This window comes from Sphingopyxis sp. P1IMeth2 (genome assembly GCF_900185685.1).
Lineage (GTDB): Bacteria > Pseudomonadota > Alphaproteobacteria > Sphingomonadales > Sphingomonadaceae > Sphingopyxis > Sphingopyxis terrae_A.
In genome coordinates, this window is record NZ_FYAT01000001.1 from 788,422 (window position 1) to 843,109 (window position 54,688).

Sequence of the window (54,688 nt, forward strand, 5' to 3'; positions counted from 1 at the left end):
CCAGCTTCGCACCGCACGTCGCGCCCGACACGCGCCTGCTGATTCTCGGCAGCCTGCCCGGCGCGCGTTCCCTCGCCGAGCGGCGCTATTATGCGCATCCAACGAACCAGTTCTGGCGGCTGGTAGGCGCCGCGATCGACCGGCCGCTCGCCGTCCTGACCTATGACGAGCGGCTGGGCGCGCTCGCGGATGCGAAGATCGGGCTATGGGACGTGATCCGTTCGGCCGAGCGGCTTACGAGCAGCGATTCGCTGATCCGCGAGGCCGAGGCGCACGACCTTGGCGCCCTGATCGCGGCACTGCCCGATCTGCGCATGATCGCCTTCAACGGCAACAAGGCCGCAGCGATCGGGCGAAGGCAAGTGCCCGTGCTTGAGGGCGTCGCGCTCGTCGATCTGCCATCAAGCAGCGCGGCGAATACGGTGGGCTATGCGGCGAAGCTGGAGCGGTGGCTGCGGTTGCGCGCGGCGTTGGCATAATAGAGCGCGTCATTGCGAACGAAGCGGCTCAATCCGGAGCTGGTCGATGCAGCACTGGATTGCCGCGTCGCTTCGCTCCTCGCGATGATGCTGCGGGTCAATCAACCACTGCCCCCCGCGCCATCACGAAGTCGACCTTTTTCAGCACCGTCACATCGGCAACCGGGTCACTCGCCACCGCGATGATGTCCGCGCTCTTGCCCGGCGCGATCGTGCCGATTTCGTCCGACAGGCCCAGCAGATCCGCGGCGTTGACCGTCGCAGCCTTCAGCGCTTCAACGGGCGTCATGCCGTGCTGGACCATCAGTTCGAATTCGTCGGCGTTGCGGCCATGCTTGGACACGCCCGCGTCGGTGCCGAAGGCGATACGCACGCCGCGCGGGACGAGTTGCTCGAGGCTTTTGCCGGTGATCGAGATGCGCCAGCGAATCTTGGCGAGCACATCGGGTTCATAGGCATTGGCGTTCGCCGCCAGCCGCTCCTTGTAGCCGTTCACGGTCGACAGGGTCGGAACATAATAAGCCTTCGACTTCGTCCAGGCGGCGATCGTCGCTTCGTCGAGGATCGTGCCGTGCTCGATCGAATCGGCGCCGGCGTCGAGCGCCAGGCGGATGCCGTCGGCACCGTGCGCATGGACCGCGACCTTTTTGCCGAACATATGCGCGGTAGCGACGATCGCCTTGGCTTCGTCGTCGAACATCTGCTTGCCCAGCCCTGCACCGATGCGGCTGTTGACGCCGCCCGTCGAGGCGAATTTGATCACGTCGGCGCCGCGCCCGACCTGAAGCCGGACGGCACGGCGGCAATCGTCGGCACCGTTGCAAGTGTTCCCCGCTCCCTGGAAATAGGGGCGCAGTTCGTCCCGATAGCCGAGCGATCCGTCCATATGTCCGGCGCTACCCGAAATCGCGTTGCCCGCATCGACGATGCGCGGCCCCTGCACCTTCCCCGCCAGGATCGCGTCGCGCAGCGCCAGCGTGGCCCCGTCACCATCGCCCAGATTGCGCACCGTGGTGAAGCCCGCACGCAGGGTCTTCAGGCCGTTTACCTCGGCATTGAAGGCCTGAGCCGCAGGGCTGAGCGTCACTTCCTCGAGCTGGCCCGCCAGACCGCCAGCATCGCTGGTCAGGTGGACGTGGCTGTCGATCAGGCCGGGCAGGACATATTTGTCCTTGAGATCGATCAGCACCGCGCCGGCATCGGCCGGCTGGTAGCCGTCGAGAATCGCAACGACCTTGCCATTTTCGACGATGATCGTCGTCGCGCCGCGCACCGGCTTGCCGGGCTCCGCCATCAATTTGCCGGCGTGGATCACCGTGCGCGTCGGCGCCTGCGCCGCAACCGGCGCCGAAAGCAGCGCGCCTGCCAGCGCGAGCGGAAGAAGCATCGTCGATTTCATAAGTCTGTCCCCTGCTGCCCAGTGGCAGCCTGCTTAGCGGGGTAACATGGGAACTGCAAAGTGTGCCACGGCTACCTTGCCGTCGCGGGCGGCGCGTCCTATGGCGCGCGGCGTCATGACGGTACCGATCGATCATATCGACTGCTGGATCTTCGATCTCGACAACACGCTCTACCATCCGTCGGCGCGGCTGTTCGACCTGATCGACGCGCGCATGGGCGCTTTCATCATGCGTCTGATGGACGTCGATGCCGTCGAAGCTCGGCGTGTACAAAAGCAGTATTTCCACGATCACGGCACGACGATGGCGGGGCTGATGCGCCACCACGGCGTCGATCCCGAAGATTTCCTAGTCGACGTCCACGATATTCCTCTCGACCGGCTGGCGCCCGATGCGCGGCTGCGCGCCGGACTCGAGCGCCTGCCCGGCCGCCGTCTGATCTTCACCAACGCCGATGCCGATTATGCGGCGCGCGTGCTCGACGCGCGGGGCATCGCCGATCTGTTCGACGGCATCTGCGATATTCGCTCGACGCGCTATACGCCGAAGCCCGACGCCGAAGCTTATCGCATGATGATCGGCCATCTCGGAATCGATCCGGCGAAGAGCCTGTTCGTCGAGGATATGGCGCGCAATCTGACCCCCGCCAAGGCGCTGGGAATGACGACCGTATGGCTGGACAATGGCAGCGAAAGCGGCCATCGCGACCACCTGCCGGACCATGTCGATTTTCATGTGAACGACATCGCCGACTGGCTTGATGCGCTTCCGGAACATTTTGGGCCGTAACCTTGGGGAATTTCATGAGCACCGACCTGCAATCGACGATCGAAGCCGCCTGGGATGCACGCGAGACGCTCGGTCTGACGACGACCGGCGCGGTGCGCGACGCGGTCGAGGCGGCACTCGCGGGCCTCGATGACGGCAGCTTCCGCGTTGCCGAGCGCGATGCCGGCGGAACGTGGCAGGTCAATCAGTGGCTCAAGAAGGCGGTGCTGCTCTCCTTCCGCCTCAACGACATGGAGATTATCGAGGGCGGCGCCGGCGGCGCGACTTGGTGGGACAAGGTTCCGTCGAAATTCGCCGGCTGGGGCGAGAACCGCTTCCGCGATGCGGGCTTCCGCGCCGTTCCCGGATCGATCGTCCGCCGCGGCGCCTTCATCAGCAAGGGCGCCGTGCTGATGCCGAGCTTCGTCAACATCGGCGCCTATGTCGGCGAGGGATCGATGGTCGATGCCTGGGCCACCGTCGGCAGCTGCGCGCAGATCGGCGCGAACGTCCACCTGTCGGGCGGCGCGGGGATCGGCGGCGTGCTCGAACCGCTGCAGGCCGGACCCGTGGTGATCGAGGACGGCGCCTTCATCGGCGCGCGCGCCGAAGTGGCCGAGGGCGTGATCGTGCGCGAGGGTGCGGTACTGTCGATGGGCGTCTATCTCGGCGCATCGACCAAGATTATCGACCGCGCGACCGGTGAGGTCTTCATCGGCGAGGTTCCGGCTTATTCGGTCGTTGTCCCGGGTTCGCTTCCGGGCAAGCCGCTTCCCGACGGAACGCCGGGGCCGTCGCTCTACTGCGCCGTCATCGTCAAGCGCGTCGATTCGCAGACGCGCGCGAAGACGGGCATCAACGAACTGCTGCGCGACTGATCGCTTCCCGGATAATCGTCATTGCGAGCAAAGCGAAGCAATGACGGGGTGGCTCACCGCTCGCTGAGATAATAGCGCTCGCGCGCCGTCAGATCGTCGTCCAGATCATAGACGATCGGCTGGCCAGTGGGGATTTCGAGGCCGGTGATGTCAGCGTCGGAAATGCCCGACAAATGCTTCACCAGCGCACGTAGGCTGTTGCCGTGCGCCGAGATCAGCACCGTCTTGCCGTCCCGCAGCTGCGGCGCAATCGCGCTGTCATAATAGGGAAGAACGCGCGCGATGGTGTCTTTCAGGCTTTCGGTCGCCGGGATCGCGATGCCCGCATAGCGCGGATCGCCCGACAGATCGTAAGGCGAGCCGGCCTCAAGCGGCGGCGGCGGGGTGTCGAAGCTGCGGCGCCAGATCTTCACCTGATCCTCGCCATGCCTGGCCGCGGTCTCCGCCTTGTCGAGGCCGGTGAGCCCGCCATAATGGCGTTCGTTGAGGTGCCAATCCTTCGTCACCGGCAGCCAGAGCCGCCCCATCGCCTCGAGCGCGAGGTTGAGCGTCTTGATCGCGCGCGTCTGGACCGAGGTGAAGCAGGTGTCGGGTGCTATACCCTTTTCCTTCATCAGTTCGCCCGCCGCCCACGCCTCTGCCGCGCCTTTTTCGGTGACATCGACGTCCCACCAGCCGGTGAAGCGGTTCTCCAGATTCCACTGCGACTGGCCGTGACGGATGAGGATGAGCTGCGGCATGATCTGTCCTTTCGACAAAGGGCGCGCCCGCGCGGGCGATTCGGGGGCGCCATAGCGCGGCTTTCGGGCAAGGGCCACCGCCCCTCTTGAAAAGGGTCGGCGCCATCCCAGATTCGGAACATCCGGTCGCCAAAACGGGGCCGGATGGAAGCCGCGGCAGGCCATGCCGCGGCCCGATGACTTCGCTTTGCAAGGAAGGAATGACCCATGCGTAACAGCTTTGACTGGACCCCCTATCGCCGCTCGACCGTCGGTTTCGATCGTCTGTTCGACTTTCTGGAAAACAGCGGTTCTGCCGAAAATTATCCGCCCTTCGATATCGAGAAGGTCGCCGACGACCATTTCCGCATCACTGTCGCGGTGGCGGGTTTCAAGAGCGACGAGATCGACATCACCGCGCAGCAGAATATGCTGACCGTCAGCGGCCGCAAGGCGCCCGCGAAGGAAGGCGAAACGCGCCAGCTTCTGTATAGCGGCATTGCGACGCGCGCCTTCGAGCGCCGCTTCCAGCTTGCCGATTTCGTGCGCGTCGATCGCGCTGACCTCGCCGACGGGCTGCTGATCATCGACCTGGTGCGCGAAGTGCCCGAAGCGATGAAGCCGCACAAGATTGCCATCGGCGGCACGCAGCCCACGGCGATCGAAGCCAAGAAAGCCGCGTAAGCCAGCGGCTAACGCCGGTCCGAATGGGCCGTACGAACGGGGTCCGGCTGTCCCTTCCGGGCCCCGTTTCTGCTCGGCGTTGCTAGATTGCGCGCGTCATGAAGCGACTGAATGGATCGGGCCTGTAATCCGCGAATGGCCCACAATCGGTGAAGCCATGTCGCCGGTAGAGCGCGAGCGCCGGTTTGAAGGCAGCGCCTGACCCGGTTTCGAGGCTGAGCCGCTCAAGCCCGGCCGCGCGGGCCACTTCGATAATGTGGCTCAGCATCCGGGCGGCGACACCGCGGCGCAGAAAGGCGTCGGCGGTGCGCATCGACTTGATCTCGCCGTGCCGGCCATCGAGCCGCTTCAGCGCGCCGCAACCCGCCAGATCGGGGCCGCAATGAATCGACCAGAAGGTAACACCGGGGGCCTTCAGTCCCTCGAAATCGAGAAAATGGCAGCTTTCCTCGGGCGAGTTTGCGAGCATGCCGGCAAAATGCCGTCCGAGCAGCGCGCGGATCGGGGCGCCTGACAGATCGTCCTCGACGATATGCCAGCCGTCCCGACCTGCAGCATCGGTCAAAGCATCTGATCCAGCGTCGCGAGGCACGCGTGCGCGAGCAGCTTCGAGCGTTCGGGCGACCAGCCGGCGACGGGATCGGGCAGATCGCGATTGTCCTTGAACGGCATTTCGATCGTCATCGACACCGCACCAAAGCGCTCGGCGAGCTGCGTGGTCGACATCGACAGATTGGCCTTGCCCGGCGCTGAGCTTTCATAGCCGAGCGCGGTCTGGAAATCGGGCGTGTTGGCGGCAAGGGCGGACTGGAAGGCCAGATAGCGCGCCTGTTGCTCGTCCTTCAACGACGGGATGCCCTCGAAACCCGCGAGGAACACCGCCGGAATCGCCTCGTCGCCATGAACGTCCATCGCCCAATCGACGCCGCTTTCGTCCATCGCATTGCGCACCGCGAGCACTTCGGGGCTGCGATCGGCAGTGGGATTGTCCCATTCGCGGTTGAGATTCACCCCGGCATAGTTGGTGCGCAGATGACCGCGGCGCGACCCATCGGGGTTCATGTTCGGTACAAGGTGGAAACGGCATTTCTGCCGTAGCGACCGGGCATGGGGATCGGCCGGATCGGTGAGCTTCTCAAGCGCGCCTTCCATCCACCATTCGGCCATGCTCTCGCCCGGATGCTGGCGCGCATACAGCCACACCTGGACCGGCCCGGTGCCCATTTCGAGGCAGTCGATCGGCTGCCCCTCAAGACTGGTGCCGAGACAGCGATAGGAAACGCCGTCGCATTCAGCGACAGAGGCGACCAGGTCGTGATGCCGTTCCATCGAATAGGGCGCGAAATAGGCGATCCACAGAAGCTGCCCTTCGGCGCTGTGGTTGATGGTGAGCGTCCCGGCTTCGTAGCCGGTGTCGAGCCGGAACCAGTTTTCGCGGTCATAGCTGGCGCAGGCGGCATAGCCGGGCCAGCCATCGGGATAGGCCGAATCGCCGAGCCCGGCGATCGCCAGTTCAAGTTCATCGCCCACCGCGCAGCCCACGCGGAAATGGAACCACTGGAAGAAATCGGATTCGCGATCCTTGCGGATCGAAAGGCGGGCACGCGTGCCATCGATCGAATCCACGACGATATTGCCGCTGTCGAAGGCGGCGTTGATGCTGATTGTCATGGAACGCTGATAGTGCGTCCCGATTCGCCGGGGAAGTCCTTGAATAGGGCTTCGGCCAATTTCGCGGCAGCAATCGACGGTTGTGCCGCAGGCGCCTTCACCGGCACCGCGCTGAGCGCCCGGCCTTCCCACACGGCCTGGCCCGTGGCCGCGTCATCGATACGCACCGACAGCTGCAGATCCTGCATCTGTTTCGGCCCGCCACCAAGATTGATGCCGATACCGAGGCCCACCCCCGAGCCATAGCTGCCGGTCGATCCGCCAACGCCGACCGAAACCGGCGAACGCTTCGCAAGCGGCATGCGATCGCTGCGGTCGAAGGCTATGCGAACCTTGAGCGGCGCGGCCGCTCCTTCGGGCGCAGCGACGAAGCCCAGCAACTGCAGCTGACGCTCCACCGCGATGCGATAACTGTTCCATTCGAGTGACGGCTGCGCCGCGCCGCCCGTCGCCGAGGCATCGCCGTGCGGCAGCACTTCGACGGCATAGCGCGTGCCTGGGGCCAGGCCGGCGGTTGCATTGTTATGGAAGCGGGTAACCTCGACGGGGGGAACCGCCGTGGCACAGCCGCCGAGCGCAAGCGCCACTGCCGCGAGCAGGGCGACGGAAAATTGACGCGTCATGCCCGCATCATGCGCCAGCAAAAATGGCTTGGCAATGAACGAGGTGGGGGGCGTGGCCCCCGCACCCTCGAATTCAGCGATAGAAGATATGATTGTCGATCTGCGCGATGCGCGTCTTGCGCCAGCCGGGCGAGACGTAGCGCGCATGGAAGAACAGCGCGCCTGGCGCCTTGTTCTGCCAGCTGCCGTCGCGCGCGATCTGCGCGATTGCGATCGCATTCGACCATTGGCCGGCATTGCGCACGGCGGGCATCTTGCCGCGGCGCACGAAGCTGAACTGGCTCGGCTGATGGACGACGCCGCACAGGCTCGTCGGGAAGCGGCCCGACTTCGCGCGGTTGATCACGACATGTGCGACCGCGAGCTGCCCCGCGAGCGATTCGCCGCGCGATTCGAAATAGACCGCCTGCGCGAGGCAGCGCAGTTCGGGATCGATCGTCTCGGGCTTCGGGGTCGCCGCGACCAACTGGGCCAATGTATCGGCAACAGCGCTGTCGTCGGTGGCGGTATCGACCGGCGTTTCGGCTTCGGTCGACGGAGCTGCCGCATCGCTGTCGGCCGGAACATCGGCGGCGGGCAGCGTGATCGCGGGAATGTTGGCGTCGGCGGCCAGATCACTGGCGAAGCCGGGTTCGGCCAACGACAGCGCGGCAAAGGCAGTGATGCCCACGGCAGCCACGCTGGCAGCGTTCAGAATACGACTCATCTAATCCGTCAAAAGGGCGGCTGACGAACCTAAATCTAACAGGCTGGGGGATCGTTGATCCTGAACCACCTGCGGTCGTCATCCGACTGCGTGTCCATATCGGTAAATCGGGCCTGTCCGAAAAGACGGATGCAACCCGCGATACGACCTACGCGTTATCAAGTGGCCGGGCACCTATTGTGCGCCGCAACAGAGTCAAGTTAACGCGCCCCACTCCGCGACGAGACGTGGCGCATCTGCGATATCCAGTTCGACGATCCACAAGTCGGAATCGGCTTTTCGCCGCCGGTCCTGATAGTTTGCGCGTTCTTCACCATCGCTCGCGGGATCGGGTCCGACCGCTTCCCATATATAATTGCCAGTCATCGCAAAGCGGCGTTCGAGCAGCGGCCCCGCCACCCCTCGGTCGCTGCACTGGACGAGGATCGAGCCGGAATGATCGTCGCCCGCGGCAAGAACCGCAGCGAATCCGCCCGCGGCCTCGGTTTCGCGGATAAGAAGATCGACGAGGAACCGGCTGGTGAAGCGCGTCATCGGAGCATCCGCCCCGGAAGGTCAGGCCGCGTCGCGCGCTTCGGCATCGACGAGCATGGCATAGAGCGCTTCGTCATTCTTCGCACCGCGCAATCGTTCGGCAATGCTCTCATTGCGCAGCATACGCGATACGCCGGCGAGGGCCTTCAGATGGTCGGCGCCCGCGTCGAGCGGCGACAGCAGTATGAAGAGAAGATCGACCGGCAAACCATCGACCGCCTGAAAATCGATCGGCCGCGCGAGCTGCAGGAACATGCCACGCACGCCGTTGAGATCGGCCATCTTGGCATGCGGCAAGGCAATGCCGCGACCAAAGCCGGTCGAACCGAGCCGCTCGCGCTCGAGCAGCGCCTCGCTCACTTCGCCCGCGTCGAGTCCCAGCGACCGCGCCGCCAGTTCGCCGACATAGGGGAACAGCGCCTTTTTGGAATCGAGCTGCACATTGGCGCGCACGGTGGCGGGATAAAGGAGGGAGGATAGGTTCATTGGTCTGGTCAAATCTGCATGGCCGCAAGGCGACGCCACGCGGGTCATCCTGTTGGCGTTGGTTCGCTTGAGCGTACTAGGCTGGCCCCCGCCGTCCGGCTTTCGGGCTTTGTTGGGCGCGGCCCTTAGGCCGAACGGCAGAGAAAATCCAGCCCTATTGTCTGCTAGCGCGGCTCGACCCAGCCAATGGTGCCGTCGCGGCGGCGATAGACCATGTTGTGCGACCCCGTCTTGCTGTTGACGAAAAGCAGCGCATTGGTGTCACGCAAATCAAGCATCATGACCGCATCGGACACGCTGCTCGTCGGGATATCGACGCGGGTTTCGGCGATGATCGCCGGCGCATCGCCTGCATCTTCATCATCGGTGCCGCCGTCGAAAACGACATAGCTGGCATTGTCCTCGATCGTCTCGATCGTCACCAACTGCGCACCATTGCCATTGTTGCGATCCTTCAGCCGGCGCATATAGCGGCGCAGCTGCTTTTCGATACGGTCGGCCGCGCCCTCGAACGCAACATGCGCGTCCTGCGCCTGGCCATGGCCTTTCAGGACCAGACCCTGCATGACATGCGCGACAATGTCGCACTGGAAACTGTCGTGCGGTCCCTTTCCGAAGGTCGCGTGCGCCCCGATCGCGCGCGAGAAATATTTGTCGGCAATCGCGTTCATCCGGTCCGACACATGCGCCTGCAGCGCTTCGCCGGTTTCGATCTGGTGGCCAGAGACGCGGATTTCCATTTTTCTTCTCCTTCAGTCATGTCCACGGGATCGCGGGGGAGCCGCGATCAGGGACTATCGTGCCACAGAGGTTGATTGAGTGTGGCGACGAATTCTGCATGACGCGCCAGTTCGGCCGGGGTTGCACCGTGCGGGCGCGGTTCGCGAAACGGGCGGGTGGGGGCGACGGATCGGACGGGTGCCGGTGCGGCACCCCGCGCCGCGGCGGCGGGTTCGGCGGCGAGCCCCAGCCCGATCTGCCGCCCGCCGGTCATTTCGATATAAAGGTGCGCCAGCAGTTCGGCGTCGAGCAGCGCGCCGTGCTTGACGCGGTGGCTGCGGTCGATGCCGTAGCGCGTGCAAAGCGCATCGAGGCTGTGCTTGGCGCCCGGATGAAGCTTGCGCGCCATCTGCACGGTGCAGCACATGCGCGCCATATCGAGCGGCGGCCGGCCGACGCGCGCCAGCTCGGCGTTGACGAAGCCGAAGTCGAAAGCGGCGTTGTGCGCCACCATCGGCGCATCGCCAAGAAAGTCGAGCAATTCGTCGACGCGCGCGGCAAAGAGCGGCTTGTCGGACAGAAACTGGATCGAAAGGCCGTGCACCGCCTCGGCCTCGGCGGGCATATCGCGTTCGGGATGAAAATAGGCGTGAAAGGTCCGCCCCGATTCGCGGCGGTCGATCAATTCGATGCACCCGATTTCGACCAGCCTGTGCCCCGTTCTGGGGTCGAGGCCCGTGGTTTCCGTATCGAAGATTATCTCACGCATCTTTCAAACAATCTGGACCCTATTGCGCATGGAAACAAGAGGCGATCCGCCGAATCTGACGATGGGTCTCGCTTTTCGGGCGGCCGGTTTCGATCAGGAAATCGGCGCGCGCGCGCTTGACGCGATCGGGAACCTGCAGGCCCCGGATCGCCTTGAACTTTGCATTGGTCATGCCGGGCCGGCGCAGCACGCGTTTGCGCTGGATCCACATCGGTGCGGTGACGACGGCGACTGCGCCGACGCGGTGCCAGCCCCCTTTTTCGAACAGGAGCGGAATGTCGAGCACGACGACATCGCGCGCGCGGTGACGGGCAAGGAATTTCTTCTGCGCGCGGCCGACTGCGGGATGGACGATCGCTTCGAGTGCGACAAGCTCGTGGCGGTTGCCGAGCACGCGGCGGCCGAGTTCCTGGCGATCGACGCCGCGCGGACCGGTGGTGCCGGGAAAGCGCGCCTCGATCGCGGCGACCAAGGCACCGCCGGGACCTTGCAGGCGGTGAACTTCGGCATCGGCGTCGAACACCGGCACCCCTTCGCGTTCGAACATCGTTGCCGCGGTCGACTTCCCCATGCCGATCGAACCCGTCAGGCCGAGAATGAACGGTCGGCGAAGCCGCGATCCGGGGCGCTTGTAATGCGTCATGCGGTGAGAATCGCGCGCAATTCCTCGTCGCGACCTTCGGGCGGCGGCGCGCCGAAAAACAGCTCGAACGCTAAGGCCGCCTGACCGATCAGCATGTCGAGCCCATCGACGATGTCCAGCCCGCGCGCGTCCGCAGCGCGGAGCAGCCCTGTCATCAGCGGCGCGTAAACAAGATCGTATACGATCGCATCGTCGGGCAACGGTGACAGATCGAGATCGAGCGGCGGCTGCCCCGTCATGCCAAGACTGCTCGAATTCACGAGCAACGCGGCCGGCGGAAGCGGGGCATCGAGCGCGACGACATCGCCCTTGAGGCCAAATGTGGCAAGCAGGCCCATCGCCTTCAGCGGCGAACGGTTGAGGATGGTGACATGCCCCACGTTCGCGCGCGCGAGCGCAAAAAGCACCGCTCGCGCCGCGCCCCCGGCGCCGATTAGCGCGACCGGCGCGCCTTCGAGATCGAGTTCGGCGAGCGGGGAATAAAAGCCCGCGGCGTCGGTGTTGGTCCCGATAAGCGATCCGTCGCGTTGCCGCACGATCGTGTTCATCGCACCGATCGTGCCGCGAATGTCGCCCGGATCATCGACCAGATCCATCACCGCGATCTTGTGCGGGATGGTTACATTGCATCCGCGCCAGGCGGGATCGGTCCGGCGCTGGGCGATATAGGCGGCCAGATCGTCAGGTTTCACATGCGCGGGCCGATAGTCGCCCTTCATTCCCAGCGCATCGAGCCAGAAGCGATGAATCAGCGGCGATTTCGACTGGGCAATCGGATCGCCGATCACCTCGGCATAAGGCGCGGGCTCGGCAGCGGTCATTGCGGCGCCAGTCCGGTGGCGCGCAGCCATGCCATCAACGGCAGCATCGGCATGCCGATGATCGTCCAGGGATCGCCTTCGACCCGATCGAACAATTGCACGCCCGCCCCCTCGATTTCGTAACAGCCGACGGTCCAGCGGATGCTGTCCCAATGCTGCGCCACATAGTCGGCGATGAAGGCGTCCGACAAGGGCCGCATCCACAGCCGCGCCTCGCCGATCGCGCGCCAGACCGGCGCGCCGTCGCGCGCTGCAACGACCGCGCTGAACAATTTGTGCCGCGTCCCCGCCATGCGGCGCAGATGGTCTGCCGCCTCATCGGGGCTCGCGGGCTTGGCGAGCATTGTTCCATCGGCAAGCGCGAGCGTCGAATCGGCACCGATTACGGTAACGCCAGGCAGCCGAGAAGAAATCTTGATCGCCTTGGCCTCCGCCAGCGCATCGGCAATGTTGCGCGCCGTCTGGCCGGCGGCAACGAGACCGGCCGTCAGCGCTTCTTCATCGACATGCGCCGCGGTCGCTTCGAACGCGATGCCGGCAGCGCGCAGCATCGCTGCGCGGCCGCTGCTCTGCGATGCAAGGACGATCTGCATCACGCCGTCCGGCCCCCGCGATCCTCGACCAGCTTGATCACCGCAGCCGCCGTTTCCTCGATCGAACGGCGCGTCACGTCGATCACCGGCCAGTCATTGTCGGCGAACATGCGGCGGGCATAAGCGATTTCGGCTTTCACGCGTTCATCGTCCACATAGGCGGTTTCGGGCGCCTGATTGAGCGAGAGCAGACGGTTGCGGCGCACCTGGACGAGGCGGTCGAGGCTGGTCGTCAGCCCGACGACGAGCGGACGCTTCAGATGATAGAGGGCGTCGGGCGGCGGCGATTCAGGAACGATCGGAATATTGGCCGTCTTGTACCCCCGGTTCGCCAGATAGATGCTCGTCGGCGTTTTGGAGGTTCGCGAGACGCCAGCGAGCAGAATGTCGGCCTGTTCCCAATTTTCCCAGCCGATCCCATCGTCATGCGCGACGGTGAACTGGATCGCCTCGACGCGCGCGAAATAGGCGGCATCGAGCGCATGCTGACGGCCCGGCCGCGCCTTGGCTTCCTGCCCGAGCATGCGCGACAAGGCATCGGTTACGGCGTCGAGCGCGGGAACAAGCGGCAGGCCCTGGGCCTCGGCGCGGCGCTCGAGACTGGCGCGTAACTCACCGTTGACGAGGGTGAAGAGGATCATGCCGGGGCTCGCCTGGACCTCCGCCATGATCCGGTCGAGATGCGATTCCGAGCGCACCATCGGCCAGAAATGGCGTACGACTTCGACGTCGTCGAACTGTGCGATCGCCGCCTTGGCGATATTTTCGAGCGTTTCGCCGGTGGAATCGGATATCAGGTGAAGGTGGAGGCGGTCCATCACCTCTCTTGCCGCCTTGCGATCCGAAAAGGCAAGCCGTGAAGCGAAATTCCGAGGCTGTGGATAAGTTCGCGGACAAGCCCCGGGATGAAATCGGCAGGGCGATTCCATCCCCGGCCGCGTCGATTCCGTCCCACCGCTTATCCACAAGGGACAAGTCTTATCCACAGGCTGTGAATAGCGGGGATGAGAGCCAACGACTCCGTGGCGTTTGGCGGACCAGCCGGAGTCAAGCTGTTGGCAAAAAGGGCGGCTGCGCCTAAAGCGCGCTTATCCGCCCGCCAACAATCCACCACAATCATTTATATATATTATGAAGAGAGAAAGAGGGGCCGCGTGAAGGCGTCATCGAAGAGCTTGCTGGCAACGCTGCGTGGGGTGCGGCAGGAACGGCCCGCCCTGTGGCTGATGCGCCAGGCCGGTCGCTATCTTCCCGAATATCGTGCGTTGCGGGCGACGAAGGGCGGCTTTCTGGAACTATGCTATGATCCAGAAGCTGCGGCCGAAGTAACATTGCAGCCGATCCGCCGCTTCGGATTCGACGGTGCCATTCTCTTTTCGGACATTCTGGTCGTGCCGCATGCGCTGGGGCAGCGGCTGTGGTTCGAGACGGGTGAGGGGCCGCGGCTGGCCCCGGCACTCGTCGATAGCGCTCTGGCGTCGCTTGAGGCGGCGCCTGAGCGGCTCGACGCGGTCTATGCTACCGTAGCGCGCGTGGCAGCTGCCTTGCCGCCCCAGACGACCTTTCTGGGATTTGCCGGCAGTCCCTGGACGGTCGCCACCTATATGGTCGCCGGCCAGGGATCGAAGGACCAGGCCGCCGCCCGGCGCATGGCGCTCTCTGATCCGGTGGCATTCGGCGCGATCATCGATGCGATCGTCGACCTCAGCGTGACCTATTTGTCGGGGCAGATCGAACAGGGGGTCGAGGCGGTCCAGTTGTTCGACAGCTGGGCAGGAAGCCTGTCCCCTGCCGAGTTCGAACGCTGGGTGATCGCCCCCAATGCCGAAATCGTCCGGCAACTGAAGGCGCTCCATCCCCACACGCCGATCATCGGTTTCCCGAAGGGCGCGGGCGGCAAGCTGGCGGCATATGCCCGCGGGGTCGGCGCCGATGCGATCGGTCTTGACGAAACGGTCGATCCCGCTTGGGCCAATGATGATCTTCCCGATCATCTACCGGTGCAGGGCAATCTTGATCCGCTCGCGCTGGTCGCCGGCGGCCCGGCTCTTGACGCTGCGATCGATCGCATCCTTGCAGCTTTCCCCGAACGGCCCCATATCTTCAATCTCGGCCATGGTATCGTGCCCGACACGCCCATAGCCCATGTCGAACATCTGATCAGGCGCGTGCGAGGCGAGTAGCGGGATGGCAGACTGGACTGGATTTCTGGGGGTCACGATGTTGTGGGTGAAAGCGGCGCATGTGATTTTCGTCATCTTCCTGATGGCGGGTCTTTTCATGATGCCGCGCTTTTTCGTCTATCATCACCAATGTGCGGTGGGGTCGGACGAGGACAGGAAATGGATCGAGCGCGAAGATCGCCTGCGCAAGATCATCCTCAATCCCTCGCTCGTCCTCGTCTGGATCCTGGGTCTGATGCTCGCTTTCAATGGTGGCTATTGGTCGCAGGGCTGGTTTCACGCCAAGCTCCTGCTTGTCCTGCTTCTGTCGGGCTATCACGGCTGGACGATCGGCTATTTCAAGAAGCTGAAGCGCGGCGAACGACCTCTGTCCGAAAAGCGCCTGCGGATGCTCAACGAGGTACCGGGCGTAGCCGCGGCGATCATCGTCATTCTGGCGGTCGTCCGGCCCTTTTGACCTCTCGTCTCGGCGACAGCCGATTGACTTGACGAAATCGGCGGCTTAGGGGCCGATCAACCCGGCTTTCCGTCGGCGGCGCGATCTTGGCGCCGAAGCTATCGTGAACGGTCGTCCCCCGGCCGGATAGGCACCGCCTGGTGCGCCGTATCGAACGAATTTTCCTATATTTCTGTTACCTGGAATCCATCCATGCATCTTAAAGAACTCAAGACAAAATCGCCCGCGCAGCTCGTCGAAATGGCTGAAGAGCTGGGCGTCGAGGGCGCCTCGACGCTGCGCAAGCAGGATCTGATGTTCTCGATCCTCAAGGAGCTCGCCGAAGAGGGCGAGGAAATCATCGGATCGGGAACGATCGAGGTTCTGCCCGACAGCTTCGGTTTTCTGCGTAGTCCCGAAGCCAATTATCTTGCCGGTCCCGACGACATCTATGTGTCGCCCAATCAGGTCCGCAAATATGGTCTGCGCACCGGCGACACCGTCGAGGGCGAAATTCGCGCGCCGAAGGACGGCGAACGCTATTTCGCGCTGACCAAGCTGATCAGCGTCAATTTCGACAATCCTGAGGTCGTGCGCCACCGCGTCAATTTCGACAATCTGACGCCGCTCTATCCGAACCAGAAGCTCAAGCTCGATACGATCGATCCGACCGTCAAGGACAAGTCGGCGCGCGTGATCGATCTCGTCAGCCCGCAGGGCAAGGGCCAGCGCGCGCTGATCGTCGCGCCGCCGCGCACGGGTAAGACGGTGCTGCTGCAAAATATCGCGAAGGCGATCACCGACAATCACCCCGAGGTCTATCTGATCGTCCTGCTGATCGACGAGCGGCCCGAGGAAGTCACCGACATGCAGCGCAGCGTCAATGGCGAGGTCGTCTCCTCGACCTTCGACGAGCCCGCGACGCGCCACGTCCAGGTCGCCGAAATGGTGATCGAAAAGGCGAAGCGGCTAGTCGAGCACAAAAAGGATGTCGTCATCCTGCTCGACTCGATCACCCGCCTCGGCCGCGCATACAACACCGTAGTGCCGAGCTCGGGCAAGGTTCTGACCGGCGGTGTCGATGCGAACGCGCTTCAGCGTCCCAAGCGCTTCTTCGGTGCTGCGCGCAATATCGAGGAAGGCGGATCGCTGTCGATCATCGCGACCGCGCTGATCGATACCGGCAGCCGCATGGACGAAGTCATCTTCGAAGAATTCAAGGGCACGGGTAACAGCGAAATCGTCCTCGACCGCAAGGTCGCCGACAAGCGCATTTTCCCGTCGCTCGACGTCGGCAAGTCGGGCACCCGAAAGGAAGAACTGCTCGTCGAGAAGGACAAGCTCAGCAAAATGTGGGTGCTGCGCCGCATCCTCATGCAGATGGGCACGGTCGATGCGATGGAATTCCTGCTCGACAAGATCAAGGATTCCAAGACCAACGAAGATTTCTTCGACAGCATGAACCAGTAAGCCGCGATGGCCGTGATCGAGCATGCCTCGCTGCCGGTCCGGCCTGGAATGGAAGTGGAATTCGAAGCGGCCATCGCCAAAGCGCGGCCGCTGATCGAAGCCTCGCCCGGCTTCATTTCGCTGACCCTTCGTCGGGGCGTTGGGAACCGGACAGCCCTATCTGTTGTTGGCAGAATGGCGAACGGTCGCGGATCATCGCGATGGTTTTCGTCGATCCGACCGCTATGAACGGTGGCGGGCGCTGCTGCATCGCTTTTACGACCCCGTGCCGGGGGTGAGCTATTTCGGAGACGCTGTGTGATTTTGGACATGTTGACGCAGGCGGCGGCCACTGCCGGGCCCGGTGGGTTCGGCGAAATCTGGTCGCACATCGTCGCCGATTTTTCGAACATCACTGAACCCGCCGCGCTCGCTGCCTTCGTGCAGGTGCTGATGATCGACATCGTGCTGGCCGGCGACAATGCCATCGTCGTCGGCGCGCTCGCCGCAGGACTGCCCGCCGATCAGCGCAAGAAGGTGATCCTGATCGGCGTTCTGGCGGCGCTCGTCCTGCGCATTGCCTTTGCCCTTGTCGTCACGCAGTTGATGCAGATCGTCGGTCTGATCTTCGTCGGCGGTCTGCTGCTGATCTGGGTCGCCTGGAAGATGTGGCGCGAACTGCGCGAAGGCGCGCATTCGGCCGGATCACCCGAGATTGAGGGCGACGAACATTCGGGGTTGAAGCCTGCCAAAAGCTTTGCCGCCGCCGCCTGGGCGGTCGCGATCGCCGACGTCAGCATGAGTCTCGACAATGTGCTTGCGGTTGCCGGCGCGGCGCGCGAGCATCCGGGCATCCTGATCGTCGGGCTGATCTTCGCGGTCGCACTGATGGGTATCGCGGCGAATATCATCGCCAAATATATCGAGCGCTATCGCTGGATCGCCTATGTCGGCCTTGCCGTCATCCTCTATGTCGCGGTCAAGATGATCCACGAAGGCTGGATCGACCCCGCGGTCGGGCTGGGAACATTGTTCGGCTGAACAAAAGCCGGTCTCGTGAGAGGCCGGCTTTTCTTTTAGCGGCGGAATCCCCATTTGGCGGATATGGCAAAGCTCCATCTCACCCGTGTTGCTGTGGGTTGTCCCGACTATCCGTCGCTGGATGCGCGGATTGCCGCACGCGCAGAGCAGGGCGAAGTGCGGTTCACGACGCGGTTCAAGCCGAAACGTGCCGACGAACTGATCGGCGGCAGATTGCATTTCATCATTCGTCACATGATCGTCGGGCGCGTCGAAATCCTGGCTTTTGACGATCGGGATGATGGGCGGGTCGATATTGTGTGTGCGGCCAGGCTCGAACCCGTTCATCCGCAGCCCAAGCGTGCGCACCAGGGCTGGCGTTATCTGAGCGAGGCCGATGCGCCCAAGACTGCGGATGGCGCGAGCGGAATCGGCGATCTGCCGCCCGAGCTCTATCGCGAATTGGCGGCGATCAGCCTGATCTAACGCTCACCGGGCGTGCCTTCGATGGCGGCGCGAAAGCTGTCGGCACGCGCCATGGCCCAATAGCGCGCGCTGGCGACCGATCCCGGATCGTCGAGCAGAATGGAGCGCGGGTAGAAGCTGTAGATGCGGTCGATCGAATCCGAGCGTGCCGAATTCAGCCGCTCGTGGAGATGGTGCGGCCTTATCTGCCATGGATCGTCGAGCCCCATTGCGCAGCTGATATCCCATAGCGCCGACACGGTGGACGCCTGGAACCGGCGGACCCGTTCGGCCTTGTCCTCGACGACCAGACCGCGTTGGCGTCCGGCATCCTGCGTTGCCACGCCCGTCGGACATTCGTCGGTGTGGCATTTGAGCGACTGGACGCAGCCGAGACTGAACATGAAAGCGCGCGCCGCGTTGGACCAGTCGGCGCCGAGGGCGCAATTGACCGCGAGCCCGGCGCCCGAATGCACCTTGCCCGAGGCGGCTAGACGGATTTCTTCCTTGAGCCCGCAGCCGACAAGCGCGTTGCGGACGAAGATCAAGCCTTCGCGAAGCGGCATGCCGACGCGGTTCGAAAATTCAACCGGAGCGGCGCCGGTGCCGCCTTCGGCGCCGTCGACGACGATATAGTCGAGGCGGATTCCCGTCTCGAGCATGGCCTTCATGACGGCATAGATTTCGTGCGGCTGGCCGACGCAGAGCTTGATCCCGACCGGCTTTCCGCCGGTGAGATCGCGTAGCTTCGCCGCCCATTCGACCATTTCTATCGGCGTCGAGAAAGCGGAATGCGCGGCCGGCGACACGCAATCCTTGCCTTCGGGAACTCCGCGCGTCGCAGCGATCTCGGCGCTCACCTTCGGGCCTGGCAAGACGCCGCCATGCCCCGGCTTCGCGCCTTGGCTGAGCTTGATTTCGATCATCTTGACCTGATCATGTTGCGCGGCATCGCGAAAGCGATCGGGGTCGAAACGACCTTCATCATCGCGGCAACCAAAATAGCCGCTGCCCAGCTCCCAGACGATGTCGCCGCCGTGGACACGGTGATAGGGGCTGAAGCCGCCTTCGCCGGTATCGTGGTAGAAATCGCCTGCCTTGGCGCCAAGATTGAGCGCCTCGATCGCCTTGGCGCCGAGCGACCCAAAGCTCATGGCCGAAATATTGAGGAGCGCCGCATCATAAGGCCGTGCGCATTGTGCGGTTCCGACGCGGACCCGCCGCGTCCGGTCATGCGCTTCGGCGGGCGCAATGCTGTGGCTCATCCATTCATATTCGTCCGAATAGACGTCGAGTTCGGTTCCGAAGGGATGGCTGTCGAGCTGCCCCTTGGCGCGGGCATAGACCAGATCGCGTTCGTTGCGCGCGAAGGGACGGCCGTCGAGCGGGCTTTCGACGACATAAGCGTAAAGAAAGGGCCGCAATGCCTCGAACAGCCAGCGGATGCGCGCGATCAGCGGATAGTTGCGGCGCAGCGAATGATGCGACTGCATGACGTCGTAAAGCGCCACGAGCAGCAACGGCGTCCAGATCAGCAAGCTCCAGCGCGCGGGCGCCCACCATAGCGCCAGCGCAATCGCAGCGATCAGGCCGGGAATGACGATCCATCGGCGCATGACAGGGAAACGCGGTCAGCCCGCCTGCGCTGCAAGCATCGCCGCCATTTTCTCCCAAACCTTGTTGATCGCCTTGAGCGGGCGAACCATAACCTTGAAATCCTGTATCTTTCCGTCGTCGTTCCAGCGAATTATATCGACGCCGTTGATGTGGATTCCCTCAAGTTCGGTTGAAAATTCGAGGCAAGCCTGGTTGCCGTCGGCGATTTCACGCAGATAGCGAAAATTTTCACCGCCGAGCACATGGCTCGCGGCGTGCAGATAGGCGAACACCTTGTCGCGGCCTTCTTGCGGCGAGTGAACGACGGGAGAATGAAATACCGCGTCGTCGGCCAGCATCGCGCGCAATGCTTCCGGATCGCCGCCCGCCGCCATATAGGCGTGCCAGGCGGCAAGTCCGGGATGGACGCCGGACCCGGCGCTCATGCAAGAGCCTCGGCGAAGAAATCGCGCGTCCGGCTGTCGGCAAGCTGCGCGCCATCGTCGTTGCGGCGATTGCCCATCGTTGCTGCGAAGCCATGGTCGAGGCCGGGATAATCGTGGAGCGTAACTTTGGGATTGGGATCGAGCGCTTCGTGGATCTTTGCCTGCGCGGCATGATCGACGAAATGATCCTCGGTCGGAATGTGGAGCATCAGCGGCTTGGCAATCGCATGCGCCTCGTTCAGCATCGTGTCGATCATGACGCCATAATAGCCGACCGAAGCGTCGATATCGGTTCGCGTCGCCGCCATATAGGCCAGCCGTCCGCCAAGGCAGAAGCCGACGCAGCCGACCTTGGTCGCGCCCTGGCTGTGCAGCCAGCGGATCGCGGCCTCGATATCCTTGACGCCCAGGTCGGCATCATATTGCCCGAAATAGCCAAGCGCTTCCTGAAATTCGGCCTCGATATCGGGGCTGAGTTCGACACCGGGCGCGAACCGCCAGAAAATGTCGGGGGCGATCGCCAGATAACCGAGCGCCGCCCAGTCGTCGGCCTTTTTGCGGATGCCTTCGTTCACGCCGAAGATCTCCGGGATTACGATGATGGCGCGCGTCGTGTCGGCATCGGGCCGCGCGACATAGGCGGGAATCCGGCCTTCTCCGTCGAGTGCGGCGATTTCGCTGTTGGTTGGCGACATGAGGGGCTCTCCTGACTCTTGCTTATTGGCTGTGAAAGCGCGAAGCTAGCCGCCGACAGGGCGACGCTCAAGCGCGGAAAGGGCGGAAAACAATGAAGTTCAACATCGAGGTCGATTGCACGCCCGAAGAGGCGCGGCGCTTGTTCGGACTTCCCGACCTCGAGCCGCTGCACGACATCTACCTCAGCCGCGTCAAGGAACTGATGGCGAAGGGGATCACGCCCGACATGGTCCAGTCGATGGTCAAGAGCTGGGTCCCGATGGGCGAGAGTGGATTGAACCTGGTTCAGTCGCTGCTCGGTCAATTCGGTGGCGGGCTGATGGGGGGGGCGGCGAAGCCCGCGGCCAAGGATGACGAGGACAAGCCGGCGCGGGGAAGCAAGCGCTGATCAACACGCCGGCAAGCGAAACAATTTTTGCCCTGTCGAGCGGGATGCCGCCGGCCGCGATCGCGGTTGTGCGGGTCAGCGGTGTGCACGCCGCCGATGCCGTGCGGGCGTTAGCGGGGCGTCTGCCGCCGCCGCGGCATGCGTCGCTTGCCGATCTCAAGGATGCAACGGGAGCGCCGCTCGATCGGGCGCTCATGCTCTGGTTTCCGGGACCGAATACGGCGACGGGCGAAGATCTGGCCGAGTTTCATCTGCATGGCGGCCGCGCAGTCGTCGCAGCGGTCGAATCGGCGCTGACAGCGCTTCCTGGGCTGCGCCGCGCCGAGGCGGGCGAATTCACCCGGCGCGCTTTTCTGAATGACCGGATCGATCTCGCCGAGGCCGAGGGGCTTGCCGATTTGCTTGCCGCCGAAACCGAAAGCCAGCGGGTGCAGGCGCTCGGGCTAGCCAGCGGCCATGTGTCGCGCGCGGTGGCCGCGTGGCAGGAACGCTTGCTGGCGTTGATGGCGGCGGCCGAGGCAGAGCTGAACTTTGCCGACGAAGATGACGTCGATGTTTACGAAGGCGCTGCCGCACGGTTGGTTGCGGGAATGGCGGCGCTGGCGGCCGAGTTGGGCGAGTGGCTGGCGCAACCGGCGGCCGAAGTGATTGCAGACGGGCTCTCGGTGGTGATCGCCGGGCCGCCGAACGCCGGAAAGTCTACACTTATCAACGCATTGGCGCAGCGTGAGTTGGCAATCGTATCTCCCGTCGCTGGGACGACCCGCGACGTCATCGAAACCCCGCTGGCGCTCGATGGCATTGCGATGCGCTTTTCGGACACCGCGGGATTGCGCGGCGAAGGCGCCGATGTCGTCGAAGCGATCGGTATCAATCGCGCACGCGCTGCGGTGGAGGCCGCAGACATCGTCCTGTGGCTCGGCCCGCCGCGTGACGCCCCCGACCATCCCCGCTGTATCCTGATCGCGGCGCAAGCCGACCGGTGGCGCGGCGACGCCGCTGCCGAAGCCGATGCGGCGCGCTGCGACCTGATCCTGTCGGCGGCGACGGGCGAAGGCATGGAGGCGTTGCATGGCATGATCGTCGACATGGCGCGAACGCTGCTGCCCCGCGAAGGCGAAGCGGCGCTACGCCAGCGTCAACGCGCTGCACTCGCCGACGCGAAACAATGGCTTGGCATCGACGCGGGGTCGCGCGAGGCGGGCGACCTCATCCTTATTGCCGAGCGCCTGCGGCTTGCCGCAGGTGCGCTCGACCGGATCACCGGGCGTGCTGGCGTCGAGGATATGCTCGATGCGTTGTTCGGACGCTTCTGCATCGGCAAATGATGTTCCACGTGGAACAGTTCGTGCAGCCGGCGTGCGTGCGGGCGCCGTAGACCGACCCCGCCGAATCGGCTAAAGGCGCGGCAATCATGGACAGCAGCAAGATTTTCGACGTGATTGTCGTCGGCGGGGGACACGCCGGGACCGAAGCCGCGGGCGCCGCTGCACGGCTCGGCGCGCGCGTTGCGCTCGTCAGTTTCGACCCGGCGCTGATCGGGACAATGTCGTGCAACCCGGCGATCGGCGGTCTCGGCAAGGGCCATCTGATGCGCGAGGTCGACGCGCTCGATGGCTGGATGGCGCGCGCCGCCGATTCCGCCGCGATTCACTATCGGATGCTCAATGCGTCGAAGGGCGCTGCGGTGCAAGGCCCGCGTATCCAGGCCGACCGGAAACTCTATCGCGATGCGATCCAGGCGTTGCTTGCAGCGGAGGAGGCGATTTGCGTCGTGGCCGGCGAAGCCGCGGCGCTGGTGCTTCGCGAAGGCGGTGCCCGCGTCGAAGGCATCGAACTGGGCGATGGGACGCGGCTCGTCGCGCCGGCTGTGGTGCTCGCGACGGGCACCTTCCTCGGCGGACGCCTGTTTCGGGGTGAGGAGCGCATGGTGGGCGGGCGGGTCGGCGAAGCCGGCGCACATCGGCTCGCCGAGCAATTGCGTGCCGCGGCTTTGCCGATGGCGCGGCTCAAGACCGGAACTCCGCCGCGGCTCGACGGGCGCACGATTGATTGGGCGCGGCTCGAGGAGCAACCCTCGGACAGCGCTGAAGGCGCGCGTTGGACCTGTTCCACGTGGAACAGCGAGCGGACAGTGTCGCAGATTTTCTGCGCGATTACGCGCACCAATGCCGAATCGCACCGCATCATCGCCGACAATCTCCACCGCTCGCCGCTGTTCACCGGTGCGATCGGGGCGGCTGGGCCGCGTTACTGTCCGTCGATCGAGGACAAGATCCACCGCTTCGCCGACCGCGAGGGGCATCAGGTGTTTCTCGAACCCGAGGGGCTCGATTCGCCGCTCGTCTATCCGAACGGCATTTCGACCTCGCTACCTGCCGACGTCCAGCTCGCGATGCTGCGCACGATGGAGGGTCTGGAACGCGTCGAGATGGCGGTGCCCGGCTATGCGGTCGAATATGACCATATCGATCCGCGGGCGCTCGATCGCAGTCTGCAGGTGCGTGCAATTGCCGGTCTGTGGTGCGCGGGCCAGATGAACGGCACCACCGGATATGAGGAAGCGGCGGCACAGGGTCTGGTTGCGGGTGCGAATGCCGCGCTTGCGGCGCAGGGCCGCGAGCCGCTCATCCTCGATCGGTCCGAATCCTATATCGGTGTGATGGTCGACGATCTGGTTTTGCAGGGTGTCACCGAGCCCTATCGCATGCTCACCGCGCGCGCCGAATATCGTCTCCGGCTGCGGGCCGACAACGCCGCGACGCGGTTGACGCCGAAGGGAATCGCGTTGGGGCTGGTGCGACCCGCGACGGCGGTGCAGTTCGAAGCGCGCATGGCGGAACGCGCGAGAGCAACGGAGCTGTTGTCAGCGCCGGTAACGAGCTCCAATTATGCCGCTATCGGCCTGGGATTGCCGGGCGACGGGGCGCCGCGGACGCGAATTGACCTGTTGCGCTATTCGGGTGTCGCGATCAGCGACCTTGCGGTGCTCGCGCCGGAGCTTGCCGACATCGACCCGACCCTACTCGCCGAACTGGCTGAGGACGCCCACTATGCGCCCTATATTGCGCGGCAAGAGGCTGAACTGCGTGCGCTCGCGGCGAATGAAGCCATCCTGCTTGACCCCGCGCTCGACTATGCTGCTATCGGCGGCTTGTCGCGCGAAATGGTCGAGCGGCTTACCAAAGCGCGGCCGGAAACGCTGGGCCAGGCGGGTCGCATCGACGGCGTGACCCCCGCTGCACTGACTGCGATCATGGTGCATAGTCGGCGACGGGCGGCGTGAGGTGGGCGTGGCCGACAATTCTCCCAGGGTTGATCGGTCAGGTGACGGATGCTTCTCGGCGCTTCCCCCAGCTGGCTGGCAATGAAGCAGGTCCGTGTGAAGGGCCTCGCGCCCCCGCCGCGGGACTCGAATACCGCTCGCAAGGCACCAGGGCGGGGTGAGGTCGAGGGCCATTGATCGATAGGACAATTTACGCATGACGGTTGAATTGCTGACAAGCGAAGCGGAAGCACGCAGTTGGATCGGGGCGGCCTTCGCGCCAACCGAACAACAATGGGCGCAGCTCGATCGCTTTGCCGCGATGCTGGTGGAGGAGAACGCCCAGCAGAATCTGATTGCTGCATCGACAATCCCGACCTTGTGGGTGCGGCATATCGCCGACAGCGCGCAGTTGCTGGCGCTCGACGATGAGGGCGAAGGGCTCTGGATCGATCTCGGCAGCGGACCAGGGTTGCCCGGGCTGGTCGTCGCAATCCTGTCGTCACGGCCGATGCTGCTTGTCGAATCGCGGCGGCGGCGCTGCGATTTTTTGCGTGCGGTCGCGGGCGAACTTAATCTTGCACATGTCGAGGTTGTGGAAGCGCCGCTAGAACGCATCGCGACGCGCCCTGTGGCTACGATCAGCGCGCGGGCCTTTGCGCCGCTCGACAAGCTAATCAACTTATCCACGCGTTTTTCGACCGAATCGACGCGGTGGCTGCTGCCAAAGGGGCGAAACGCAGTTAAGGAACTGGCATCTCTGCCGGAGCCATGGCAGAGAATGTTTCACGTGGAACAGAGCCGGACGCACGCCGACAGCCAGATATTGGTTGGCATGGGGACGATCGGTGGAAAGCAGCGAGGAAAGCGATGATTCGTATCGCCGTGGCGAACCAGAAGGGCGGGGTCGGCAAGACGACGACCGCGATCAATCTGGCGACCGCGCTTGCGGCGACGGGCTGGCGCACGCTGATCATCGACCTCGACCCGCAGGGCAACGCTTCGACGGGGCTTGGAATTGCGCAGTCGCAGCGCGAATTTTCGAGTTATGAATTGCTGCGCGGCGATGCGCAGCTGGCCGATTGTGCCGTCCCGACGGCAGTGCCGCGGCTTGATATTGTCCCGGCGACGGTCGATCTGTCGGGCGCCGAGATCGAACTGATCGAATTTTCCGATCGGCTCCATCGCCTTGAGCAGGCGTTGACGAGTGCCGAAGCGGGGCAGTGGGATATCTGCCTGATCGATTGTCCGCCGTCGCTCGGCATGCTGACGCTCAACGCGCTGATTGCCGCCGAATCGCTGATCGTGCCGTTGCAGTGCGAATTTTTTGCGCTCGAGGGTTTGAGCCAGCTGCTCACTACGGTCGAGCGCGTGCGCGGTCGCTTCAACCAGAAATTGTCGATTCTCGGCGTCGCGCTGACGATGTTCGATCGCCGCAACCGGCTGACAGACCAGGTTTCGGACGATGTCCGCGAAGTGCTGGGGCCGGTGGTCTTTCAGACCGTCATTCCGCGCAACGTGCGACTGTCGGAAGCGCCGAGCCACGGTCTTCCGGCGCTGATCTATGACCATCGCTGCGCTGGATCGGCCGCCTATATCGCGCTCGCGCGCGAATTGATCGACCGCCTGCCCAATGTTCGCAAGGCTGCATAAATGGCTGATAATAAAGACGAAACTGGACCATCTGCGCCGCGCAAACGCCCGTCGGGACTCGGCCGCGGGCTGAACGCGCTGTTCGGCGACGTGGCGGCTGAAGCTCCGGTACTCGCGAGTCCCGGTGCCGCCCGCCCGGCGACGACGGCACCTGCTGGCGATTCGGTGCAGCATATCGCGGTGGGCGCGATTCGCCCGCTTCCCGGCCAGCCGCGCCGCCACTTCGATGAAAATGCGATTGCCGAGCTTGCCGATTCTATCGGGACGCGCGGCCTGTTGCAGCCGATCATCGTCCGACGCGCGCCGGGAGGCGAGGGGTACCAGTTGGTCGCCGGCGAACGCCGCTGGCGCGCAGCGCAGCGCGCGGGGCTGCACCAGATTCCGGCGCTGGTGCGCGAACTCGACGACGCTGCGACCTATGAGATTGCGCTGGTCGAGAATATCCAGCGCCAGGATCTGAACGCGATCGAAGAGGCGAGCGCCTATCGCAAGCTGATCGAGGATTTCGGTCACAACCAGGAAGCGCTGGCAAAGCTGGTCGGCAAGTCGCGCAGCCATGTTGCGAATCTTATGCGCCTGCTCGACCTTCCTCTCGAAGTGCAGGATCTGGTCGGTGACGGATCGCTGTCGATGGGTCATGCGCGCGCGCTGATCGGGGCCGACGGCGCCGAGGCGATCGCGCGCAGGGTCGTCCAGGAAGGCTTGTCGGTGCGTATGGTCGAGGCGCTGGTGCGCGAGGCGAAGGGAGGCGGCCGCAAGGCGCCCGCCGAAAGCCCGACCGTGGCTGGCGGCGGGCGCGATCCCGACATCGTCGCGGTCGAACGGCATCTGTCTGAGCTGCTCGGAATTGGCGTTGCGATTCACTATGCGGGCGGCGGCAAGGGCGCGTTGACCCTGAAATTCGCGTCGCTCGACCAGCTCGACATGATCTGCCAGCGGCTGTCGGGCGACTCGATCTGATCGGCGCGCGCCGGGCCATGGCGATTCGCCGCTGATATTTTTCTGTCCGATGCGCTTAATCTGTCCCGCTGCGGGCCGTTAAAGGGGTGACGGCAATCCCCACGATTGGCCGAAAACTGGCTTAATGCCTTGTTTTTGCTCGCTTGCATCCTGCAAGGCGGGCCAATTCTATATGCGCTGTTAACCATGCTTGTTGGGCAAAAGCTGAACCGGTCGCCCGCTAAAGGGGTCGGCGAATGGGGTGGGATTTCCATTCGATTATCGACTGTTCAAGGGACCAACTTATGCGCACCATTGGAATGAAGCGCGCCCTCATCGGCGCCGCAATTGCTGCTCTCGCCATGAACGCCCCGGCGGCGCATGCGGCGACGGCCACGGGTACGGCGAAGGCGAAGATCCTTCGCCAGATCACGCTCTCCAACACCAGCGATCTGCAGTTCGCGACCGTCATCAGCGGCGCGACCGCCTCGACGGTCGCGGTGTCGACCGCGGGCGGCGTGACCTGCGGCACGGGACTGACCTGCACCGGCACCACGACGGCGGCCAATTTCGACATCACCGGCACCAATGGTGCGGTTGTCGTGGTCGGTGGCGACGCGAATGTCACGCTCAACGGATCGCTTGGCGGCACGATGAACTCGACGCTCAGCTATTCGGCGACGAACGTTACGCTCGGTGCGACCGGCGGCAGCTTTCAGGTCGGCGGCACGCTCAGCGTTGGCGCCAACCAGACGGCTGGCGATTACAGCGGCACGTTCAACGTCACTGCCAACTACCAGTAAACCCTGATTATCAGGTGGGGGGATCGGCGCGCCTGTGGGCGTGCCGGCCATCGAAAGGGGTCGCCGGATACCAGCTCCGGCGGCCCTTTTTCGTATGCGCGGCGCAGGGCGATGCGTGCGTGCCCAGCTATGGTTAGCGAAATATCAACCATGATGGCGCAACAGGGAGGCGACCAACCTGGGGGCGGCGACCGCGGTCCCCGAACGATTGTGGGGATCGTATCTATGTTTCGCTTTTTCAAGGGCTTTTGCCTGCTCGCGGCGGCTGCGTGCAGCAGCACTGCGCCGTCCGCGCACGCCGCGGGCGATCTGCTCGTGGCACCGACGCGCGTGATTCTCGACGGTTCGCGCGGCACCGAGGTGGTGCTCAACAATATCGGGGCCGAACCCGCAACCTACCGCGTTAGCCTGGAGATCAAGCGGATGACCGCCGAGGGCGGGCTCGACGAGATTGACGAGGCGAACGCGAACGCTGCCGAACGCGCCGCGCTCGACATGATCGCCTTCAGCCCGCGCCGCGTGACGCTGCCGCCGAACCAGCCGCAGGTGATCCGCATCGGCGTGCGTATCCCCGAAGGCCTCGCGCCGGGTGAATATCGCGCGCATATGCTTTTCCGCGCGGTTCCCGATGCGGCACCGGCCGTCGCCGATCCTGCCAAGCCGACGGGCGACGGTGTGTCGATCGCGCTCACCCCCATCTATGGCATCACTATCCCGATCATCGTGCGCGTCGGCGAACTCGCCGCGACCGCAAAGATCGGGGAGGCTTGGGTTGGGGATACGCGCGACGGACCCGCCTTCAATTTCCACCTCACGCGCACCGGCAACCGGTCGGTCTATGGCGATATCGCGGTGACGCGGCCGGGTGTGGCTGAGCCGCTGCTGCTGGCGCGCGGCATCGCCGTTTATCCAGAGGTCGGCGATCGCACCGTTTCGCTGCGCGTGCCGGCCGAGGTCGCGGCGAAGCTGAAGGGGCCGGTGCAGATCCGCTATTCGGAGGATCGCGAAGTCGGCGGTGCGACGATCGATCAGGCCGACCGGGTGGTGAAATAGCCGGACGGCGCGCGGAACCGGACGGAGGCGGCGATGCTCGGCGCCTTCCTGAAACGCCTGCTGCCGGCGCTCGCCGCCGGGATGGCGCTGGTGGGCTTGCTGCCCTCCGGCGCCCACGCCGCTGAAAAAACAGATATATATCAAACTACTAGTGACAGCTGGAAACCGAACGAAGACGATCGATGGCTGTTCGACCTGCGCTCGGGCCAATATCGGCTCGGCGACGGCGTGCGGGGTTATCAGACGCCGCAGGGGCTGTGCGTCGATCTTGCCGATGTCGTGCTCGCACTCGATCTCGCGGTGCGCGTCGACCGCAAGTTGCGCCGCGCAACCGGCTGGGTGCTCGACGAGCGCCGCACCTTCCTGATCGACCGCGACGCGGGCGAAGTGCGCGCGGGCAGCGAGCGCTTCCGGATCGGCGCGAATATGATCCGCGACACGGCGGCGGGGTGGTGCGTCGACCTTGCCAGTCTGTCGAAATGGATCGGGGTGCCGATCAGCGCCGACCTGTCGAATGCTGTTCTGCGCATCGATTCGAAGGAAAAGCTGCCGTTCCAGCTCGCCGCCGAGCGCCGCGCGCGCGCTGCGACGATTCGTCCGCAGACGCGCTTCGACCTCGCCAGCCTGCCGCAAGCGCCGCGACCCTACCGAATGTGGAGCACGCCGTCGCTCGACGTTGTCGCTTCGGCAGGCGTGGTGTCCGACAAGCAGGGCGGCTCTTCGACGCAGGCGCGTTACGAAATCTTCGCTGCCGGCGAATTGCTCAAGCAGAGCTTCGATGCGCGCCTCTCGTCCGACGACAAGGGCGTCCCCGACAGCCTGCGCCTGCGGCTCTATCGCACCGATCCCACCGGCCAGCTTCTCGGCCCGCTCCACGCGACGCATTATGCGGTCGGCGATGTCAGCCTGCTGTCGACGGGAATCGTCGCCCAGTCGGTGCCGGGCCGTGGCGCGGTGCTGACCAATCGCCCCGTCGAACGCCCCGACGCGTTCGACAAGACCGATTTCCGCGGCGATCTACCCGCCGGATGGGACGCCGAACTCTATCGCAACGGTCAGTTGCTGGCCTTTACCAGCCCCAATGGCGACGGCCGCTACGAATTTCTGGGCGTCCCACTGCAATATGGATCGAACCGGTTCGAGATCGTCCTTTATGGCCCGCAGGGGCAAGTGCGCCGCGAAATCCGGCAATTGCAGGTCGGGCTGGATTCGATCCCGCCGCAAAAGACCTGGTATTGGGCCGGGATTGCCCAGGACGATACCGACCTGATCGAGTTCGGCGGGCCGCGCGGCGGCGCCTTCCGGCGCGGCTGGCGCGGTTCGGCGGGGATCGAGCGCGGCCTCGATACGCGCACCTCGATCGCCGCCTATTTCCACAGTCTGCTGATCGAGAATGTCCGCCGCAACTATGGCGAGGCGGCGCTGCGCCGTTCGATCGGCCCGACCTTGCTCGAGTTTGGCGTTGCCTATGCCGACGACGGCGGCCACGCGCTGCGGGCAAGCTGGCTCGCCGGCTTTGGCGAAACCTATATCCGTGCCGACGCGATGCGCGGTTGGGGCGGTTTTGTTTCGGACCGTTTCATCAACAATATCAACGGCCTCTATTCGGTGTCGATCGACCAGTCGGTAAAATTGGGACAGGCGGTGCTGCCGTTGCACGTCGATGTGGCGAAGATCGACCGGACCTCGGGCGTTTCGAGCATCGAGGCCTCGGGACGCGCCTCGGCGAGTTTCCGCACCATGACGCTGACCGGGCAGATCGACTGGTCGCGATCGGATGTGCCCTATGGCCCCGACCCGCCTGACAATCTGACCGCCACGCTGCTCGCCAATGCGCGCATCGGGCGCGTCCGTCTGCGCGGTGAGGCGCGCTTTGCGCTGGCGGGATCGAACGCCGATTCGCGCCTGACCGCGATTGCCGAATGGTCGGGCAAGCGCGACGCCGAATGGCGCGCCGAACTGGGCTATGACAAGGGGCTCGACCGCGCGCGCGCCGGGATTGGCTACACGCGGCGTTTCGACAAGTTTCAGCTTTCGGGCTTCGGCGAAGTGGCGAGCGACGGATCGGTCGCGGCGTCGCTGTCGCTTGCCTTCAGCTTCGGGCCGCGCAGCCGGGCCGATGGCGGCGGCGGGGGCTGGCGCGTGTCGAGCGAAAAGCTCGCAAGCCGCGGCCAGGTGCTCGCCGAAGTGTGGATGGACGATAATGGCGACGGTATCCGCCAGCCGGGCGAAGCGGCGGTCGCCGACGTCCCGCTGACCGCGGGTAATGGCTATGTCGATAGCGCAACCGCGAAGGATGGCCGTGCCACGATCGACGGTCTCGAACCCTTTCGTCCGGTGATGATCGGCATCGATGCCGGAAGCCTGCCCGACCCCTATATCCAGCCCGCACTGCCCGGTGTGGTCGTCACGCCGCGGCCCGGCGTCGCGACGCATGTTGCGCTGCCGCTGACCGCGGCCGGCGAAATCGAAGGCGTCGCGATGCGCGACGGCGGCAATGCGATCGAGGGATTGCAGCTCGAGCTGGTCGATGCAGAAGGACGGGTGCGCGCAACCACTCTGACCGAGTTCGACGGATATTTCCTTTTTGAAAGCGTGGCTTACGGACGCTACACGGTGCGGATAGCGAAAGCATCGGCGGCCGCTCTGCGGCTCGATGCCGCATTTGCGCTATCCGCGGTCCCGGGCAAGCAGACGCCGCGCGTTCGGCTCGGAACGCTGGCGCTGAAGCCGCTGGCGCGCGCGCTGGCGGGCGGGGACGCCGCCGGCGGGGGACAGGGCGGCGCGCGGGCACCGCCCGACGACGCGAAAGCAAGCGGCGGCTAAAGTCCTGATCCTGCTTTGGGGGTGACGGGGCGTCCTCAGCCGAGGCGATGTTCGCCCTTCACCCAGCGCACGGTGCCCGACGATGCGCGCATCACCACGGTTTCAGTGGTCAAGATGCCGCCGCGGCGATGCTTGACGCCGCGCAGAAGCGAGCCGTCGGTGACGCCGGTTGCGGCGAAGATTACATCGCCCTTGGCCAGATCTTCGAGGTCGTAGACGCGGTCGAGATCTTCGATTCCCCATTTTTTCGCGCGCAGCCGCTCGTCGTCGTTGCGGAAAAGCAGGCGGCCCTTGAACTGGCCACCGACGCAGCGCAGCGCCGCCGCGGCGAGCACACCTTCGGGCGCGCCGCCCGATCCCATATAGATATCGACATTGGTTTCGGGATTGGTCGTAGCGATCACGCCCGCGACGTCGCCGTCCGGGATCAGCGCGACGCCGCAGCCGATCGCGCGCAGTTCGGCGATGATCGCTTCATGGCGGGGGCGGTCGAGGACGCAGACGATGATGTCGGCCGGCGCGCACCCTTTTTCGCGGGCCACCGCTTCGACATTTTCGCGCACGCTATTGTCGAAATTAACGATCCCGGGCGAATAGCCGGGACCGACCGCAAGCTTGTCCATATAGACGTCGGGGGCGTTGAGCAGGCAGCCTTCTTCGGCGATCGCGAGCACTGCGAGCGCGTTGGGGCCGGCCTTGGCGGTGATCGTGGTGCCTTCGAGCGGGTCGACCGCAATGTCGATCTTCGGGCCCTTGCCAGGCGCATTGCCGACCTTTTCGCCGATAAAGAGCATCGGTGCTTCGTCGCGTTCGCCTTCGCCGATCACGATCGTGCCGTCCATATAGAGCGTGTTGAAAGCGTTGCGCATCGCCTCTACGGCGGCGGCATCGGCCGCCTTTTCGTCGCCGCGGCCGATCAGCTTGGCGGCAGCGATCGCCGCGGCTTCGGTGACGCGCACCATTTCGAGCACCAGGACCCGGTCGAGGTTGCTACCGTCACTTTTTGCCATCGGCTCACATCTCCGTCTTTACTTGCTCCGCCCCATCGGCATGCTGGGCGCCATATGGTCGTGCGCCCCGCTTGTCGAGATCGCTTCGCCCGATTCGGGGGCGTGATTGCGCTGACGTGCGTCATTGGCATGACAGCGCCGCCGCTCGCCGCTCAGGATGCGTCGCCGCCGCCCGCGCAGGACGCCGAGGGTGCGATCGCGCGCAGCCGGGTGCTGCCCGACCCCGTGCGCCGCTGCGGTCCGATCAAGGCTGGCGAGATTCTGGTGTGCGGCTCCGATACCGACCGCAATCGCCTGTCGCCCGAACTGCGCGCCATCGCCGGGGTGGGTCAGGATGCATCGCCGCAAATCCCGCGGGCCGAGGCGAAGGCGATGAGCCTCGACAAGCTGCCCTATAACTGGATGCCGATCGGCGGGCGGTACAAGCCCGGCCCCGAATATAACCCGCTTTACGAGATGGCGAAGCGCGCGACCGATCCCGAAGCGGGAATCCCCGCGCTGCCCGAGGAGCCCTAGGCAAACACCTCGACCGTGGTGCGATCTTCGGAGGCGCGGTAGAGACCTGCGGGAACGAGCAGCAGCATCAGGAAATAGGCCGCCCAGAACAGCAGCCACCCGATACTCATCGCCGTTTCGGCGAAACTGCCGGGCGCGCTGTTGAACAGAATGAAAAGATGCGGTGCGAGCAGCGCCAGCGTCAGCAGGCCGGACAGGACGTAGATGGCAAGATAGAGCCCGAGGAGACGCGGCCATGCCGTTCGCGTGCGGCGCCAGGATTCGGCAAAGGCCGATACCGGCTCGAGCCGCCCGCCCGCCGCCATCACCGGTCCGACGAGACAGAATCGCGCATAAATCCACGAGCCGAGCAGCGCCGAAACGATATAGCGGAAGATCACAAGGGCGATTCCATAGCTCTGAACAGACTGAAATGCCGCGAGCAGCAGGATCGGTAGCGACAGGATGATTCCGACGCCGAAATAGAGGATGATATTGACCACCAGATAGGCCGCGCCGGCGACGAGCCCGTACATGATCTCCGAAATATAGCCCTCGCGGATCTCGGCGAGCAGCGCATTCCATGCCGCGAGCAGCGCGCCGCTTACGATCAGGCTGACGATGCCCAGAAGATAGAGCGGCCCGGTGATCGATCCGCTGACGCGATAGGTCCAGGGATCGGCAGCGATGGCGACGAGGGTGCGCAGATCGAAGATCGGCTCGCTCGACAGCAGCAGAAAGGGCAGCACGACGCCGAGCCCGACATAGGTCAGCAGCGCTTGCCAATACTGCCGGGCCAGCGCGCGTGCTTCGGCCAAGCCCTCCCGGATCGCTAAGTCCATGTCTGTCCCCCCATTCCCCTCAGCGAGAGCTAACAGGGGGATTTGCGAATGCAAGCGGGGTCAGAGCGCCAGGATCGGCATATGCATTGGCGTACCGATGACATGATCCGATGCTGCAAGCGCCGCGAGCGCCGCGGCGACGGCGCGGCCCGGACCTTCGTGCGTGACGAGCGCGATCAGCACGCCGCCCTCGGCATCGTCGCCGCGCTGGATGAAGCTTTCGATCGAAACGCCGGCGTCGCGCATAGCGGTCGCGATCTCGGCAAGGACGCCGATCCGGTCCTCGACGATCAGGCGGACATAATGTTTGCCGACGCGCGCGCCCGCATCGGCGGCGGGGGCGGCATCAAGCGCATCGACCGGCATCGCGAAGGCGGGGCCATATTCGTCGCGCGCGATGTCGATGATGTCGGCGACGATCGCCGATGCCGTCGGCCCCGCGCCCGCGCCCGCGCCTTCGAAAAAGAGTCGGCCGACGAAATTGCCCTCGGCGACGACGGCATTGAGCGCGCCGGGGACATAGGCGAGCGGATGGTCGGCGGGGACGAGGCACGGCTGGACATGTTGATAGAGACCGCCTTCGTCGCGTTCGGCCATACCGATCAGGCGGACGCGGTGGCCGAGCGCGGCGGCCTCGCGAATGTCGGCGGCGATCAGGCCGCGGATGCCCTCGGCGGTCACCGTGTCGATGTCGAGCCGGGTGCCGAAGCAGAGCGCGGCGAGGATCGACAATTTGTGTGCGGCGTCGATCCCGTCGACGTCGAAGGTCGGGTCGGCCTCGGCATAGCCTTCGGCCTGGGCCGCGGCGAGGGCGTCGGCGAAGCTCGCGCCCTCGCGCTCCATCAGCGTCAGGATATAATTGCAGGTGCCGTTTAGGATGCCATAGACGCGGGCGATCTGGTTCGCCGAGGCGCCTTCGCGGATCGCCTTGATGACCGGGATGCCGCCCGCGACGGCGGCTTCATATTTGAGCGGCGTGTCCTGCGCCTCGGCGATCTGCGCGAGATCGAGCCCATGATGCGCGATCATCGCCTTGTTCGCGGTGACGAGCGCCTTGCCCGCGCCCAGCGCCTGGCGGGCGAGCGTCAGCGCAGGGCCGTCGGCGCCGCCGACCATCTCGACCACGACGTCGACATCGTCGGATTCGACCAGCGCCGCCATATCGTCTTCCCAGCGATAGGGCGACAGATCGACGCCGCGATCCTTCTGGCGGTCGCGCGCGGAGACGGCGACGATCTCGACCGCGCGGCCGGCGCGGCGTGCGATCAGGGCGCGATTCGCCTCGAGCAACCGGACGACACCGCCGCCGACGACGCCGATACCGGCGAGCGCGACACGCAGCGGCGGGCGCGGGGTGGCGGGGGCGGGCTGAGGCGACATGCAGGCACTCCTTGGCAGGGCGGGCCGGAGCCCGCATTCGCCTGCGCCCCTATCGGCTTTTCGCCCGGAAACAAGGCCCCGCGTTGCCGCAGGCCCGGCAGTTTGGCCGGGTCAGAGGCCTGGCGGCGGTGTGCGGGTGCGCGTGCATTGACCGAGCGCGCCAAGGACGACGGCATAATCGGCGGCCGCTTTCTTGCGGTCTTCGGGAGCGGTGCCGCCGAGTTTGCTGAGCGGCAGGCTTCGCGGCAAGCCGCAGGCCAGGCGATACCAGCCGAGCGTGTTCTGGCGCGGAATCGGCGCGCTTTCGTCGACGATCTCGCCGAAGGCGGCCGACCAGCGGCGCGACCCGTCGGCGGCGGTCAGGACGGTGATCGACACCGGCTCGCCGGTCTTGGTGTCGAGGAACAGCTGCGTCTCGCCCTCGCCGGGCAGTGTGCCGGGGACGTGGAAACCGTTGGCGATTCCGGTAATCGCGGGCGGGGCGCCGGGCTTGACCAGCTCGGTCAGGATCGCGCGCAGCTGCGATTCGGTCGCAGCGTCCCAAGGCAATTGGGCGTCGGGCGCGATCAGCTGGACGCTGCCGGTGCTGCTGCTCCCCGCTGCCGCGCCCGCCACCGGGCGGGCAAAAAGCAGCACGGGCTGCTTCTTTTTGAGCTTCTGCGGCTTGCCTTTTGCGTCGAGCGGAAGGTCGACAAGATAGCTGATCCGCGCCGCCAACGGCCCCGATCCGCGAATCAGGCTGACCACATCGGCCTCGACATAGAATCGCGCAAAGCCCGCCGCGAGCCCCGGTGCGCGTTCGGCCTTAAGCAGCGCCGTGCTGTAGACACGCGCTTCGATCACCATCGGGGCAACTGTCGCCAGATCGGCGAGATCGGCATAGCTCCAGGGGCTTTCGGTACCCGCGGCGGGTGTCGGAGTTTGGGCGTAAGCATTTGAAAAACAATTAGTAAACAAAGCAATGCCGGCCACGGCAGCTAGGGCGAGGGCGCGCATATTCAATCCACCTTCTGTTCTATCCTGCCTCGAAAGGCGGCCAATTGCCCATCATGGACAAGTGCACATTAACCGCTGATAAAGGGTTTGCGAACTTCTCGCCACCGCGATAGGACGAGCGGTGAAGCGTCCGGCACAAACAGAACAAGCCGGTTGCTAAGCCATCGGGTCTGCGGAGCGCATCGGAAAATATCCGGGCAATTGGCAACCGAACCCGATGGTGCGGATTTGGTGTCAGGATGATCTAGCAAGGAGCGTCGTCCCTGAATGGCTTATGGTGATAATGTCGACCCTAAAAACAGGGTAGTGGCAATTGTCTTGGTGGGCTTGCTGACGGCAGTGCTGGGCTACGGCCTGGTGAACGGCCTGAATATCAGCATCGTCAAGAAAATTGCCGAAAAATTGGACGTGGTGGACGTCGAAGAGCCGCCGCCGCCGGAGGAGCCGCCGCCGCCGCCGCCGCCGGATAACAAGCTGCCGCCGCCGCCGCCGGTCGTGACGCCTCCGTCGCCGATCCCGCCGCCGAGCACCGCGAACCAGATCCAGTCGGTTCCGACGCCGCCGCCGGCGCCGCCGCCGCAGGTCTATACGCCGCCCGCGCCGCCGGCTCCGCCGCCGACCCCCGACATGTCGAAGGGAGCGTCGCCGAAGGGGTCTCCGGGCCGCTGGGTGACGAACGACGACTATCCGCCGAGCGCGCAGCGTCAGGAACGCGAAGGGACGACGGGTTTCCGTCTGACCATTGGCACTGACGGCAAGCCCACCGGCTGTTCGGTCACTTCGTCCAGCGGTCACTCCGACCTCGACGATGCAGCGTGCAAGCTGCTGATGCGCCGCGCGAAATTCGCTCCGGCCGTCGATCGGAACGGCAATCCCACGACGGGTAGCTGGTCGAGCCGCTTTACCTGGAAGATCGACCGCTAAGCGCCGTTTTTCCTGAATTTTCCGGCAGCAATGCCGACCCCCGGTTTAGATTTTTTGAGAGGGAATATCGAAATGTTCAATCTGATTGCGAACGCCGCTGCTGCGGCTGGTGCCCATGATGTCGGGATGAGCCTCATGCCCGCGTCGATGTGCGTCAAGAAAGAGGGCGAGAACCCCTATGGTCTCGTCCCGGCGCTGTGCGAAGGCGGTATCGTGTCGCAGATCACCTTCCTCGTCCTGCTGATCATGTTCATCGGCACGCTGTACATCCTGTTCACCAAGCTGTTCGAACAGAATAAGGTGATTAACCAGGGCAAGGCAGTCGACGCGAACTTCTGGCGTGCGCCGACCCTCGCTGAAGGTATGAACAAGCTCGAAAAGAACAGCGCCTATCGTCAGGTCGTCGAAGACGGTCTGCGCGCCAACGAAGAGCATAACAAGCTGACCGACCCGGTCGAAGCGCATGACTGGATGCACGGCACGCTCGAGCGTTCGCAGAACCACATCAACTCGAAGCTCAACGGCGGCCTCGCCTTCCTCGCGACCGTCGGTTCGACCGCGCCGTTCGTCGGTCTGTTCGGTACGGTTATCGGTATTCTTCGCGCCCTCGTGAAGATCGGTGCATCGGGCCAGGCCTCGATCGACACCGTCGCCGGCCCGGTCGGTGAAGCGCTCATCATGACCGCCATCGGTCTGATCGTCGCGGTTCCCGCGGTTCTCGCCTTCAACTGGCTCCAGAGCCGCAACAAGGCGATTGCTCGCCGTCTGTCGACCTTCTCGAACGACGTGCTCGGCTCGATCATGTCGGGCGGCCAGGTGAAGCCGGCGGTTGCCGCTGCGCCCGCCAAGGCTGCTCCCGCCGCTGCGCCGAAGAAGGCCTAAGACTCTCGCGCCCCGTCGGCCGCTCAGGCGATCGGCGGGGCCGCTGGACAGCGACAGGCGCGCTTCGGCAGGCTTTTCGCAGGTCCATGACAGTAATTTTGTGACAGGATGCTAATCCTATGGCGATGAGTGCAGGCGCAAAGGGCGAAGATGCCCCGATGTCCGACATCAACACGACGCCGCTCGTGGATATCATGCTTGTGCTTCTCATCATCTTCCTCATCACGGTTCCCGTGGTGTTGGAGACGGTGGAGCTCAAGCTGCCCGACGTCGCTTTTGAGCCGACGACGACGAAGCCCGAGAATGTGAACATCTCGGTTCGAGCGGGCGCAACCCCCGGTAGCTGCGAAGTATATTGGGGCCAGTCTCCGGTCGATTCGCGCGAATTGCTCAAGCGCGGTCAAGACAAGCTTGAAAAGCTTCTCAACGATATCGGCGGGCCCCAGAATATCACCGAAGAGAACTTCCCCGAAGTGCATATCCGCGGCGACATCAATACGCCGTACCAGTGCATCGGCGGTGTGATCTACACGATGCAATATGCCGGTTTCCAGAAGATCGGGTTCATTTCGGAACCTGCCCCTGGTTCGGCTACGCTGGGCCGCCTCTAAGGCGGTCCGCGAAGGAATGAAGGAATAGTCTCATGGCTATGGCTGTTGGGGATCGGGACGATAATGAACCGATGATGGAAATGAACACGACGCCGCTGATCGACGTCATGCTCGTTTTGCTCATCATGTTCATCATCACCATTCCGGTCCAAACCCACGCGGTGAAGATCGACCTGCCGGTTCCGACCGATTCGAAGAACAATGTCGACCCGGAAAAGAACAAGATCATGATCGACCCCGCGGGGACGGTCACGTGGAACGGCGTTCCGGTCGATCTGGCGCAGCTTTCGGATTATCTCGAGCAGACGAAGGCGCTGCCGGTTGAACCCGAACTGCAGATCCAGCCGGACCCCTACGCCCGCTATATCGTGGTCGATCGCGTCATGGCGGTCGTAAAGCGTAGCGGCGTCGGCAAGCTCGGCTTCGTCGGTAACGAACAATATGGGCGCGTTTTCTGATCGCTAGATCAGCGATGCGCCATTGAAGGGCCGCGGAGCGATCCGCGGCCCTTTTGCTTTGCCCGGCGTGAAAGCGCTTGGCGCGGCAGCTTCGACGGGGCATCCTGCGGGCCTGGGAACGAACGCCGCGCTGCGGCGTAGGATTTTCGCAAGCGCCGCACCGCGCCAATGATGGGGAGCCAATCCATGAAGCCTGCCGCCACTTTTCGCCCGACGATGACCGCCGCGCTGTGCGTAGCCTCGCTGCTCGCCCTTGGCGGCTGCGCCAGCGGATCAAAGGGGCCGACGACGACGATGCCCCCATCCGACGCCCATGCCCAGCTTTACGACGCCTCGGGCGCCGACCGTGGGCGCGTCGATATCTACAAGGACGGAACGGGCCTGCGCATCGAACTGGTCGCGCGCGGCTTTGCACCTGGCACATATGGCATGCATCTGCACGCCGTCGGCCAATGCACCCCGCCCGATTTCACCAGCGCCGGCCCGCACTGGAACCCGACCCATGCCCAGCATGGACGCGACAACCCGATGGGCGCCCATCACGGCGATCTGCCCAACCTCGTCGTCGAATCGGGAACGATCGGCCGAGCGACGCTGCAGGTCGTCGGCTCGCGCCTGACCGGCGAGGGCGGGCTGCTCGATGCCGACGGCGCGGCGTTCGTCATCCACGCCGGTCCCGATGATTACAAGACGGATCCGAGCGGTAACAGCGGCGGCCGCGTGGCCTGCGGCGTGATCACGGCCGGATAAGCAGCGGCATATCGGCGTTGCGCGGGCGCGGTCAGGCGGCCGCGTTCGCCGCGCGCTCGGCAATCGTCGCTTCGGCCTGCGGCACCGTGCGATAAGCATAGATCAGCAGCGCCAGCGCGATCGGCGCGACGCCGATCAGCGACAATATGCCGGTCCGCAGGTCACCCACGGGCTTGCCATCGACTATCGTGCCGGCGAGGTCCGAAATCTGCCCGACCATGTAGGGACCAAACGACAGGCCGACGAGTGTCGTGCCGAGGAAGAAGGCGGCAGTCGCCGTCCCGCGCATGCGCGGCAATACCAGATCCTGCGTGGTTGCGGCGGCCGCGCCCAGCGCTGCGGCACCGAACATGCCGGCAAGGAAGTTCATCGCATAGAAGATGAAGCTGCTTTCGGTCGTGTAGCCGATCCAGATCGGGATGATCGGCGCGACAACGCCGAATATGATCGTCAGAATGCGGCCCGCCGGATTGCGCGCGCGCAGCGCGTCGGCGATGCGGCCCCCCAGAATTACCCCGACGAACCCTGCAAGCGCACCATTGGCGCCGAGAATGAATGCCAGTTCCTGCTTGGGCAGCTTCAGCACAAGCTCGGCATAGGGCGGTGACCAGAAGGCGAGAGCATAGGCGGCAAGGCTCACCAGCCCGTAACCCAGCGTCGTGCAGATGAAGGCTGGCGTGCCCCAGATCAGACGGAAGGTCGCAGGATCGCGCGCGCGCAGCGTCGAGGCCCATGAAAAGACGGCGTAATAGCCAAGCCCGACCGCCGACCATTGCGGGAAATTGCCCGTCAGGCGAATCATCCACCACGCAAAGGCGGCGATCGCGGCGGCGAAGCCGATGTTTACCGCCAGTGCGGTCGGGCCGCGCTGTGCGGCGCCGAAAAGGGTGAAGGGCGGAACGATCGTTGACAGGTCGCGAAAGAATTCGCGGAAAGAATGGGGCGAACTGTGGCTCGCGACTCCGTCCATCGCGCCGCGCGCGGGTTCGCGCAGCGTTGCGACCCACAGCGCGACGAGCAGGCCGGGAATGCCGACGGCCAGAAATGCGCCGTGCCAGCCGACCAGCCCCATCGGCCCGCCGTTCGGCCAGGTGCGGTTCCACGCCTCGACGATCGAGGCGCCGATGAACAGCGACACGCCGCCGCCAAGGTAAAGCCCCGACGAATAGATGGCGAGCGCGGTCGCCTTCTGCCGCTTGGGGAAATAGTCGGAGATCAGCGAATAGGCGGTCGGGCTGGCGGTCGCTTCGCCGACGCCGACGCCCATGCGGGCAAAGGTCAGCGTTACCTGATTGCGTGCGAACCCCGACAGGGCGGTCATCGTCGACCAAAGTGCGAGGCCGATCGACAGCAGCTTCACGCGGTTCCAATTGTCGGCGAGGCGTCCGAGTGGGATGCCGAACAGCGCATAGAAGACCGCGAAGGCGGCACCGCCGAGGAAGCCCATGTCGGCGTCGGTCAGGCCGAGGTCGGCCTTGATGTCGACCGCAAGGATGCTGACGATCTGGCGGTCGATGAAGTTGAGGATATAGACGACGACGAGGACGCCGAGGACATACCAGCTGTATCCCGTCGCGCGCGGTTCGGTCTCCGCACTTTCGAAGCCTGTCCCCGGATCGTTGCTCGTCTCAGCCATCTGGCACCGCGCTCCCTCAGTCATTATCGTTGGCCGCCATGGCTAGCAGAGCCGCCGGGCAGCGCAAGTTGAAAACCGGTTCAACTTTGTGAAGAAGGACATGACATGACCGACGACTGGGGCGATGCGCCAGCCATCCTTTTTCTCTGCCTTGGCAATATCTGTCGCTCGCCGCTGGCGGAGGGCGCGGCGCGCGCCGCCTTTGCCGACGCCGGAATCGCGATGCGGCTCGATTCTGCGGGGACTGGCGACTGGCATCTCGGTCACCCGCCCGACGCCCGCGCGCAGGCGGAGGCGCGGCGGCATGACGTCGATATCGGCGATCTGCGCGCGCGCCAGCTCGTGCGCGGCGACTTTCACCGCTTCGATCTGATCCTGGCTGCCGACGCCGACAATCTGCGGACCGCGCGTGCGCTCGCCCCGGGGGACGCGACGGCGCGGCTGATGCTGATGCTCGATCTCGTACCCGGACGGGCGGGCGAGAGCGTGACCGATCCCTATTATGGCGCCGACGATGGCTTTGCCGAAACCTGGGCCGATGTCAGCGCGGTTGCCGCCGCGCTGGTTGCCGCGACCGGGTCGTCGAGCGGATAGCGCGCGATCGGATGATAGCGCGACCCGCCATGGCCAAGCTCGCTCTCATAAAGGGTGACATGACCGAAGACGAAGTCGGGCGTCGCCAGATCGCCGTTCAGGGCAAGAAAGGGTGCGACGGGCCCCGATCCGCGATTGAGCCGCGCCAGCGTGACATGCGGCAGAAAGGCGCGCGTCTCCTTCTCGATCCCGCTGCGCGTCAGCAATTGGTCGACCTTGCGGTGCAGCGCCGCGACCGGTTCGGCGGGCTCAACCCCTGCCCACACCATGTGCGGCCGCCCATGACGCTCGAACAGGCTGACCCCCGCGATGCGTGCGGCGATGGCGGGGGCGTGCAACGCGCCGAGCGCCGCGGCGACATCCTCGGCCCGGTGGTGATCGACTTCACCGATGAAGCGCAAGGTCAGGTGAAGCTGATCGTCATCCTGCCAGCGTGCGCCCGAAATGCCATGCATTGCTGCGATCAGCCGGGCGCGAATCGGCCGCGGCGGGCGCAGGGCGACGAACAGGCGGTGCGTGGACATGGTGCGCCCCGTCATAGGGCTTTTGCACCGCGCGCGACAGCGCCGAAGGCGCCCGGACCGGTTTCGCTTGAAACGGAGGGCGAAAATACTGATATTGGGAGTACGGCCGGTATGGGCTGGCCGGTGATGGAGATTTGAAAATGGCTAATTGGAACGACCCCAATATGGCGGCGTCCGGCTTTCCTGGCAGCGCGAGCGCGATGGATCAGGCCGTCGATGCCGGCCTGCGGTCGTACATGCTGTCGGTCTATAACTATATGGGCTCGGGCGTGCTGCTTACCGGCATCGTCGCGATGCTCGCCTATTCGACGGGTTTCACCCTGTCGCTGATCGGCAGCCCGCTGATGTGGGTTGTCATGCTCGCACCGCTCGCTTTCGTGATGGTGCTCAGCTTCGGGATCAACAAGCTGTCGACCGGCGCGGCGCAGGCGCTGTTCTGGGGCTATGCGGCGATCATGGGTCTGTCGATGTCGACGATCTTCCTCGCCTTCACCCAGACCTCGATCGCGACGACCTTCTTCGCGACCGCAGCGGCTTTTCTCGGTCTCAGCCTCTATGGCTACACGACCAAGAAGGATCTGTCGGGTTTCGGCACTTTCCTGATCATGGGCGTCGTCGGCATCCTCGTTGCGATGTTGATCAACCTCTTCGTGCAGTCGACCGCGCTCAACCTCGCGATCAGCGTGATTGGCGTGCTGCTGTTCGCCGGCCTCACCGCCTATGACACGCAGAAGATCAAGAGCATGTATTTCTATGTCCGCGGTACCGACTTCGTCGGCAAGTCGGTGGTGATGGGCGCGCTGACGCTCTACCTCGACTTCGTGAACATGTTCACCTTCCTGCTCAACCTGATGGGCAGCCGCGACTAAGCGGCGGCGCATCGGAACGGCAAAGGCCCGGCGGAGCGATCCGCCGGGCCTTTTCGTTTGGAGCGTGCACCAATCGGCGCGTGGTCAGGCGGGAATGAAGCGGAGCGCGGCGCCGTTCATGCAATAGCGCTTGCCGGTCGGCTTCGGCCCGTCGTCGAAGACATGACCCAGGTGGCCGCCGCAGCGCCGGCAATGCACCTCGGTCCGCGGATAGCCGAGCTCATGATCGACCGACGTTGCGATCGCGCCCGGCAGCGGCGCCCAGAAACTCGGCCAGCCGGTGCCGCTGTCATATTTGGTCTTGCTCGAATACAGCGGCAGCGCGCAGCCCGCGCAGGCAAAGGTGCCGGCGCGATGCTCCTTGTTGAGCGGGCTGGTGTAGGGGCGCTCGGTCGCGGCCTCCCGCAGCACCGCATATTGCGTCGCGGAGAGGCGCTTTTTCCACTCGGCATCGGTGAGGCGCCAGCCCGGCTGTGCCAGCGGGCGCTTGCCGGGCTTGGCGAAGAGCATCGGCGCGGCAATCATCGCGCCGCCCAAGGCGAGACCGGAAAGCAGATAACGACGTTCGATCATGGCAGGCTCCTCTGCCTTCTAGATACGATGCCGGTCTGCTCCCGGTTTCAACGCCGCGTCAATATTTCTCGAGCACCACGGGCAGGTGGCGATAGCCGTGGACGAAGCAGGCGTTCACCCGGTCGGGTTCCCCGACCACATTCACGCGCAGCCGCCGCCGCTGCATTTCGGAGATCAGCGCGGTAAGCTGAAGCTCAGCGACGCGTGCGCCGACGCAGCGGTGGATGCCGTAACCGAAGGCGAGGTGGCGCCGCGCATTTTCGCGGTCGACGATGATCCGGTCGCCGTCGGGGAAGATGCTCTCGTCACGGTTCGCCGACGCGTACCACAGCGCGATCTTGTCGCGCTTCTTGATCTGGTGCCCGAACAATTCGGTGTCTTCGGTCGCGGTGCGGCGCATGTGGGCCAGCGGGGTCTGCCAGCGGATGATCTCGTGCATCGCGTTGACCGCGAGTTCGGGATCGTGATTTGCCTCCAGCTTCGCGCGCTCCTCGGGGAAAAGATGGAGGCCGTAGGCGTAGGCCGACATCGAATTGCGCGTCGTGTCATTGCCTCCGACGATCAGCAGGATGAGGTTGCCCATGAATTCTTCATGGCTCATGTGGCTCATCGCATCCGACTGGAGCATGATCGAAATCAGGTCGTGCGTACCGGGATTCTGCGCCTTGCGGTCCCACAATTCCTTGAACGCGGCGCCCATTTCGAATGCGATCGCGAGACGGGCCTGGCGTTCTTCGAGGGTATTGAAACTTTCGATGTCGCCGAGCGCGTCGGACCAGGCAGTCAGCTTGTGGCGTTCTTCAAAGGGAAAGTCGAACAGGATGGCGAGCATCTGCGTCGTCAGTTCGATCGACAGTTTTTCGACCCAGTCGAATGTTTCGCCGATCGGCAGCGAATCGAGCACTTCGCTTGTCCGGCGCAGCGTGTCGGCGCGCATCCGTTCGATTTCGGAGGGGCCGAAGGCCGGGGCGACGGTGCGGCGCTGCGCCGTGTGCTGCGGCGGGTCCATCGCGATGAACATCGGCATCGGGATTTCGCCCTCCTGCAGATGTTCGATGCCGTCGCCTGCGACGGTGATGCCGCCATATTCCCACGAGGAGGAGAATATCTTGGGCAGCGCCTCGATATGCTGGATCGGCTTGTAGGTCGTCACCGACCAATAGGGACCGAATTTCGAATCGTCGCAATAATAGATCGGCGATTCGGCGCGCAGCTGCGCCATCGGCTGCTGCCAGCGATCCTCGCGCCACATGTCGGCGCGGCTGACGTCGAGCGGATTGACGGTTTCGGGTTCGACGCGAATCTGGGTGGCCATTGGGGGCAGCTCCTCTCAAGGCCGTCGGGCGCGGCCGATTGGGTTGCAGAATGCCACTATTTACAGTTTTGTCAATGAGGCTTTGGGGCGATCACCCTAGAAATGGCAACGGTCGCCCGAGGTCACGCGCGTTGCCGCCGTTTCCAGAATTTCCAGCCCGCCTTGCCGCTCAGCACCCCGGCGCGGAACATCCGGACCGAGAGGAAGATGACGAGCGCGACCCAGAGCAGCTGCCAGCCGAGCGCAAGCAGATGGACCGCCTTCGCATCGTCGGTCGCGGCGCGCGCCGCCATCGCGAAGGGCGACGAAAAGGGAAAGATTTCGGCGAAGCGCGCGAGCGGGCTGCCCGGCGCGCTCGCGGCGGCCGAAGAGAGGCTGAACATGCCGACCTGAAAGATGGTGATCGGCAGGCTGAGCATCTGGATTTCGCGCACCGTTCCTGCCTGCGCGCCGACACCGAGGAACACCGCGCCGAGCAGCAGGAAAGCCATGATGAAATAGACGAAGCAGATGCCGACGAAAAAGCCCCAGCCGGTAGCCGGCACCGCGAGCATCGCCGCGACCGGCTTGCCCGCGCCTGCCGCCGAGAGCGTGGCCGGGTCGATCTGGGTTGCCGCGATCAACCCGCCTCCTGCCGCAATCGCAAGCCAGAAGGCGATAAACAGCACCGCGACGCCGAGCATGCCGAGCAACTTGCCGAGAAAGACGCTTTCGAGCGGCACCGCGGCGGCGAGGATTTCGATGACCTTGTTGCCCTTTTCCTCTGCCAGCGAACTGACGGTCTGCCCCGCGAGCAGCAGCGTCATCAGGAAGATCGCAAAGACCGCGCCGAAGCCCATCGACTGCTGCACGGCGATGCTCGTCCCGCCGCTGCGGATCGATTCGAAATGCGGTGCGACCGGCGGCACCGCGCCGGCGGCGCGGTCGCGCAACACCTCTTCCGCGAGCAGCGCGAGATAGCGGCCCGAGCGGCTACCCTCCTCGCGTTCGACGATGCGCGGCGCGGCGAGCGGGCCGACCATCACCGCATAGGTGTCGGCGCCCTTTTCCTGCGCGATGACCAGCGGATCATCGCCCTTCGGCGAGGCGATCCGCACGTCGAGCGTCGCGGGACCGCGGCCGCCCAGCGCGTCGCGCAAGCGTGTGTCGGCGCTGCGCAGCGCCGCGACATCGCCGGCGTCGGCGACAACGACGATCCGCCCTGCGCCGCGCGCGCTGTCGGCGAGCTGCGATGCACCGAGGCCGCCGACCAGGCTCATGCCGAGCATGAACAGCGGTGCGAGCAGGAAGAGGAGAAAGGTCGGCGTCGCCACGATCGCAAGAAAGTCGCGGCGCGCGACGACAGCCATATTTTTCAGAAAGGGAGTCATGCGCTTGCCTCCGCAGCGGCTTCTTCGGCGGCGTCGGCGGCGAAGCCCGCGTCGACCTGGCGCACGATATGGACGAAGGCATCGTGCAAGCCGGGGCGGGCGATCGACAGGCCGGCGACGCCATGCCCGCTGGCGGTGATCCGCGCGAGCAGCGGTTCAACCCCCGCGTCGTCGATCGCAAAATGCCAAGCGTCGCCGCGCCGCTGCGCATCGGCGGGCAGCAGCGCCGCGATCACGCCATCGTCGGCGCCGGTGCGCGGTGCGTAGCGCACCTGCATCGGCAGCAGCGCGCGCGCCTCGTCGACCGTGCCCTCGAAGCGGCGCTGCGACCGCGCGATGATCGCGAGCCGGTCGCATAGTCGCTCGGCATGCGCCATCACATGGGTGGAGAAAAGGATCGTCGCGCCGCGATCGCGTTCGCGCCGCACGAGCGTTTCAAGCCGCTCCTGATTGACCGGGTCGAGTCCCGAAAAGGGTTCGTCGAGCACGATCAGGTCGGGAGCATGGACGATCGAGCCGATGAGCTGAACCATCTGGGCCATGCCCTTCGACATCTTGCGGATCTTTTCGTCGATGACGCGTTCGAGCCCGAGTTCGGCCATGAAGGTCGCGGCGCGGCGGCGACCTTCGCCCCAGTCGAGCCCGCGCAGCGCCCCCATGAAGGCGATCGCCTCGCGCGCCTTCATACCGGGATAGAGGCCGCGTTCTTCGGGCAGATAGCCGATGCGGTGGCGCACCGATTGCGGCTTGTGGCTGCCAAAGAGGCGGCTCGTCCCCTCGTCGGGATCGATGATGCCCAGCGTCATGCGCAGGCTGGTGGTCTTGCCGGCGCCATTGGGACCGAGAACGCCATAGATGCTGCCGACCGGTACCTCGAGGTCGACATGGTCGACTGCCTTGAATTCGTCGAAATATTTGGTGAGGCCGCGCGCCTCCACGCAATAATCGGTCAAACGCTGGTCCCCGCTCGCTGAATCGGCCTGCATATCATCACTGTATCATCGCTCTATGGCACGGCCCGCCGCCTGTCGTATAGGGGCGCAATGCTTTCCAATGCCTTGCCCCCGATCGAAGAGCGGCTCGCGGCCACCGCGCGCGCGCATGGCTTCGCGGCGTTCGGCATCGCGCGCGCCGACGCGGCGCCGCAAACCGCGGCGCGGCTGGCGCAATGGCTCGCCGACGGATGCCACGGCGACATGATCTGGATGGAAAGCCGCGCCGAACAGCGCGGATCGCCGCAAGGGCTGTGGCCCGAGGTGCGGTCGGTGATCGCGCTCGGCATGAGCTATGCCCCCGGCACCGATCCGCTGGCGCTCGCTGGGGCATCCGACCGCGGCCGCATCTCGGTCTATGCGCAGGGAGCCGACTATCATGACGTCGTCAAAAAGGCGCTGAAGCATGTCGCGCGCTGGCTCGTCGCCGAGGCGCCGGGCGCCGAGGTGAAGGTCTTTGTCGACACCGCGCCGGTGATGGAAAAGCCGCTCGCCGCCGCTGCCGGGCTCGGCTGGCAGGGCAAGCACAGCAATATGGTCAGCCGCGAGCATGGCAGCTGGCTGTTTCTGGGCGCGATCTACACCACGCTCGATCTCGTGCCTTCGGTTCCCGGACGCGACCGGTGCGGCAGTTGCACCGCCTGTCAGCAGGCATGCCCGACCGCGGCCTTTCCCGCGCCCTATCGCGTCGATGCCCGCCGCTGCATCTCCTATCTGACGATCGAGCATGATGGACCGATCCCGACCGAATTCCGGCGCGCAATCGGCAACCGCGTTTATGGCTGCGACGATTGTCTGGCGGTGTGTCCGTGGAACAAGTTTGCCGACACCGCGGCGCGGCACCAGGCGTTTCTGCCGCGCGGCGAACTGGCGGCGCCCGCGCTCGCCGATCTGCTCGCGCTCGACGATACGGGGTTCCGGCAGGTCTTTTCAGGCTCGCCGATCAAGCGGATCGGGCGGGGCCGCATGGTACGCAACGCCGCGATTGCGGCGGGCAACAGCGGCGATCGCAGTTTGCGGCCGCGCCTGGTGGCGCTGGCAAGCGACACATCGCCGATGGTCGCCGACGCCGCGCGATGGGCGCTCGAGCAACTGGCGGACTGACGGCGGGAGACGGCGATCGCACCGCCCCCGCCCTCGCCGGTCCGCCTTCTTGCCTAGAACCCCCGCATGAAGGTCGCGGTGATCGGGGCAGTAATCGCGCCGATGACGAGTGCGACGACGATCGCCGCGACGACGATCAGGATCGTGTAGGTCATCGCCTTTTCCTGCGGCGCGCGCATCAGGCGGGGCAGGCCGAGGTAAAGGAGATAGAGGCCGTAGAGGCCGAGCAGTGACAGCCAGGAAAGTGCGGGCAGGATCGCGAAGATGCCCGCGACCCAGCTCGCGGTGCCCGAATAGGCCGCGACCTTGAACGCCTGGACGCGGTTCTGTGTCGCACCGAAGCTGGGGGCGAGCGCGTCGATGATGAGCGCGAGGATGAAGACCCCGATCAAGGTCGTTGCATATTGCACGACGGCCGAGGCGACGGCCGAGCCGACCGAGGGGCGATAGGTGAAGCCCATTACCGAAAAGCCGAAGGCGAGCATGCCGATCAGCCCCGCCACAGCGGGAATCGCCGCCAGCGGGATGATATAGCGGCGATAAAGGCCGCCGATCGTTTCGGCTTCGCCGTCGATCACTTCCCACTCGCGCGCGGGCTGGAGCAAGATATTCTTCACGCGATCGACGATCGAGCGCGGCTGCTGGTCATTCCCTGTCATAGTCGGTCTCCACCCAATGGCTGAACCGCGACCCCGGATGTCTCCCCCGATGGACCGCGATAGTCTCGCATTCGGGGATAGGGCGCAAGGGTGTGGATTGCTGTGCGCAGGCGCACAGCACCGACTACCAGCGGTTGCGCACTTCTTCGGCAAAGCCCGTGAGCCCGGCAATGTCGAGCGCGCTGCCGTCGTCGAGGATGATGCGCCCTGAAAAGCGGCCGAAAACCTGATCCTGCACCGTCCTGAACAGGCCGAGGTTGGTGCTGTGGTGGCGATTGACGATCGGGTCCATCGTCATTTCGAACCGTCCGTCGTTGCTCGTGAAGCGCCACGGCCCTGTGTCGGGTCCGCCCGCCGGCATATGAAAGGCGATGCGGTCGAGCTTGTGCGCGGTGCCGTCGACGAAGACCATATTCTCCGATGCCGCCGCCGTGTCGCCGAAGCCGTAACCGATGTTGAAGCCGATGCGGCGTCCGTCCGTCATTCCCGAGGCCGACCCCCAATACCAGACATTGTCGTAGGTCCAGACGCCGCGCCCCCAGTCGAGCACGCCAGAGGCGCGGTCGGGGCTGAAGCTATGGAGGGTGTTCCCCACGCGAATCTCGCCCTCGGCGGCGAGGCAATTGATTTTCTGATTATAATAGAAGGCCCTTGGCGCCCCCGAGAAAGGCGTGGCGATCACAATGCGGTCCATCGGCGGCTGCGCGAGCCATAATTCGCCCGCGAGACCCTGTCCGCCGCCGAAATTCGGGGCCTCGACCGTCAGCCGCCGGCCGCCCGGTTCATGCCGGAAGCGCAGCAGCATGCCGCCGCGGCGCTGTTCGATATCGCCCGCATCGGCGCTTTCGGGCAGCCGCATGCGGCCCATCGGCCAAGGGATCACCGCACCGTCGTTGATCGCGGTTCGAGCCGCCAGATCCATCCACGACACGCCGAGGAAGCCCAGATAGCCATTGTCAGCGACGGTCAGCGCGATCCCGAAGGCGTCGGTGAGGATGCAATAATAGTCCCACTCCTTGATCCGCAGCTTGCCCGCCGCGATCCGCGCACGGTCGTAGCGGCGCACCTCGGCGGTCGCCCAGCCGCGTTCGGCGAGCTGCCCGCGCGCGTCGAGCAGCGGTCCTGCTCCCATTCTTGTCTGCATCCTCGCCTCCCCTGCGGGGCCGTCTATGCCAGCTGCGCACGGTGGCTGGCAACGAGCGGTGCATCTGATAGGCTGCGCGCGACGCAGGATGCAGGAGGATGGCATGGCGCAAGGCAGCGCGCGAATCGGCAAGGACCGCTATCGCACCGAGATCGATGTCGGCGGCCATGCGCTGATCGCCGACGAGCCGCCCGCGCTCGGCGGCGGCGCGGTGGGCCCGGCGCCCTATGATCTGCTGCTCGCGAGCCTGGGCGCGTGCACCGCGATCACGCTGCGTATGTATGCCGACCGCAAGGGCTGGCCGCTCGAATCGGTCGAGGTCGGCCTGCGCCTGTCGGGGCGCGAGGAGAAGCGGATCGACCGCACGCTGGCGATCGTCGGGCTCGACGACGAACAGCGCGCGCGCATGGCCGACATTGCCGAGCGCACGCCGGTCACGCTGACGCTGAAGGCCGGGCTGCCGATCGCCACCACGCTCGCCTGACGGCGCGGCGCGCGGTGCCTGCGGAGCGCATCGTTTACGCCACTTTTACCACTGTCGGTGCATGACATCCCCGATGTTTGCGACTGGGGACAAATGATGGACAGCATGCGCGGACTGCTTTCGGGCAGCCACGATCAGGACGATGGCGCGATCGATGCGCCGCCGGCTGTCGGTGTCGACGAACGGCGGATGCAGGTGCGCGCCTATAATCATTGGGCATCGCTGCTTGCCGACCGCGCCTATCCGTCGGTCGAGGATCTCGACCTCGACGGCGCCGACTTCGGGCCCAATGCGGTGCTGCTCGATTTTACCGCGGGTATCGAAAATCCGGGCATCTCCTATCTCGGCGACCGGCTGCGTGAAGAATCGCAGATCGACGAGGATGTCCATTATATCAGCCAGATTCCGGGGCGGTCGCTGCTGTCGCGGCTGACCGACCATTATCTCCAGATCATCGCCAACCGCGCGCCGATCGGCTTCGAGGCCGAGTTCGTCAACGATCGCGGCATGACAATCATGTACCGCGGCATCCTGCTGCCCTTTTCGTCCGACGACGACACCATCGATTTTATCATGGGCGTCATCAACTGGAAGGAAGCGGTTGCCGCAGAGCAGGCTGAAGAGCTGCAACTGTCGGTCGAGCAGGCGCTGCGCAGCGCTGCGCCGCTGACCGCACCCGTGCCAGTGTGGGCCGACGGCCCCGATTCGGAGCAGATCGACGACGAAGCGGCGCCGGGCTTCGCCGCGCTCGGCGACGCCCTGCCCGAAGCGGTTGCCTTTGGCGATGTGATGCTGCTGACCGAGCGCTTCGACGATCCTGTAGTACCGGCTGCCAAGGGTGATGATGCCGCCAACGAGACTGTCGAAGATGGCGCGGCCGGACCGGGTGAAGATGCCGAGCTGGCCGACTGGCTGGCGCTGGCGCGCGAGACCGCAGAACGCGCGATGGCGGCCGACAGCCGCAGCCGCAGCGCGCTCTATCAGGCGGTTGGCAAGGCGTGGGATTTCGCGCTCGCCGCCGAAGCGAAGCCCGACGCCTTCGCCGAATTGCTCGAGGATGCGGGGCTGCAGGCGCAGGAGCGTGCGCCAATGACGCCAGTCGTCAAGCTGGTGTTCGGCGCCTCCTACGACAAGACGCGCCTCGCCGAATATGCCTGCGTGCTCGGCCATGCGAAGGACGCGGGGCTGGAGCGCGGGTCGCTTCCCGCCTATCTCGACCGCTATCCGGGCGGGCTCAAGGGTCTGGTCAAGGATACGCGCGCGCGCCGCAAGCCCGCGGGCGATGCAGCGGCGAAGGTTGACGAGCAACTGGCGGCGCTGCGCACCGCGCACCCGGCGCTGATCCTGGAGCATGATGCGGGCGATGCCGAATTCGTGGTGCTGATTGCGCGCGCGATGCCCGGCGGACACATCGGCATCGTCGCCAAGGCGGCCGACGATCCGGCGCTGGTTGCGAAGCTGGCGAAGAAGGCAATCGCGATCACCCCGGCCGATTGACCCGAGTAGCGTAACAGACAATCCAAAAGTTGAAATAATTTTGCGCGGCATGCGCGGGGGGTCTTGAGCCTTTCGCGGCGCGGGCGCATAGGGAGCCGTAGCGCAAGGCGCCGCCGTCCCCCCGGCGGATGCTCGCTTCAACTTGGTCCGGGATGCTGCAACCCTATGCCTGAAAAATCGACTGAAGACACCGCAGCCGGCACGTCGCCGGCGGCGCAAGTTCCTGCGAAATTCGCCAAGGCCTATCAGGCCGCCTTGCAGGGCAGCGCGCTGCCCGGCGAGAGCGACGACCTCGATGCCAAGGCGCTGGCTGAAGCGGGCGAATTCGCCGCCCGCGCGTCGCTCGACCGGGCGCCGGGCCAACCGTCGTTCCTGCTTGAGCCGGTGGCGGCTGACGGCACTGACCGCCGGATGCGCCTGGTCGTCGTCAACGACGACATGCCCTTCCTCGTCGATTCGACCTCGCAGATCGCGGGCGCGCAGGGTCTTGCCGTGCACCGCATCCTCCACCCGGTGGTTTCGGTCGAGCGCGACGCGAAAAATCATCTGACCGCGGTCGACGCCGGCAAGGACGGTGCGCGCGAGTCGGTCATCTATATGGAGCTCGAACGCGGCGACGCCCGCGCCCGGCGCCGTCTGCTCGATGCGCTCGAAGCCTCGCTCGCCGATGTGCGCGCTGCGGTCGCCGACTGGAAGGCGATGCGCGCCGCGATGCTCGCCGATTCGACGATGCGCGCCGACGGCGATGGCGCCGAGCTGCTGCGCTGGTTCGAAAGCGGCGCGATGACGCAGCTCGGCCATGAATGGCGCACGCGCGACGGCAAGCGCCACGACCCGCTGGGCATCTGTGCCGCGGGGACGAGCGAAATCCTGTCCGAAACCGCACTCGAAGCGGCCTTTGCCTGGTTTGAAAAGGGCCGCACGGCGCCGCTCCTCATCAAGTCGAACCGCCTGTCGTCGGTGCATCGCCGCGTGCTGCTCGATCTGGTCGTCGTTCCCGAGATGAAGGGCAAGACGGTCGAGCGCCTGTCGATCCATGCGGGTCTTTGGACCAGCGCCGCGCTGTCGACGCCGCCCGCCAAGGTGCCCGTGCTGCGCGCGCAGCTCGAGGCGCTTATGGCCAAATTCGGCTTCGACCCCGGCGGCCACGCGGGCAAGGCGCTCGCGCACGCTTTGACCGCGCTGCCCCACGACTTGCTGATCGCGTTCGACGCCGAATCGCTCGAAGAGTTGGTGCTCACCTCGATGTCGATTACCGATCGCCCGCGCCCGAAGTTGGTGATGATACGCAGTCCGCTCGGCCGCCATCTCTTCACCTTTGTCTGGTTGCCGCGCGACGAGGTGTCGACCGGTCGCCGGCTGGCGATCGAGTCGCTGCTGGTGCGCGAGGCCAAGGCGGGGGTCATAGGCTGGACGATGGCGCTCGAAGATGGCGGCGCTGCCTTGCTGCGCTACACGCTCGACCTGCGCGGCGGCGGCATCGTGCCCGATACCGAAGCGCTGAACGCTCAGCTCGAACAGATGGTGCGCGGCTGGCAGCCCGAGGTCGAAGGCGCGCTGGCGCGCCGCGGCGATCCGGGCCGCGCGGCGGCGCTTGCTGCGCGCTTCGCCCCGCTGTTCCCCGCCAATTACCGCAATCTCTATAATCCCGAAGAGGCGGCGCGCGACATCCTGCGTCTGCGCGACCTCGATGCCGACCGCCCGCGCAATGTGCGGCTGGCGAAAAAGAGCCTCGACGGCGACGACCGGCTGCGGCTGAAGGTCTATAGTGCGGCCGGACCGCTCGCGCTGTCGGACGTGGTTCCGGCGCTCGAGCATTTCGGGTTCGAGGTGCTCGAGGAAATCCCGACCGAATTGCACGTCCATG

The 54,688-nt window shown here is 65.0% G+C and carries 60 protein-coding genes (2 of these 60 running past the window's edge); 31 read left to right on the forward strand and 29 right to left on the reverse strand.

Going from position 1 to position 54,688, the window contains the following annotated elements:
* Positions 1–479, forward strand: the 3' portion of a protein-coding gene (locus tag P1IM2_RS03735; protein WP_062901389.1) for a DNA-deoxyinosine glycosylase. The gene continues 19 nt to the left of window position 1, outside the view; the window shows 479 of its 498 coding nt (coding positions 20–498); its start codon lies beyond the left edge, outside the window; its stop codon occupies positions 477–479.
* Between the two features lie 97 nt (positions 480–576).
* Here P1IM2_RS03735 and P1IM2_RS03740 read toward each other — a convergent pair whose 3' ends face one another.
* Positions 577–1,878, reverse strand: coding sequence for a metal-dependent hydrolase family protein (locus tag P1IM2_RS03740; RefSeq protein WP_062901390.1), 1,302 nt, complete (start codon positions 1,876–1,878; stop codon positions 577–579).
* A 115-nt stretch (positions 1,879–1,993) separates the two neighbouring features.
* On the opposite strand from P1IM2_RS03740, the gene P1IM2_RS03745 reads away from it, so the two are divergent.
* On the forward strand, positions 1,994–2,668 hold the full coding sequence (locus tag P1IM2_RS03745; protein ID WP_062903065.1) for a pyrimidine 5'-nucleotidase: 675 nt from the start codon (positions 1,994–1,996) through the stop codon (positions 2,666–2,668).
* Between the two features lie 14 nt (positions 2,669–2,682).
* The gene (dapD, locus tag P1IM2_RS03750; RefSeq protein WP_186401460.1) at positions 2,683–3,525 is read left to right on the forward strand and encodes a 2,3,4,5-tetrahydropyridine-2,6-dicarboxylate N-succinyltransferase; all 843 of its coding nucleotides are present in this window, start codon (positions 2,683–2,685) and stop codon (positions 3,523–3,525) included.
* Positions 3,526–3,578: 53 nt separating this feature from the next.
* Here dapD and gpmA read toward each other — a convergent pair whose 3' ends face one another.
* Positions 3,579–4,265: a 2,3-diphosphoglycerate-dependent phosphoglycerate mutase gene (gpmA, locus tag P1IM2_RS03755; RefSeq protein ID WP_062903066.1), complete on the reverse strand. Its 687-nt coding sequence runs from the start codon at positions 4,263–4,265 to the stop codon at positions 3,579–3,581.
* Positions 4,266–4,472: 207 nt separating this feature from the next.
* Between gpmA and P1IM2_RS03760 the strand changes: the two genes are divergently transcribed.
* Positions 4,473–4,928: an Hsp20 family protein gene (locus tag P1IM2_RS03760; protein WP_062901391.1), complete on the forward strand. Its 456-nt coding sequence runs from the start codon at positions 4,473–4,475 to the stop codon at positions 4,926–4,928.
* Positions 4,929–5,010: 82 nt separating this feature from the next.
* Here P1IM2_RS03760 and P1IM2_RS03765 read toward each other — a convergent pair whose 3' ends face one another.
* From P1IM2_RS03765 to P1IM2_RS03820, 12 genes are all read right to left on the reverse strand, one after another.
* The gene (locus tag P1IM2_RS03765; RefSeq protein WP_186401461.1) at positions 5,011–5,493 is read right to left on the reverse strand and encodes a GNAT family N-acetyltransferase; all 483 of its coding nucleotides are present in this window, start codon (positions 5,491–5,493) and stop codon (positions 5,011–5,013) included.
* Positions 5,490–6,599 carry a M14-type cytosolic carboxypeptidase gene (locus P1IM2_RS03770; RefSeq protein WP_062901393.1) on the reverse strand — a complete coding sequence of 370 codons (1,110 nt, stop codon included), beginning with the start codon at positions 6,597–6,599 and terminating at the stop codon, positions 5,490–5,492. The genes P1IM2_RS03765 and P1IM2_RS03770 overlap by 4 nt, the downstream gene beginning before the upstream one ends.
* On the reverse strand, positions 6,596–7,222 hold the full coding sequence (locus P1IM2_RS03775) for a DUF4136 domain-containing protein (protein WP_062903067.1): 627 nt from the start codon (positions 7,220–7,222) through the stop codon (positions 6,596–6,598). The genes P1IM2_RS03770 and P1IM2_RS03775 overlap by 4 nt, the downstream gene beginning before the upstream one ends.
* A 73-nt stretch (positions 7,223–7,295) precedes the next feature.
* Positions 7,296–7,928 (reverse strand): cell wall hydrolase, encoded by a 633-nt coding sequence (locus P1IM2_RS03780; protein ID WP_062901394.1) that lies wholly within the window; start codon positions 7,926–7,928, stop codon positions 7,296–7,298.
* Positions 7,929–8,123: 195 nt separating this feature from the next.
* Positions 8,124–8,462, reverse strand: a complete 339-nt coding sequence (locus P1IM2_RS03785; RefSeq protein WP_186401462.1) for a DUF1491 family protein — start codon at positions 8,460–8,462, stop codon at positions 8,124–8,126.
* Positions 8,463–8,483: 21 nt separating this feature from the next.
* A complete protein-coding gene (locus P1IM2_RS03790; protein ID WP_062901396.1) occupies positions 8,484–8,948 on the reverse strand; it encodes a PTS sugar transporter subunit IIA in 465 nt (154 codons plus the stop codon).
* 164 nt (positions 8,949–9,112) lie between these two features.
* Positions 9,113–9,688 (reverse strand): ribosome hibernation-promoting factor, HPF/YfiA family, encoded by a 576-nt coding sequence (hpf, locus tag P1IM2_RS03795; protein ID WP_003042145.1) that lies wholly within the window; start codon positions 9,686–9,688, stop codon positions 9,113–9,115.
* 47 nt (positions 9,689–9,735) lie between these two features.
* A complete protein-coding gene (gene dnaQ, locus P1IM2_RS03800) occupies positions 9,736–10,437 on the reverse strand; it encodes a DNA polymerase III subunit epsilon (protein ID WP_062901397.1) in 702 nt (233 codons plus the stop codon).
* A 19-nt stretch (positions 10,438–10,456) separates the two neighbouring features.
* The gene (gene coaE, locus P1IM2_RS03805) at positions 10,457–11,080 is read right to left on the reverse strand and encodes a dephospho-CoA kinase (protein ID WP_062901398.1); all 624 of its coding nucleotides are present in this window, start codon (positions 11,078–11,080) and stop codon (positions 10,457–10,459) included.
* Positions 11,077–11,901 carry a shikimate dehydrogenase gene (aroE, locus tag P1IM2_RS03810; RefSeq protein ID WP_062901399.1) on the reverse strand — a complete coding sequence of 275 codons (825 nt, stop codon included), beginning with the start codon at positions 11,899–11,901 and terminating at the stop codon, positions 11,077–11,079. Before aroE ends, coaE begins: the two co-directional genes overlap by 4 nt.
* A complete protein-coding gene (locus P1IM2_RS03815) occupies positions 11,898–12,494 on the reverse strand; it encodes a Maf family protein (RefSeq protein WP_082819859.1) in 597 nt (198 codons plus the stop codon). The genes aroE and P1IM2_RS03815 overlap by 4 nt, the downstream gene beginning before the upstream one ends.
* On the reverse strand, positions 12,494–13,312 hold the full coding sequence (locus P1IM2_RS03820) for a pyruvate, water dikinase regulatory protein (protein ID WP_062901400.1): 819 nt from the start codon (positions 13,310–13,312) through the stop codon (positions 12,494–12,496). Before P1IM2_RS03820 ends, P1IM2_RS03815 begins: the two co-directional genes overlap by 1 nt.
* A gap of 336 nt (positions 13,313–13,648) precedes the next feature.
* On the opposite strand from P1IM2_RS03820, the gene hemE reads away from it, so the two are divergent.
* The 6 genes from hemE to P1IM2_RS03845 all read left to right on the forward strand — a co-directional run bounded on the left by hemE (position 13,649) and on the right by P1IM2_RS03845 (position 18,068).
* Positions 13,649–14,677 (forward strand): uroporphyrinogen decarboxylase, encoded by a 1,029-nt coding sequence (hemE, locus tag P1IM2_RS03825; RefSeq protein WP_062901401.1) that lies wholly within the window; start codon positions 13,649–13,651, stop codon positions 14,675–14,677.
* 4 nt (positions 14,678–14,681) lie between these two features.
* Entirely contained in the window at positions 14,682–15,134 is a 453-nt protein-coding gene (locus tag P1IM2_RS03830; RefSeq protein WP_062901402.1) for a CopD family protein, read from the forward strand.
* 192 nt (positions 15,135–15,326) lie between these two features.
* On the forward strand, positions 15,327–16,583 hold the full coding sequence (rho, locus tag P1IM2_RS03835; protein ID WP_003042126.1) for a transcription termination factor Rho: 1,257 nt from the start codon (positions 15,327–15,329) through the stop codon (positions 16,581–16,583).
* 48 nt (positions 16,584–16,631) lie between these two features.
* Positions 16,632–16,811 carry an antibiotic biosynthesis monooxygenase family protein gene (locus tag P1IM2_RS19035; protein WP_409574527.1) on the forward strand — a complete coding sequence of 60 codons (180 nt, stop codon included), beginning with the start codon at positions 16,632–16,634 and terminating at the stop codon, positions 16,809–16,811.
* 81 nt (positions 16,812–16,892) lie between these two features.
* The gene (locus tag P1IM2_RS03840) at positions 16,893–17,603 is read left to right on the forward strand and encodes a TerC family protein (protein WP_062901404.1); all 711 of its coding nucleotides are present in this window, start codon (positions 16,893–16,895) and stop codon (positions 17,601–17,603) included.
* A gap of 63 nt (positions 17,604–17,666) precedes the next feature.
* On the forward strand, positions 17,667–18,068 hold the full coding sequence (locus P1IM2_RS03845; RefSeq protein WP_062901405.1) for a DUF1489 family protein: 402 nt from the start codon (positions 17,667–17,669) through the stop codon (positions 18,066–18,068).
* Here P1IM2_RS03845 and P1IM2_RS03850 read toward each other — a convergent pair.
* The 3 genes from P1IM2_RS03850 to P1IM2_RS03860 are packed head-to-tail and all read right to left on the reverse strand — an operon-like array spanning position 18,065 to position 20,784.
* A complete protein-coding gene (locus P1IM2_RS03850) occupies positions 18,065–19,663 on the reverse strand; it encodes an FMN-binding glutamate synthase family protein (RefSeq protein WP_062901406.1) in 1,599 nt (532 codons plus the stop codon). The two genes, P1IM2_RS03845 and P1IM2_RS03850, sit on opposite strands and share 4 nt — an antisense overlap.
* A gap of 15 nt (positions 19,664–19,678) precedes the next feature.
* A complete protein-coding gene (locus P1IM2_RS03855; RefSeq protein ID WP_062901407.1) occupies positions 19,679–20,089 on the reverse strand; it encodes a nuclear transport factor 2 family protein in 411 nt (136 codons plus the stop codon).
* Positions 20,086–20,784: a dienelactone hydrolase family protein gene (locus tag P1IM2_RS03860; RefSeq protein ID WP_186401464.1), complete on the reverse strand. Its 699-nt coding sequence runs from the start codon at positions 20,782–20,784 to the stop codon at positions 20,086–20,088. The genes P1IM2_RS03855 and P1IM2_RS03860 overlap by 4 nt, the downstream gene beginning before the upstream one ends.
* Before the next feature lie 92 nt (positions 20,785–20,876).
* Between P1IM2_RS03860 and P1IM2_RS03865 the strand changes: the two genes are divergently transcribed.
* From P1IM2_RS03865 to P1IM2_RS03905, 9 genes are all read left to right on the forward strand, one after another.
* Entirely contained in the window at positions 20,877–21,173 is a 297-nt protein-coding gene (locus P1IM2_RS03865; protein WP_062901409.1) for a DUF6489 family protein, read from the forward strand.
* Between the two features lie 23 nt (positions 21,174–21,196).
* Complete coding sequence (gene mnmE, locus P1IM2_RS03870) at positions 21,197–22,501, forward strand: tRNA uridine-5-carboxymethylaminomethyl(34) synthesis GTPase MnmE (RefSeq protein WP_260833917.1); 1,305 nt, start codon at positions 21,197–21,199, stop codon at positions 22,499–22,501.
* A gap of 86 nt (positions 22,502–22,587) precedes the next feature.
* A complete protein-coding gene (gene mnmG, locus P1IM2_RS03875) occupies positions 22,588–24,459 on the forward strand; it encodes a tRNA uridine-5-carboxymethylaminomethyl(34) synthesis enzyme MnmG (RefSeq protein ID WP_186401465.1) in 1,872 nt (623 codons plus the stop codon).
* A 196-nt stretch (positions 24,460–24,655) separates the two neighbouring features.
* Positions 24,656–25,312, forward strand: coding sequence for a 16S rRNA (guanine(527)-N(7))-methyltransferase RsmG (gene rsmG, locus P1IM2_RS03880; RefSeq protein WP_186401466.1), 657 nt, complete (start codon positions 24,656–24,658; stop codon positions 25,310–25,312).
* Entirely contained in the window at positions 25,309–26,091 is a 783-nt protein-coding gene (locus P1IM2_RS03885; RefSeq protein ID WP_062901413.1) for a ParA family protein, read from the forward strand. The genes rsmG and P1IM2_RS03885 overlap by 4 nt, the downstream gene beginning before the upstream one ends.
* Entirely contained in the window at positions 26,092–27,051 is a 960-nt protein-coding gene (locus P1IM2_RS03890; protein ID WP_186401467.1) for a ParB/RepB/Spo0J family partition protein, read from the forward strand.
* A 284-nt stretch (positions 27,052–27,335) separates the two neighbouring features.
* Complete coding sequence (locus P1IM2_RS03895) at positions 27,336–27,833, forward strand: DUF4402 domain-containing protein (protein ID WP_058810817.1); 498 nt, start codon at positions 27,336–27,338, stop codon at positions 27,831–27,833.
* A 225-nt stretch (positions 27,834–28,058) separates the two neighbouring features.
* Positions 28,059–28,886 (forward strand): molecular chaperone, encoded by an 828-nt coding sequence (locus P1IM2_RS03900; protein WP_062901415.1) that lies wholly within the window; start codon positions 28,059–28,061, stop codon positions 28,884–28,886.
* A 33-nt stretch (positions 28,887–28,919) separates the two neighbouring features.
* Positions 28,920–31,712 carry a carboxypeptidase regulatory-like domain-containing protein gene (locus tag P1IM2_RS03905; RefSeq protein ID WP_186401468.1) on the forward strand — a complete coding sequence of 931 codons (2,793 nt, stop codon included), beginning with the start codon at positions 28,920–28,922 and terminating at the stop codon, positions 31,710–31,712.
* Positions 31,713–31,747: 35 nt separating this feature from the next.
* Here P1IM2_RS03905 and glpX read toward each other — a convergent pair whose 3' ends face one another.
* Positions 31,748–32,722 (reverse strand): class II fructose-bisphosphatase, encoded by a 975-nt coding sequence (gene glpX, locus P1IM2_RS03910; RefSeq protein WP_062901417.1) that lies wholly within the window; start codon positions 32,720–32,722, stop codon positions 31,748–31,750.
* A 129-nt stretch (positions 32,723–32,851) separates the two neighbouring features.
* Here glpX and P1IM2_RS03915 point away from each other — a divergent pair, with 129 nt between their 5' ends.
* Positions 32,852–33,238, forward strand: a complete 387-nt coding sequence (locus P1IM2_RS03915) for a hypothetical protein (protein ID WP_234180464.1) — start codon at positions 32,852–32,854, stop codon at positions 33,236–33,238.
* Here P1IM2_RS03915 and P1IM2_RS03920 read toward each other — a convergent pair.
* From P1IM2_RS03920 to P1IM2_RS03930, 3 genes are all read right to left on the reverse strand, one after another.
* Entirely contained in the window at positions 33,235–34,059 is an 825-nt protein-coding gene (locus tag P1IM2_RS03920) for a hypothetical protein (protein WP_186401470.1), read from the reverse strand. The genes P1IM2_RS03915 and P1IM2_RS03920 overlap by 4 nt on opposite strands.
* 60 nt (positions 34,060–34,119) lie before the next feature.
* On the reverse strand, positions 34,120–35,439 hold the full coding sequence (locus P1IM2_RS03925; RefSeq protein WP_062901420.1) for a homoserine dehydrogenase: 1,320 nt from the start codon (positions 35,437–35,439) through the stop codon (positions 34,120–34,122).
* Positions 35,440–35,550: 111 nt separating this feature from the next.
* The gene (locus P1IM2_RS03930; protein WP_234180468.1) at positions 35,551–36,285 is read right to left on the reverse strand and encodes a hypothetical protein; all 735 of its coding nucleotides are present in this window, start codon (positions 36,283–36,285) and stop codon (positions 35,551–35,553) included.
* Between the two features lie 417 nt (positions 36,286–36,702).
* On the opposite strand from P1IM2_RS03930, the gene P1IM2_RS03935 reads away from it, so the two are divergent.
* The 5 genes from P1IM2_RS03935 to P1IM2_RS03955 all read left to right on the forward strand — a co-directional run bounded on the left by P1IM2_RS03935 (position 36,703) and on the right by P1IM2_RS03955 (position 40,060).
* The gene (locus tag P1IM2_RS03935; protein ID WP_062901422.1) at positions 36,703–37,359 is read left to right on the forward strand and encodes an energy transducer TonB; all 657 of its coding nucleotides are present in this window, start codon (positions 36,703–36,705) and stop codon (positions 37,357–37,359) included.
* 126 nt (positions 37,360–37,485) lie between these two features.
* Positions 37,486–38,241: a MotA/TolQ/ExbB proton channel family protein gene (locus tag P1IM2_RS03940; protein WP_051066368.1), complete on the forward strand. Its 756-nt coding sequence runs from the start codon at positions 37,486–37,488 to the stop codon at positions 38,239–38,241.
* 119 nt (positions 38,242–38,360) lie between these two features.
* Complete coding sequence (locus P1IM2_RS03945; RefSeq protein WP_062901423.1) at positions 38,361–38,852, forward strand: ExbD/TolR family protein; 492 nt, start codon at positions 38,361–38,363, stop codon at positions 38,850–38,852.
* 32 nt (positions 38,853–38,884) lie between these two features.
* Positions 38,885–39,310, forward strand: a complete 426-nt coding sequence (locus P1IM2_RS03950) for an ExbD/TolR family protein (protein ID WP_062901424.1) — start codon at positions 38,885–38,887, stop codon at positions 39,308–39,310.
* Between the two features lie 186 nt (positions 39,311–39,496).
* On the forward strand, positions 39,497–40,060 hold the full coding sequence (locus P1IM2_RS03955; protein WP_062903070.1) for a superoxide dismutase family protein: 564 nt from the start codon (positions 39,497–39,499) through the stop codon (positions 40,058–40,060).
* Positions 40,061–40,091: 31 nt separating this feature from the next.
* On the opposite strand, the gene P1IM2_RS03960 is transcribed toward P1IM2_RS03955, so the two are convergent.
* The gene (locus P1IM2_RS03960) at positions 40,092–41,696 is read right to left on the reverse strand and encodes a spinster family MFS transporter (protein WP_186401472.1); all 1,605 of its coding nucleotides are present in this window, start codon (positions 41,694–41,696) and stop codon (positions 40,092–40,094) included.
* A 105-nt stretch (positions 41,697–41,801) separates the two neighbouring features.
* Here P1IM2_RS03960 and P1IM2_RS03965 point away from each other — a divergent pair, with 105 nt between their 5' ends.
* Positions 41,802–42,290, forward strand: a complete 489-nt coding sequence (locus P1IM2_RS03965) for a low molecular weight protein-tyrosine-phosphatase (RefSeq protein WP_186401473.1) — start codon at positions 41,802–41,804, stop codon at positions 42,288–42,290.
* On the opposite strand, the gene thpR is transcribed toward P1IM2_RS03965, so the two are convergent.
* Positions 42,197–42,814 carry an RNA 2',3'-cyclic phosphodiesterase gene (gene thpR / locus P1IM2_RS03970; protein WP_186401474.1) on the reverse strand — a complete coding sequence of 206 codons (618 nt, stop codon included), beginning with the start codon at positions 42,812–42,814 and terminating at the stop codon, positions 42,197–42,199. The genes P1IM2_RS03965 and thpR overlap by 94 nt on opposite strands.
* A 140-nt stretch (positions 42,815–42,954) precedes the next feature.
* Between thpR and P1IM2_RS03975 the strand changes: the two genes are divergently transcribed.
* Entirely contained in the window at positions 42,955–43,683 is a 729-nt protein-coding gene (locus P1IM2_RS03975) for a Bax inhibitor-1/YccA family protein (RefSeq protein ID WP_003042056.1), read from the forward strand.
* Positions 43,684–43,767: 84 nt separating this feature from the next.
* Here the strand turns inward: P1IM2_RS03975 and msrB are convergent, their stop codons facing one another.
* From msrB to P1IM2_RS03995, 4 genes are all read right to left on the reverse strand, one after another.
* Positions 43,768–44,256, reverse strand: a complete 489-nt coding sequence (gene msrB, locus P1IM2_RS03980; protein WP_186401475.1) for a peptide-methionine (R)-S-oxide reductase MsrB — start codon at positions 44,254–44,256, stop codon at positions 43,768–43,770.
* Between the two features lie 58 nt (positions 44,257–44,314).
* Positions 44,315–45,571, reverse strand: coding sequence for a cytochrome P450 (locus P1IM2_RS03985; RefSeq protein ID WP_003042048.1), 1,257 nt, complete (start codon positions 45,569–45,571; stop codon positions 44,315–44,317).
* A 122-nt stretch (positions 45,572–45,693) separates the two neighbouring features.
* Positions 45,694–46,941: an ABC transporter permease gene (locus tag P1IM2_RS03990; RefSeq protein ID WP_062901427.1), complete on the reverse strand. Its 1,248-nt coding sequence runs from the start codon at positions 46,939–46,941 to the stop codon at positions 45,694–45,696.
* Positions 46,938–47,927: an ABC transporter ATP-binding protein gene (locus P1IM2_RS03995; protein WP_062901428.1), complete on the reverse strand. Its 990-nt coding sequence runs from the start codon at positions 47,925–47,927 to the stop codon at positions 46,938–46,940. The genes P1IM2_RS03990 and P1IM2_RS03995 overlap by 4 nt, the downstream gene beginning before the upstream one ends.
* Positions 47,928–47,984: 57 nt before the next feature.
* Between P1IM2_RS03995 and queG the strand changes: the two genes are divergently transcribed.
* Positions 47,985–49,037 carry a tRNA epoxyqueuosine(34) reductase QueG gene (queG, locus tag P1IM2_RS04000; RefSeq protein WP_062901429.1) on the forward strand — a complete coding sequence of 351 codons (1,053 nt, stop codon included), beginning with the start codon at positions 47,985–47,987 and terminating at the stop codon, positions 49,035–49,037.
* Positions 49,038–49,090: 53 nt separating this feature from the next.
* On the opposite strand, the gene P1IM2_RS04005 is transcribed toward queG, so the two are convergent.
* Together P1IM2_RS04005 and P1IM2_RS04010 are read right to left on the reverse strand one after the other, a co-directional pair.
* Positions 49,091–49,696, reverse strand: a complete 606-nt coding sequence (locus tag P1IM2_RS04005; RefSeq protein ID WP_062901430.1) for a Yip1 family protein — start codon at positions 49,694–49,696, stop codon at positions 49,091–49,093.
* Positions 49,697–49,820: 124 nt separating this feature from the next.
* Positions 49,821–50,828 (reverse strand): DUF2804 domain-containing protein, encoded by a 1,008-nt coding sequence (locus tag P1IM2_RS04010; protein ID WP_222102992.1) that lies wholly within the window; start codon positions 50,826–50,828, stop codon positions 49,821–49,823.
* Positions 50,829–50,943: 115 nt separating this feature from the next.
* On the opposite strand from P1IM2_RS04010, the gene P1IM2_RS04015 reads away from it, so the two are divergent.
* The 3 genes from P1IM2_RS04015 to P1IM2_RS04025 all read left to right on the forward strand — a co-directional run.
* Positions 50,944–51,324, forward strand: coding sequence for an OsmC family protein (locus P1IM2_RS04015; protein ID WP_062901432.1), 381 nt, complete (start codon positions 50,944–50,946; stop codon positions 51,322–51,324).
* Positions 51,325–51,420: 96 nt separating this feature from the next.
* Positions 51,421–52,821: a hypothetical protein gene (locus tag P1IM2_RS04020; RefSeq protein ID WP_062903073.1), complete on the forward strand. Its 1,401-nt coding sequence runs from the start codon at positions 51,421–51,423 to the stop codon at positions 52,819–52,821.
* A gap of 165 nt (positions 52,822–52,986) precedes the next feature.
* Positions 52,987–54,688: the 5' end (the start) of an NAD-glutamate dehydrogenase domain-containing protein gene (locus tag P1IM2_RS04025; RefSeq protein ID WP_186401477.1), read on the forward strand. Its footprint extends 2,996 nt past the window's final position; the window shows 1,702 of its 4,698 coding nt (coding positions 1–1,702); the start codon lies at positions 52,987–52,989; the stop codon falls past the right edge of the window.

Coding starts and splice junctions, on each gene's coding strand:
- P1IM2_RS03740 (WP_062901390.1), bottom strand. CDS start 1,878: ATGAAATCGACGATGCTTCTTCCGCTCGCGCTGGCAGGCGCGCTGCTT.
- P1IM2_RS03745 (WP_062903065.1), top strand. CDS start 1,994: ATGACGGTACCGATCGATCATATCGACTGCTGGATCTTCGATCTCGAC.
- dapD (WP_186401460.1), top strand. CDS start 2,683: ATGAGCACCGACCTGCAATCGACGATCGAAGCCGCCTGGGATGCACGC.
- gpmA (WP_062903066.1), bottom strand. CDS start 4,265: ATGCCGCAGCTCATCCTCATCCGTCACGGCCAGTCGCAGTGGAATCTG.
- P1IM2_RS03760 (WP_062901391.1), top strand. CDS start 4,473: ATGCGTAACAGCTTTGACTGGACCCCCTATCGCCGCTCGACCGTCGGT.
- P1IM2_RS03770 (WP_062901393.1), bottom strand. CDS start 6,599: ATGACAATCAGCATCAACGCCGCCTTCGACAGCGGCAATATCGTCGTG.
- P1IM2_RS03775 (WP_062903067.1), bottom strand. CDS start 7,222: ATGACGCGTCAATTTTCCGTCGCCCTGCTCGCGGCAGTGGCGCTTGCG.
- P1IM2_RS03780 (WP_062901394.1), bottom strand. CDS start 7,928: ATGAGTCGTATTCTGAACGCTGCCAGCGTGGCTGCCGTGGGCATCACT.
- P1IM2_RS03785 (WP_186401462.1), bottom strand. CDS start 8,462: ATGACGCGCTTCACCAGCCGGTTCCTCGTCGATCTTCTTATCCGCGAA.
- P1IM2_RS03790 (WP_062901396.1), bottom strand. CDS start 8,948: ATGAACCTATCCTCCCTCCTTTATCCCGCCACCGTGCGCGCCAATGTG.
- hpf (WP_003042145.1), bottom strand. CDS start 9,688: ATGGAAATCCGCGTCTCTGGCCACCAGATCGAAACCGGCGAAGCGCTG.
- dnaQ (WP_062901397.1), bottom strand. CDS start 10,437: ATGCGTGAGATAATCTTCGATACGGAAACCACGGGCCTCGACCCCAGA.
- coaE (WP_062901398.1), bottom strand. CDS start 11,080: ATGACGCATTACAAGCGCCCCGGATCGCGGCTTCGCCGACCGTTCATT.
- aroE (WP_062901399.1), bottom strand. CDS start 11,901: ATGACCGCTGCCGAGCCCGCGCCTTATGCCGAGGTGATCGGCGATCCG.
- P1IM2_RS03815 (WP_082819859.1), bottom strand. CDS start 12,494: ATGCAGATCGTCCTTGCATCGCAGAGCAGCGGCCGCGCAGCGATGCTG.
- P1IM2_RS03820 (WP_062901400.1), bottom strand. CDS start 13,312: ATGGACCGCCTCCACCTTCACCTGATATCCGATTCCACCGGCGAAACG.
- P1IM2_RS03830 (WP_062901402.1), top strand. CDS start 14,682: ATGGCAGACTGGACTGGATTTCTGGGGGTCACGATGTTGTGGGTGAAA.
- rho (WP_003042126.1), top strand. CDS start 15,327: ATGCATCTTAAAGAACTCAAGACAAAATCGCCCGCGCAGCTCGTCGAA.
- P1IM2_RS19035 (WP_409574527.1), top strand. CDS start 16,632: ATGGAAGTGGAATTCGAAGCGGCCATCGCCAAAGCGCGGCCGCTGATC.
- P1IM2_RS03840 (WP_062901404.1), top strand. CDS start 16,893: ATGTTGACGCAGGCGGCGGCCACTGCCGGGCCCGGTGGGTTCGGCGAA.
- P1IM2_RS03845 (WP_062901405.1), top strand. CDS start 17,667: ATGGCAAAGCTCCATCTCACCCGTGTTGCTGTGGGTTGTCCCGACTAT.
- P1IM2_RS03850 (WP_062901406.1), bottom strand. CDS start 19,663: ATGCGCCGATGGATCGTCATTCCCGGCCTGATCGCTGCGATTGCGCTG.
- P1IM2_RS03855 (WP_062901407.1), bottom strand. CDS start 20,089: ATGAGCGCCGGGTCCGGCGTCCATCCCGGACTTGCCGCCTGGCACGCC.
- P1IM2_RS03860 (WP_186401464.1), bottom strand. CDS start 20,784: ATGTCGCCAACCAACAGCGAAATCGCCGCACTCGACGGAGAAGGCCGG.
- P1IM2_RS03865 (WP_062901409.1), top strand. CDS start 20,877: ATGAAGTTCAACATCGAGGTCGATTGCACGCCCGAAGAGGCGCGGCGC.
- mnmG (WP_186401465.1), top strand. CDS start 22,588: ATGGACAGCAGCAAGATTTTCGACGTGATTGTCGTCGGCGGGGGACAC.
- rsmG (WP_186401466.1), top strand. CDS start 24,656: ATGACGGTTGAATTGCTGACAAGCGAAGCGGAAGCACGCAGTTGGATC.
- P1IM2_RS03885 (WP_062901413.1), top strand. CDS start 25,309: ATGATTCGTATCGCCGTGGCGAACCAGAAGGGCGGGGTCGGCAAGACG.
- P1IM2_RS03890 (WP_186401467.1), top strand. CDS start 26,092: ATGGCTGATAATAAAGACGAAACTGGACCATCTGCGCCGCGCAAACGC.
- P1IM2_RS03895 (WP_058810817.1), top strand. CDS start 27,336: ATGCGCACCATTGGAATGAAGCGCGCCCTCATCGGCGCCGCAATTGCT.
- P1IM2_RS03900 (WP_062901415.1), top strand. CDS start 28,059: ATGTTTCGCTTTTTCAAGGGCTTTTGCCTGCTCGCGGCGGCTGCGTGC.
- P1IM2_RS03905 (WP_186401468.1), top strand. CDS start 28,920: ATGCTCGGCGCCTTCCTGAAACGCCTGCTGCCGGCGCTCGCCGCCGGG.
- glpX (WP_062901417.1), bottom strand. CDS start 32,722: ATGGCAAAAAGTGACGGTAGCAACCTCGACCGGGTCCTGGTGCTCGAA.
- P1IM2_RS03915 (WP_234180464.1), top strand. CDS start 32,852: ATGACAGCGCCGCCGCTCGCCGCTCAGGATGCGTCGCCGCCGCCCGCG.
- P1IM2_RS03920 (WP_186401470.1), bottom strand. CDS start 34,059: ATGGACTTAGCGATCCGGGAGGGCTTGGCCGAAGCACGCGCGCTGGCC.
- P1IM2_RS03925 (WP_062901420.1), bottom strand. CDS start 35,439: ATGTCGCCTCAGCCCGCCCCCGCCACCCCGCGCCCGCCGCTGCGTGTC.
- P1IM2_RS03930 (WP_234180468.1), bottom strand. CDS start 36,285: ATGGTGATCGAAGCGCGTGTCTACAGCACGGCGCTGCTTAAGGCCGAA.
- P1IM2_RS03935 (WP_062901422.1), top strand. CDS start 36,703: ATGGCTTATGGTGATAATGTCGACCCTAAAAACAGGGTAGTGGCAATT.
- P1IM2_RS03940 (WP_051066368.1), top strand. CDS start 37,486: ATGAGCCTCATGCCCGCGTCGATGTGCGTCAAGAAAGAGGGCGAGAAC.
- P1IM2_RS03945 (WP_062901423.1), top strand. CDS start 38,361: ATGGCGATGAGTGCAGGCGCAAAGGGCGAAGATGCCCCGATGTCCGAC.
- P1IM2_RS03950 (WP_062901424.1), top strand. CDS start 38,885: ATGGCTATGGCTGTTGGGGATCGGGACGATAATGAACCGATGATGGAA.
- P1IM2_RS03955 (WP_062903070.1), top strand. CDS start 39,497: ATGAAGCCTGCCGCCACTTTTCGCCCGACGATGACCGCCGCGCTGTGC.
- P1IM2_RS03960 (WP_186401472.1), bottom strand. CDS start 41,696: ATGGCTGAGACGAGCAACGATCCGGGGACAGGCTTCGAAAGTGCGGAG.
- P1IM2_RS03965 (WP_186401473.1), top strand. CDS start 41,802: ATGACCGACGACTGGGGCGATGCGCCAGCCATCCTTTTTCTCTGCCTT.
- thpR (WP_186401474.1), bottom strand. CDS start 42,814: ATGTCCACGCACCGCCTGTTCGTCGCCCTGCGCCCGCCGCGGCCGATT.
- P1IM2_RS03975 (WP_003042056.1), top strand. CDS start 42,955: ATGGCTAATTGGAACGACCCCAATATGGCGGCGTCCGGCTTTCCTGGC.
- msrB (WP_186401475.1), bottom strand. CDS start 44,256: ATGATCGAACGTCGTTATCTGCTTTCCGGTCTCGCCTTGGGCGGCGCG.
- P1IM2_RS03985 (WP_003042048.1), bottom strand. CDS start 45,571: ATGGCCACCCAGATTCGCGTCGAACCCGAAACCGTCAATCCGCTCGAC.
- P1IM2_RS03990 (WP_062901427.1), bottom strand. CDS start 46,941: ATGACTCCCTTTCTGAAAAATATGGCTGTCGTCGCGCGCCGCGACTTT.
- P1IM2_RS03995 (WP_062901428.1), bottom strand. CDS start 47,927: ATGCAGGCCGATTCAGCGAGCGGGGACCAGCGTTTGACCGATTATTGC.
- queG (WP_062901429.1), top strand. CDS start 47,985: ATGCTTTCCAATGCCTTGCCCCCGATCGAAGAGCGGCTCGCGGCCACC.
- P1IM2_RS04005 (WP_062901430.1), bottom strand. CDS start 49,696: ATGACAGGGAATGACCAGCAGCCGCGCTCGATCGTCGATCGCGTGAAG.
- P1IM2_RS04010 (WP_222102992.1), bottom strand. CDS start 50,828: ATGGGAGCAGGACCGCTGCTCGACGCGCGCGGGCAGCTCGCCGAACGC.
- P1IM2_RS04015 (WP_062901432.1), top strand. CDS start 50,944: ATGGCGCAAGGCAGCGCGCGAATCGGCAAGGACCGCTATCGCACCGAG.
- P1IM2_RS04020 (WP_062903073.1), top strand. CDS start 51,421: ATGGACAGCATGCGCGGACTGCTTTCGGGCAGCCACGATCAGGACGAT.